Consider the following 57,671-nt stretch of genomic DNA (forward strand, 5'->3'; position numbering starts at 1 on the left):
AAAGCCACTACAACGGCAGAAATATGACAGCCACACCCGATGCCCCTGGGTGTCCCGATCCTACGAATGACCGTGAGCAACCCACGAAGAAAGGTATGGACCTATGAACACGGAAGACGCGAGCCGTCAGCCCCGCTCGGACCTGTGCTGGTTCACGAGTAGCTATAGCAGTGGTGCGGGCGGCGAGTGCGTTGAGGTTGCGCTGGACGCGGCTGCTGTCCATGTGCGCGACTCGAAGTGCCGGGCACACGACGGACCTGTATTGCAGGTTGGCTCGGCGGCTTGGACGGCCCTGCTCAGGACGATGTGAGCCTGCATGGTTCCCCGCGACGGTCGGCGCTTCTCTCAGATGCGCCGACCGTTGTCCGAGGGGCGGCACTCAGACCGCACTCTTCGCGGGAGGAGTCCAGCGGCCGGCGGCGATCTCCGCGTCCAGGCGACCTTGAAAGTGCGCGTGCGCGGCGCGCATCTCGGACTCGCGGTCCGCCTTGTAAAAGGGAGCGGTGTAGCCGGCCGGAGGTGGGGTTGTCTCAGGGTTCTCCAGGTGGGCCAGGAGGTCGATGTAGTCCTGCTTGGTCTGGCCGTGACCGTAGGTGTTGTGATGGCCCGCGATCTTGCGGCCGTTGGCGTCGAAGTAGGTCTGCGCCTCGTAGTCGTACAGAACTGGGTAGCGAGACTTGTAGATTGCCACGAGTTCGTCAGCAGTAATGCCGAGGCAGACGGAGACGAGTGCGTCGAGTTCGACGAGCGCGGCACGGCGTTCGTACTCGGTTCGAAGGGGGATATTGTACTGCCAGGTGGCGGTGAGCCCGGCGGCGAGCGGCTTCATGTGGGGCCAGTCGGGATTTGCCCAGTCCTCGTAGCCGGCCCAGCGCGGATCGTAGAGCTCCTCCCACAAGGGGGAGTAGTGCTCGGTGAGGGCGTTCAGGCGCAGCGTACGGAGAAGAATGGCCGGGGCGAGGGGATGGGACGGGTCGGCGGCGGGCATCTTGCGAGCCTCGGCCACTTGCAGATCAGAACGGCCTGTGACACGCAGCAGGTAGTCCAAAGGTAGGGAAGCCCAGAAGCCTGCCGTGAGGGTGGTCAGCCGGTTATTCGGCAGAGCCATCGATTGTACGGCGTGAATGTGCGCAGGACCCGGCGGGATCAGAGCGGCAAAAAGGCTGCGCTCGTTGGTCAGCGGGATCATCTTGCGCCAGGCGACTCGGAAGTACTGCGTGTAGCGTCGAGTCCCGGACAATTCCCAGATATCTTGCGCAGTGGTGAAGTCAGCCTCGGAGCAGGCGCGGACGTAGTTTGTGCGAGGAACGACGCCGGCCGAGATGGTGAGCAAGTCAAAGGCGGACCAGTCTCCCTTGCTGCGACAGTTTTCGTTGGGTTGCTTGAAAAGGGGTGTCGCGGGGGCCAGGTGAGGCCCTTGTAGGATCAGGTCATCCAAGGCGTCGGGGTCCTGCGTCGACCATCGGATGTGTCCCTCTTCTTTTCCGTTCTTCTCGTGGTATCCGGATGTGATTCTGGGGTTCTGGTCACCCAAGCGTAGGTTTACGTTGGCGAGCGCTGAGATGGCTTTCTGTTCACTACTTGTGACTGGGTACAACAGAGCCGCGGATTCATGGCCATCTAGGTCTTCGCCGGCGAGCCGATGCCACTGCTGCAACCTGACTGCGTCGACTTGGGTGAGGCGCGAAAGGTGAGGGCGAAGATCCCACGTTTGATTGTGCTTCATTCCGGGTGTCGGGCCGGTGCCATCATGGATTAGCGAGGCAGGCAGGGTTTCAGGTGAAAAGAGCCAACTGATGTGCGTGAAATTGACCGATTGGGATTGGCCGTAAATGTGTACGCCGAACTCGAACCGATGGGCGATTTCGAAAAGTGTGAGAGCGTTTGCGAAATGAGCGTGCAGTCGTAGATGTCTATACGTGGCGGCGCGCAGGTTGAGCTCCCTGGTGCCACTGAAATGCGTGTCCGGGTGGATCAGGCCAGCGATTCCAAGTTCTGCTGTTGAGTTCCAGACGCGGCACATGAAGGCGCGATATAGATCTGGCTGGGTCCCGACCAGCAGCGGGTAAGTCGCAGTACTCGCGAGTGATGAAACGAGTCCAGCGTTGCCTGCCAGCTCGCTGAGGAAGTACGGTCGCGCTGGGGAACCTTCCCGCAACAGCTCTGCCTTTCGCGACCGCCACTCGGTTACTCCCGGCCTCTCGGTCAGTATGAACCACGGTTCATACTCGGCAAGAACCCCGTCCTCCAGCCATCGAGGTCGAACCCAAGGTGGATTCCCCACCTGCAAATCGAATCCACCCCGCGCCGCGAAGATAGCCGCGTACTCAAGCTCCCAGTGGAAAAATCCGTGTTGCTCAGCCACGTCCCTCGCAACCCCCGCCCACGGATACCGAGACTCCAGCGACGTGAAACGCTCCATGCCCATCCACTCGGGCAAGTCGTCCTCGTACCGCTCCAGTTCATCCAGCGTGTCGAAGTGGGCCACCAACGAATCCGCAGCTACATCCTGCGTCCCCAACAACGACTCGGCGAAGTCCAGCCAGTCGTCCAGTGAGGCCAGCGAAATCACAGCCCGCCGCTCACCGCGAATCTGCTCCTTGCGACTACCACCCCGCGCAGCCTTCGCCTTGACCTCGACGACCTGAACGTCACCGAACAGGTCCTCCGACTCATACGTCTCCCGCGCAGGCGCCCCCGCCTGACTCGGAACCGCATCCGAAGCCGAAGCCGGCGCCGCCGACACCGTCCACCCCGCCGACTGCGAAGTAACCTCCGCCGCCCGCGCGTACACCTCCGCCGACCCGTCCAGCAGCGCCGCACTCTGCACGGGCCAGAACCACAGCGCACACCACGCGTCCATCAGCGTCTTCAGCCGCCAGTACGGCGTGTCGACGGCCTCCAGGTCCGCCTTGACCTTCTCCCTCGGCACCGCGACCTCGGGCGACCGCAGCCACCCGTCCTCCGCCCCCCACACATCCACCCGCCGCGAAATCTCCCGCTCGGAGATCTCCAGCCGCCGCACGACCAGCCCCCACAGGTACTCAGCCCGCCGGGCCAACCCCTGCAACCGCTTTGTCTGCGTGGCGTTCGGCGACTTGGTGATCGCCTTCCGCCAAGCACCCAGCGCCTTCGCCTCCTCCGGGGCCAGCGCCTTCGCTTCCTTCTCGGCGGCGACCGCGCCCCACTCCTTCGCCGGAAGCAGGAAGTGATGCACAGCCCCTTCAGGCAGCGCGGCCCCCGCCACCGCCTCCGACAACGGGAAACGCTCCGGAGTCGTCCCCAGCCAGCCGCCCTTCTTCAGGCGCTCAGCGGAGTAGATCTCCCGACGCCCGCCGATCAGCGAGTTGCCCCGCCGCAGATGCAGCCCGAACCACGGCGCCTCCATCCCCGGATGCATCGTGTTGAGCCACAACGACACCTCCGCCAGCTCCACCGCCGTGTTGTTGAGGTCGACGCCGTAGGCGTTGTGCAGCGCGATGTACGCCTTGGCCTTCTGAAGCTCGACCGCGTACTTCTCCGTGTCGATGGCGACGCCCAACTCGTCCTGCCGCCGCCGCAGATACTCCGCCGCGACCTGGTTGATCGCCTCGTTCAAGAACGCACCGGAACCGAGCGCCGGCTCGCAGATCTTCCAGTCAAGGAGCTCACGCGCCTCGGTGACCGTGTCGTCCTGGTCCAACCGGTGCTGCAACGCCAACTGCACGGTGACCCGCGTCAGGGACTCCGGCGTGTAGTACGACGCCGACGTCTGCCGGTCACGCCCCGACAGCCGGTACACGAACGCACCCGGCGCATACCGGACCCGCCGCTCCTCGCCCGTGACCTCGTCCTTGTGCCGGACGAACACCTCGTCCGGGTACTCGTCGGCCTTCGTCGCCGGAACGAGCCACGAACCGTCCTTCGGGTCCCCGTTCTTCGCGACCTCGTACAGCTCCTCGCCCGCCACGAAGCCCGAGTAGGACATCAGCCCCTCGTACACGGCCCCCAACTGGTTGATTCCGAGCTGCGCATACGAGATGAACCCACCGCGCTCCCGCTTCTTGCCCCGCGTGAGCATCAGCAGCCGCAGCACCCGGTACAGCGTCTCGTTGCGCAGCCGGGTGTCGATGAACCGCTCCCCTCCCTCGACCTCGCTGTCGACACGCGGGTCGGGAACCGCACGCGCGCCGATCAGCCGGATCGCCTCCGGCTCGAACAGCTTGGAGTGCAGCGGCTCGAACCGCAGCCCCACGTCCTCCGAGGCCTTCTCGTCCACCACTCCATGCGTACGGCGCGGCCGGTAGCCCTCCTGCACCTTGCTGAAGAGCAGATCCAGCGACTCGTACAGGTAGAACCCCTTGCGGGACTTCTCGTCGACGAGATCCCGCTCGGCGATCAGCTCGCCCAGCCGGCCAAGGCCGTACCCCATCTGGTACTCGGGGTAGTCCGACGGCAGGATACCCAGCTCCGGGCGGGCCTCCGCGTACAGCAGGAACAGGATCCGGTACAGATAGCGCAGCGATTCCCGCGTCAACTGGCGGCCCAGCTCGGGGAGTTCCTTGACCTCCTCCGGACGGACACCGCCCTCCCGGATCCGGTCCAGCACCTCGTTGGCGATCAGCTCGACGCTCAGCCGCAGCCCGTCGCGCAGCTCACTCGACACGCCCACCGCATGCTTCGTCGACTTGTCGACCAGCGTGGCGAGCGGGTTCTCCCCACCCTCCTCCGGCGTACGCAGCGAGTCCGCGCCGAACAGCGCGGCCACCGTGTCGAGTTCGCCGCCCGCCTTCGTGTCGTTGCGCTCCAGCGCCGTGTCCAGCGACACCGCGAGGTACCGGCCCTCACCCCACACCGCCCGGTCCGCGAGCACGACGACACCGCCGACCAGCAGCAGCACATAGCGCGGCGCGTCCTCGCACGCGAACAGGAACGACGCGAGCTTGGACCCCGTGGCGACCGTGTGCTGGCCGTCCAGACGCAGCTCCTCCAGCAGCCGCCCGGCCCCGTCCGGGTCCAGCGCGTCATCCGGTTCGGCCGACCAGCCGCAGTCCAGGGCGACGAGATCCTTCTCCGTGTGCGCGACCGTCACCTCGTACGACTGGTCCGCCCGCACCACGGTCAGCGTGCCCGGCTTGGCGTCGAAGCCGAGCGCGCGCAGCACCTCCCCGTTCAGCGTGCGCACCCGCTCGCGCCACTCGGGTGCGTCGTACGTGACGGCATCGTCGCCGGTCGCCGCGTGCTCCTCGTCCATCGTGAAGTAGGAGCGCGCCGCGAAGTACGTGCGGCGCAGCGCCCGCAGGCCCGCGCGGGGGGTGACCGGCAGCGCACCCTCGGGCCGCTCGGCGTCGGCGGCGTCCTCCTCGCGTTGCTTCCACTGGGCGAGCAGGCCGGACTTGAGGTCCTTGGGCAGGACCTCGGCGAGGTAGTGCGCGGAGAAGTAGTCGCCGCGGTTGACCAGGGAGTCGAACGTCATCGTGAGCAACCTCTGGGTGTGTCGGTCAGGCGGCGGTGTGGGCCGGGGCGAGGACGGCGAGGACGCGGAGCATCGGGCGGCCGGTGGTGAGCAGGGAGTCCGCGAGTGAGGCGAGCCGGTCGCGCGTGGCGGTCGGTGCGGAGGAACCCCTGCCCGCGGTCAGCCTCGGCTGCTCCCACGTGCCCAGGCGGGCCTTGTACTCCTCGATGGGCGCCCGCAGCGGCTCGTCCCACGCCTCACGGTGCTGCTCCAGGAACGCCTCGGCCCGGTCCAGAACGGTGGGGATCGCCTGGGCCAGGGCGTCCGTGTCGTGGGCGAGGCCCGGGTTCGCCATCGTCGGGCCGACCTGGGCGCGACGCAGCACGGCCACCATGTCGTCGTCGACCTCTCCGTCCGTGGTGACGGCCATCCACTTCACGACGGTCGGACGGCCGAGCGCGTTGGAGTAGATGCCCTGCACGAGGTACGTGGGCCGCTGCACCTCGGCGGTCAGCACCGGCGCCTCCTGTCGGTCCAGGCGGACCAGGACCTTGTCCGTCAGCCACTCCATGACCGGGTGGAGGTCGGTCAGCAGGGAGATGTCGGGCCAGCTCGACGTCGCCGAGGCGCGGGCGCGGGCCAGGCTGCTGTCGGCGAGGCGCCGGTTGAAGGTGACCTTCAGCCGGTCGCGCAGGCCCTGCTCACGGACGTAGTCCGGGGGGAGCGCTTTGAGGCGGTGAATCAAGTCGGAGGGCGGGACGAAGGACAGCAGACCGGTGTCCGGGTCGGCGGACAGGTCCAGCCGGTCGTGGGCGTCCGGGTAGACCTCGCGCAGCGCCTCGTCGAGGAACTCGCGGGCGGAGCCGAACAGCCGGGGCACTTTCGCCCGGGGCACCGCTCCGGTGCCGTCCGTGTCGGCTGACGCACCCGAGTCCTCCTCCGGGGCGTCGTTCACGGCGCCGAAGAAGTCGGCGAGGAAGTCGTCCACGCCCTCGTCCGAACCGGCACCGGAGGTACGGTCCGCGTCGAGGGACTCGTCCACGTCTCGCCCCCGCAGCAGATCCTGGATGAGGGACTTCTCCTCGGCCTCCGCCCGGTACAGGCCGGACACCGCTTCCGCCGTGCCCAGCGACCGGTGTGCCTCCGCCTCCCGCTCAAGGAGGCGTTCGGAGACGAGCGTGTCGTCCTTGGCGCCGTCCACCGAACTGGTCAGGATCAGCGCCCGGAACTGCGGCTGGTGGGACTGCCCGTAGCGGTCGATGCGGCCGTTGCGCTGCTCGATGCGGATCAGGGACCAGGGGACGTCGTAGTGGACGAGCTGGTGGCACTGGCGGTGCAGGTTGACGCCCTCGGAGGCGACGTCGCCCGTGAACAGGATGCGTACCGGCGTGTCCGCGAGGCCGAAGTCCTCCACGCACTGCATCTGTTGCTCGTCGGAAAGGCCGCCGTGCATGACCCGCGCCGCCTTCTCTGCGGCCTTCCCCTTGAAGCCGAGCGCCGCCGGTACCGTCCGCGCCAGCCACTCCAGCGTCTGCACCCGCTCGGAGAACACCACGACCCGGGTGTCCGACTTCGGCCCGACCCCGATCTCACGGAGCTGCTCGACCAGCGCGCCGAACTTGCCGGAGTCCGCCTCCGTCATGCCCGACGCCAGCTCCAGCAGCCGCTCAAGGGCCGCCCGTTCGGCCGCGGTCGCCTGCGGTGCGTTCTTCTTGTCCAGCGTCCTGATCCGCGTGGAGACCGTGGCCTTCAGCGCCGCGTGGGAGGAGAGGAACGACTTCAGCAGCGTGTACGGGAACAGGGGCACGTCGCTGACCGACTTCGACCCGTCGGACGGCAGCCAGACCGCTGCCAGCTCCTCGAAGATCTTCTCCTCGGCCGGCGTGGCCGTCACCCGGATCGAACGCGACGGGCCCCGGTCCGCCCATTGCCCCTTCATCTGCTCCCGCACCTCGGGGCTGACCTTCGTACGGCGGATGAACAGGTGCTTGATGTCGTCGGCGCGGTAGTGCTCCGGGTCGCGGATCGCGGCCGGGTCGAGCAGCGAGATCAGCTCGGCGAAGGAGCGGGCGTCGCCGTTGTGCGGGGTCGCGGACGCCAGCAGCAGCGCGTCGGTGTGCGGGGCGAGGGTGCGGGCCAACTGGTTGCGCAGGGAACCCTTGTTGATGAGGTTGTGCGATTCGTCGATGACGACCGCGTCCCAGTTGATGCGCTCCAGGTGATGCTTGTACTGGTCGGTGTTCTTCAGGGTGTCGATGGAGACGATGACGCGCTTGAAGTAGGTGAACGGGTTGCGGCCCGCCGGGATCTCCCGCTGGATCCGCTCGATGCCCACGGAGTCCAGGCGCACCAGAGGGATCGCGAACCGGGTCCACAGCTCGTGCTGGAACTGCTCCAGGACGTGCTGCGGGGTGACGACCAGGAGGCGCTCGCCCCGGCCCCGGCGGATCAGCTCGGCCAGCGTGAGGCCGATCTCCAGGGTCTTGCCGAGACCGACGACGTCCGCGATGAGCAGGCGCGGGCGCAGATTGCGGCCCGACAGGGCGAGCTGTGCCGGACGCTGCTGGTAGGGGAGGGCGTCCAGGAGGAAGGAGTCCGCGAGCGCCAGGCCGCGCTCGGCCTGCGGCAGCGGCGTCTTGCGCAGCACCGCCTCCAGGAACAGCCGCGAGCGTCGGAAGTTCGGCGAGTCGTCCCGGACCAGACGGGTCAGCTTCGGGTCGAGCAGTTCGATGCGGTCCAGGCCGGTGAAGAACACCGCCTCCTGGTCGCGCACGAAGTCCGAGGCGCCGACCGCCTCGACCCGGGCCCCGTCGTGCTCGGTCCGGGTCGCGTTGCGCACCAGCCACACCTCGTCCCGCACGAGGATCTGGGCGCCCGGCGGGAACTGGGCGTCCTCGCCGCTGGTCGCGGGAGCGGTGCTCACGTCGGCGGTCACGCGGGTGCCTCCTGGGCGTTCGGGTCGAGGGGACGGACGGTGGTGGGACGGGCTGCCGGCAGGCGCACGGCCTGACCGCGGGACAGGGGGTGGGGGAGCGGACGCGGGGGCCGGTCCCGGCCGACCCGCCGGGGTCTCAGAACGGGGCCTTCGCCGCGTACGCGGTACGCAGCCGTTGCGCCGTCCTGCGGGCCTGGACGGAATGCCGCAGCGTGTGCGTCGGCTCCGGGGCCCGTGGGCGATCCGTGGGCGGGCGATGCCCCGGCCCCGGCCGGTCATGCCGGGCACCGGCGGGGCCATCCCCCGGCTCGGCGGGCGTGACACCGGGGGCGTCCGCGTGCGCCGGGGCGGAAGAGGCCGCGGCGGAGGACCCGGGGGCGGTCTCGGCCAGAGACGGAGAGACCGTCGGCACGTCGGCCGGTGTCTCCAACTGGGCCGGGCTGATCTCCATGACCGCCGTGTCGTTCGCGGGGGCGGGCCAGGCGACCGTGGGGACGCTGTCGGCGGGCGCCGGCCTGTGCTGCCGCCGCTCCACCGTGTGGGCGGTGAGCCTGCGACGCGCCTGGGCGATCTTCATGCCCTGCGCCTCGATCACCGAGCGGCACTGCTGCACCACCTCCGTCAGCGACGGCCGGTCCTCGGCGCCGTGCGCGAGCATGCCGGTGAGGAGGGGGGCCAGATCGTCCGGTACGCCGGACAGGTCCGGTGCCGTGCCGGGGTCGGTGACCAGGTGGAACACCATGTACGGGGTGGCCGCCTGATGGGGGTAGTGACCCGCCACCGCGAACAGCATCAGGGCCCCCAGCGCGTACACGTCCACCGCCGCCGTCAGCGGCTTCACACCGGCGGCCTGCTCCGGGGCCATGCAGATCGGGGTGCCGACGACCTGGTGCGGGGCGGTGAGGGACAAGGACGACTCGGTGAACGCCGCCAGGCCGAAGTCGATGATCTTCGGGCCGTTCGGCCCCAGCAGGACGTTGGCCGGCTTGAGGTCGCGGTGCAGCAGCCCTTGGGTGTGCACCCCGGACAACGCCTCGGCGAGGATCGCGCCGAGCGCCGCCGTGAGGACCGATGGCAGCGGGCCGTGTGTCTTCACGTGCCGCGCGAGGTCCGGGCCGTCCACGTACTCCGTGGCCAGCCACGGCTGCTCCGCCTCCGAATCGGCCCCCAGGAAGGCCGCGATGCGCGGACCCCAGATGGTCTTGAGCACCTCGATCTCCTGCGCGAACCGCTGTCGGGACTGGGAGTCCACCACCGAGGGTTTGATCACCTTGACCGCGGCGGGCTCACCGCCGAGCGACTCGCCCAGGAAGACCTGGCCCATGCCGCCCTGGCCGATCCGGCCGAGGAGTTCGAAATCGCCCAGCGAGAGCGGATCCTCGGGGTTCAGAGGCGTGATCTGCACGTGTGTCCTCGACATTCGGTCCTGGCGCGCGCCCGATCAGCGGCGACGCATGCCTGGGGACACGGTAGTGGATGTCGGAGGGCTCAGGGACGGGAGTTGCAGAACGGAGATGTCAACCATCACGGGTGAGGAAGTTGTGGAGAGTTCGGGCCGGTGATGGCCTGCCGGTCATGGCGCGGGGTGCTGTTCCCCGACGGAGGCGGGCGACTGCCCCGGTCAGCCCGGCGGCGGCAGCCGCTCGCCGCCTCCACCGCCCGCGGGGGCTGCCTGCCGTGCCTCCGGCAGGAGCGAGCGGCCACGCGACACTTTCGGGAGCGTCCCCGTGGGTAGCCGCCCTCGGCGGGAGCGACGGCACCCGGAAGAAGAACGGGTCCGCGCCGTAACTCGGAGCCGTACGGCCCGTGGACGCGGCCGCGGTCGGTCACCTCCGCGCCCAGCAGCCCGGCGAGGAACTGGACGTCCACGTGCTTCGGGTACGGACGGGACCCTGGAGGCGGGGAGACCGGGCAGCGGGTCGGCGTCCGCCTCACCCCGCCGTGCGGTGCCACGGGCCCCGGCTTGAGGACGGTCCGTACGAACCGGCCGCAGTCCCCACGGGTGCCGTCATGCCGGACGGTTCCGGCCCGGCGGCACCCGTGATGCGCGTGGAGCACAGGAGCACCGTCGGTGACGCACGGTGCTCCTTGGTGCCTCAGAGGATCGCCACCGCACGTCCCGGGACCTCGCCCTTGGCCAGCTTGTCGACGTACTCCGGGATCTGCTCGAACGTGATGGGCACGATCTTCGACTCGATGTTGCCGCCGGCCATGAGGCGGAGCACCTCCTCGGCCTCGGACTTCTCGCCGTTCGAGGCGCCGACGAGGGTGACCTCCTTGAGGATGAGTTGCTGCATGGACAGGGTGGACTCCTCGCGGGCCAGCCCGATCTGCACGATCCGGCCGCCGTGCTTGACGGCGTCGAGGGCGGAGGCGGTGGTGGTGCCGAAGCCGGCGAAGTCGACGATCACGTCGAGGCCCCGGTCCTCGAAGTCGCGGATGTCCTGGGACACGCCCGCCACCCCGAGATCCTTGGCCGTCTCCCAGACCTTTTCGTTGATCTCGGCGACGTAGACGTGGGCGCCCAGTTCCTTGGCGATCTGCGCGCCGAGGGAGCCGAGTCCGCCGAACCCGATGATGCCGACGTTCTGCCCGGCCTCGACCCGTCCGAACGTCACGAGGGCGCGGTAGGCCGTGCGCGCGGCGTCCATCGCCGGGGCCGCCTGGGAGAAGTCGACCTCGTCGGGTACGCGCACGACGAGGTCGGCCTTGACGACCACCTTGTCGGCGAACCCGCCGTCGACCGCGGTCCGGGGCCCTCGGTGACCGCCGGTACCCCCACCCGGTCGCCCACGGCGAACCCGCTCACGTCCGCACCGACGGCGCTGACGACGCCGGCGGTCTCGTGGCCCAGGATGATCGGCCTGTAACCCAGGATGGGAGTCAGGGTGCCGTCGACGAAGCTCACGTCGCTGTGGCACAGACCGGACGCCTTGACGTCGATGACGATCTCGTCGGCGCCGGGCTTCGGGTCCTCGCACTCGACCAACGTGAACGGTTCGTTGACCTCGTTGAACTGCCATGCCCTCATGCCGACTCCTTCCTGCGACGATCACCCGTGTCCGGGTGCTTATAGTTCAACCGTAAACGATTTTTGTTGAAAGTCGAACATGTCGCCGGGTGGGTGGAAGCCGGGGCAGGTGGACGGGCGGCGGATGTGGAAGACGGTGTCCGCTCGCGATCCGTTCCGTACGAGCCAACCAGCCCCCGTTGTCTCAGTTGCTTCACGGTGCTGTCCCGGTTGGGATCTTGAGGCGCGGACGTCGCGGGAGCCCGGTTAACGTTCCTGCTCGCAGGGGCCTGCGGCCGTCGGTCCGGCACGGAGGCGCGGCGGGGCCGGTGCCTTCCCGCTCACTCCGCGGAGGTCGCACACGTCCCTGCTCCGACGACTCGAACAACTCAAACGACGCAAGCGATTCAACGACTCAACGACTCAACGGGGGTACGCGCATGACCATGCGAGACAGCACGCCGAACGGCAGATCGCCCGGCAGCGGCAGGTCCCCGTCCCGCCGGCGTCTGCTGCGGCTGGCCGGCGGAGGTCTCGTGCTGGCCGCCCTGGGCGCGGGTGCGGTCGGCTGCGACGACGACGCCGTGGACGTCGAGGAGCCGGGACGTGCCGCCGGTGACCGGCCGAAGGGCGGCGGCAAGGCCTCCGGCGACGGCGGCGACGGATCCGCCACCGACGGCCGGGCGCCGAAGCCCCTGTGGACGAAGTCGACCTCTGCCGAGACCTTCGGGGACAACGACGAACTCCTGGTCGCGGGCGGCGTCGTCCTCGCCTCCGGCAGCCCACTGGCGGCCCTCGACATCGCCACCGGCAGCCAGAAGTGGTCCCTGCCGGGCGGCACCGTCCCCGGGGCACCACTGTTGCTCGGCAAGGACACCCTGTACCTGGCCGCCAACACCTACGACGGCACCGTCACCGGATACGACCCGGCCACCGGCAAGGAGACCTGGCGCAGCCGCCTGGGGGAGGGTTACCGGCAGCCCCGGCCGATCGCGGTGGACGACGGGCAGGTGTACGTCGTCGCCGAGGTCCTCGAGGACGACGGCTCCTCGAAGACCAACGTCATCGCCGCCCTGGACAGCACCACCGGCAAGGTCGCCTGGAAGGAGCAGCGCGACCTGGGCACGATGCAGAACGGCATCCACGCCGCCGTCCGCGGACGCCACCTCGTCTACACCGACTTCAAGAAGAACCTCACGGTGCGCGACACCGCCACCGGCAGCCAGGTGTGGACGCAGAAGACGACGAAGACGAACTACGGCTTCTTCGCCGTCCACGAGGAGTTGGTGATCGTCCCGCAGGGCCGCACCCTCCAGGCGTTCACCCTCTCCGACGGCAAGGAGAAGTGGTCCCTGGAGACGTCGGAGGCGGCTCTCTTCAAGGAGCCGTCCGTCGTGGAGGACGTGCTCTACATCGCCGACAGCGCCAGGACGGTGCGCGCCCTCGACCCGCGGACCGGCAAGCAGCTCTGGACGTCCACGGCCCTCGCGTCGGCGGGGCTGCAGGTGCCGCGCCAGTACGTCAGGGCGGGCGACACCCTCTACGGCGCCACCGACCTGGACAAGCAGGGCGGCATCATCGCCATGGACGCGAAGACCGGCGACGTGCGCTGGACGTTCAACGACGGGACCGGCGACCACCACGCCTGGCTGGTGGCCACCGACGGCAAGCGCGTCTTCGCCCTGCACGGCACGGAGCTGCACGCGCTGCCGGTGTGAGGGTTCGGCCGGACCGGAGGTGAGGTCCGCGCGCCGGGACGCCGGGAGTTGCAGGGGCGGGGAGGAAGCATGACCACTCGCGTGGACGGCCCCGGATCGCTCCGCCCTGAGCAGACCAGGGTGTTCGCCCAGGCTCACCGCGCCCCGGCCGTCCGTCGAACGAACCTGACCCTCGGGCGGCTCGGCCCGAGACGACCTGGCCATCCGTCAAGTACGGACGAGGGCAGCCCAGTTGGCGGCTTCCGGTCCGGTGGTGCCGGCTGCTGGAGTCACGCGGCCGACGGCCTTGTACCCTGTCCCTCTCCGCGGAGCAGGACGGTCGATCCGGGGCCGGCGTTCGTTGACGTCGTCAACACCGGCCCTTTATTGTCGCCGAACAGTGACGTGTGTACCTTTACCGGTATGGCCAAGACCCCTGCCAGTTCAACGAACCCGTTGGTGACCGGCTCCGAGATCGCCCGCATCGCGGGTGTCACGCGTGCTGCCGTGTCGAACTGGCGACGGCGGTACGACGACTTCCCGGCACCCGCCGGAGGCGGAGCGAACAGTCCCCTCTACGACCTCGCCGAGGTCCAGGACTGGCTGGACAAGCAGCGCAAGGGCCAGGACGTCACCGACGAGGTCCAGCTGTGGCAGGTACTGCGCGGCGCCTACGGCGACGACATCCTCAGCGGGCTCGCCGACCTCGCCCAGGTGCTCGCCGCTCCTGACGAGGGGACGCCGCCCGCACTCCCCGGTCAGGCGGTCGAGCTGGCGGGTCGCATGGCGGCGGCGGGCGGCCCGGCCGAGGTGGTGAACGACCTGGTCGAGCGGTTCACGGAGTCGGTGCGGCGTGCCGGGTCGGACCAGGTCACGTCGCCTCGCGTGGTCCGTGCGGTCCGCCGGGCGGCGGCCGACGTCGCCAAGGGCGCGACGGTGATCTTCGACCCCGCGTGCGGCCTGGGCACGCTCCTGCTCACCGTCGGCGCCGGGAAGTCCGCCCGACGCTACGGCCAGGAGGTGGACGCCCGCAGCGCACGGCTGGCCCAGTGGCGGGCCCGGCTCGCGGAACCCGCCCACCTGGAAGTCGCCCACGGCGATTCCCTCCGGTCCGACCGGTGGCCGGACTGTCGGGCCGACCTGGTCGTGTGCGACCCGCCGGTCAGCGACTCCGACTGGGGCAGGGAGGAACTGCTGCTCGACCCCCGCTGGGAGCTGGGCACCCCGTCGCGGGCCGAGGGAGAGCTGGCCTGGCTCCAGCACGCCTACGCGCACACCGCGCCCGGCGGCCACGTCATCATGGTCATGCCCGCGTCGGTGGCGTACCGCAAGGCGGGGCGACGCATCCGTGCCGAACTCGTCCGCCGGGGGATCCTCACCCAGGTGACCGCACTGGCGCCCGGCACCGCCGCCGCGCACGCGCTCCCGGTCCACCTGTGGCACCTGCGCCGGCCGCGCACGCCCGACGACACGACCGGCACCGTCCGCATGGTCGACCTCACCAGCAATGAGCCGGACGGGCCGCTTGAGCCGAGGCCCGAACAGACCCGGGACGTGGCGCAGATCGACCTGCTGGACGATCTGGTGGACCTGACCCCGAGCCGCCACGTCGAGGAGTACCACCGCGACTACGTCGCCGAGTACGGGGCACTGAGCCGGGAACTGGCCGAGCACGCGCGCCGCGTCGGTGAACTCCTCCCGTCCCTGGCGGCCGGCGCGGGCACGGGTGCCCTGGACGGTCCCAGCGTCAGCGTGTCCGATCTGATGCGTGCCGGCCTGGTCGAGAACGCCGACCCGGAGCCCGTCTCGGTGAGCGACCAGCTCGACACCGACTTCCTGCGCGGCTTCCTGCACAGTGCGGCGAACAGTCGCCGCTCGACCAGCGCGAGTGGAACGTTTCGGCTGGACGGCAAGGGCGCGCGGATCCCACAGATGGACATCACCACGCAGCGTCGGTACGGCGCGGCGTTCCGTGCGCTCCGGGAGTTCGAGGAGCGGGCCCGCCGCATCGCGGAGCTGAGCCGACAGATCGCCGCTCTCGCGCAGGACGGACTGAGCAACGGCGCACTCGCTCCCGAGGAACGGAGCGGGTGAGCAGGACCCGCCCGGCGCGGAACAGCGGATGACGGCCTCGGTCGACGACCGGACGTCGGGCGACCGCGTCGCGGAGCTGGTCGATCACCGGCGCTCGGCCCCCTCGGAGTAGGCCGCTTCGCGCCGCAGCGTGGACGAGGGGAAGACGCCGCTGCCGGCCTCAGGAGCGGGACGCCGCGCGCGCCGGAAGGTGTTGATGCGGACGGTCTGGCGTGTGGATCGCGGGCCTTCTCGACGGCCTCCGGACGCAGCCCCGTGTCCGCCCACAGCCTGGCAAGGGCCACCCTGTCTTGCCGGAACCCCGCATGGTCTTGCGTACGCCTGCTCGTACGGCTGGCCCGGAGGTCCGCAGCCCTCCCAGAAGCTGCAGGCGAACGCGAACCGGCACGGAGTCGCCCCCACCCGGAAAGCGACGATGCGCCCCGACCGCACCCTCCGTAGTCCTCCTCTCGCCCGCACGACAACCACATGACACTGCGGGTAGCCTGTTGACATCGTCAACGAGCTATCAGTACGTTAACGCCAGTCCTTGCGAGTTGTTGCTCCGCAAGGGCCCCACGTGAACCGTCAGACCAGTCCTTGGGGGGACCATGTACGCCCGCACCCGCACCGCCATCGCCGTTCTCGCCGCCCTCGGCGCGCTCACTCTGACGGCCTGTGACACCGGAAGCACCGTTGTGGACAAGCCGAAGAGCGGCGCCGCGGACGAGGGAAGCGCCAAGGGGACGTCGAAGGAGAAGGAGAAGGAAGACAGTGCCCCCGAGGTCGCCGAAGTGGGGGACACCCTGACCCTGCGCGGAATGGAGAACGGCAGCCGGATGGACGTCACCGTCGTCAAGGTCGCCGACCCCGCGAAGTCGGCCGACCAGTTCCTGGAGCCGGACGCGGGCAAGCGATGGGTCGGCGTGCAGTTCAAGCTCGTCAACACGGGCGAGGCGGCCTACAGCGACAGTCCGTCCAACGGCGCCCAGGTCGCCGACAGCGAGGGGCAGCAGTTCGACGCCGGCTTCGGCGACATCACGGCCGGTCCCACCATGGCGTCCAGCCTGAAGCTCAAGCCCGGTGCCCAGGGCCTCGGCTGGATCGTCTTCGAGGTCCCCGAGGCGGCGAAGCTCTCCACCGTGCAGTTCACCATGGACTCGGGCTTCGCCGACCAGACCGGCGAGTGGAAGCTGTCCTAGCCGGAGTGACCGTAGGAGGTCGCGTCAGTCGACCGTCATGCGCTGCGCGACCTCCTCGACATCGGCTTGCAGCGCAGCGGGTTCCTGTTCCAGGTCGAGAGCGTGCTGGTGGATCACCGGGCCCGCATGGCGTACCCGATGGGCGGCGTGCGGGGCTTCGCCCTTCGCGTACACCAGGTGTCCCGCGCCCAGTCCCAGCGCAGTGCAGTACGCCAGCATCTGGTACAGGTCCGTCTCCGGACAGCCGTTCCGCTTCTCCGTCTTGTACTTGGCGTCCGCGACGGCGCACGGGGAGCCGTCCGGCCCGTACAGCACGAGATCCGGCCGCAGCCGGATGGCGGCGGCCTCGTCGAGGTGGTGACCGTCCTGGAAGCGCACGGTGTGGTATGTCCCGTGCAGGGCGTCACGCAGGGCGGCCGTCACGAAATCCTCGAACAGCCGGTTCATGTCCAGCAGGAAGCCCTGGGTGCGCAACCCGCCGGGCCCGTGCTCCGGAGAGGCGTCGTCGAGGACGGCCCGCGCGAGGTGCAGGGCCTGGTGGTACCGGGCGTTGAGGCGGCTCGGCCGCCAGCCGGGCACGGGCCGACCGCGTCCGAGTACCGTGACGTCCGCCAGCCGTGTCTGCTGGAAAACGTGTACGTGTGTGGTGTTGTTCGACGGAAGCGGCCCCTGCATGGCGGCAGGGCCGAGAACGAGCAACGACAGCAGTCCGGCCAGCCCGGCCGGCTTGCGCGCCGGGTCACCACCCGATCGGGCCGCACGGCGGTGTCCATGGCGATGGCCCATGTCGTGGAGCGCGTTCCGTGCGGCCCACGGGTCTCCAGCGACCAGTGGCCGGCTCCCCCGAACTGCGGGTGAATGAACGATGAGAACGGCACCGGCCCGACTGCCGGGGCGGCGGCCCTCGGCGTACGTGAGCAGTCGGTGCCCGTCGGCAGCGTTCAGGCGGTGGCGGTCGGTGGCGCGGCGGTGTGACGGACGCGCGCGCCGGCCCCAGGGATCATGCATCGCGTCGTCGAGGCGGTGAGGACTCTGCCCCGGCGGTCGGTGGCCCCGGGGCAGAGCCCGCTACTGCACCGGGCCCCGCAGCCGGATCGGTGTCCGGTTGCGCGCCCCGTCCAGAACCGTGTGATCGATGGCAGGCCGGACCCGGGGCCTGGCAGCGTTCAGGGTGATGACACCACGATCGCTCAGCGCTGTCTGCCACTCGCCCGGTCGCGGCCGCGTGCCGCGCTCGCCGGCGGCCTGCTCGAAGAGCCTCCGCACGCCGTCGGCCTGCCGGTCGTCGAGACAGCCGGGAACGAACTGCAGGGCCTGGCCGGGTAGCACGTAAGGCCGTTGGGCGACGATGCGTCCGGCCACCAGAGCGGTCTTGTAGGCGTCCGTGTCCACCGTCGCGTCGGTGGACGGAGCCATCGGGTCGTTCCAGTCCGGGGTGCCGGCCTGAGCCTGGACAGCCGCGCGTCCCAGCCGGCGGAAGCCGTCGCAGTCCAGGAAGTGGACGGCGGGCCGGGGGGAGAGGGACCACAGGACGTTGGCCTGCGAGATGTCGCCGATCACCAGACCGGCGTCGTGGAACCAGCCGATGGCCTCGACGCAGGCCAGGGCCAGGGCCCGGCGTTGCTCCGGATCGGGCTGGACGACCTCCTGCCAGGCGGCCTTCGGCGGCCGGATCAAGTACTGCAGTTCGAGCAGTTTCGTCGCCCCCGCGGCGGTACGCCACGTCATGTGGGCGGGGGCGTGCCGCATGAGGAAGCCGAGCGTGCGTCCGCCCTCGACGACGCGACACAGCGGCCAGGCTGCCAGGCCGTCGAGACGGTCCCTGTCCGTCCGGCCCAAGCCCTGCCGCAGCCCGACCAGCTCGGACAGGGCCGTGCCGTTGACAGCGGCGGGGCCCTTGTACTCCTTGAACAGCAGCGGACCGCCCAAGACCGCGTGTACGTCGCCCTGCCCGCCACTGCCGACGCGATCCCCCAGGGTGAGGGACGAGCGTGTGATGTCCTTGCCGTCCTCGGCGCTCACCCGGCGCCCTCCCAGACACAGATGACCGTTCGGTCGTCGTCATAGGACTTGGCCCGCGTCTGGGCCTGCCAGAGGAAGTCGGAGAGCGAGGGTACTGCGGAACCGCCCCACGCGTCCGCGAGGTGCCGCGCGAAGTGGGGGTCGCGCTGAGTGAGCGGACCGGTGATGCCGTCCGTGCCCAGGAGGAGTACCTCCCCCGGTTCGCTGGACACCACCATCGCGCTGACGCTGCGGTACGCGTGGGGAAGCGCCTCGGTACGGGTGTCCAGCAGAGTCCCGTCGTCCGAGGGCTCGGCCTGGTGCCACTGACCGGCCCGCAGGACGAACAGTCCGCCGTCCCCCACGCTGAACAGGACCCGTTCGCGGATGCGGGAGTCGGTCGGGACCAGCAGGACGTGCAGGGTGGTGGCATGCTCAGGGCCCAGCCGCAGCTCGCCGACCGCCCCTGCGATCGCCTTGTTGGCGATCACCCGGAGTTCACCCTCGTCCCGTGCGTTCAAGGACGCGTGGATGCTCGCAGCTTCCCTGTCCAGGTGAACGGCCGCCTGGCGTGTGACGCGGTACGAGCCGATGTGCGACCTCGGTGCAGAGCCGACTCCGTCGGCGACCGCCAGCAGCAGCAACTCCGCCTCGGGTGGCCCGATGCGCGCCACCGTCATGGCGTCCTGACGGCAGCTGCCCTCCCAGTTGTGGGAGTCCCCGCGCAGGGACGCCGCGCGTACCGTCAGCCGTCCGACCTGAGCCCCGTCGAGCAGCACCGACGGTGTGAAGGCCGCGAAGACGTCACCGTCCCGGACGGAGGGGCACTGCAGGGGGTGGGGCGGATAGCTCGGCGGGCGCACGCCGACGTGTACCGGGACCCCACGCGGCAGCCGAGCGTCTCCCGGTGACGTGGGGGAGGGCACCGGGCGCTCCACAGCCGGGGGCACAGTCTGCTGAGGCGGACCTGCCGGCCCGGGAACGCGCGCACCGTGGACCACGACGCCGTCCGGCAGGCCCTCGAAGTGCGCGTCGAGATTCTCCCGGTCGACGTGGGTCCCGGGACCCCGCATTGCCTCGTCTACCTCGTCCGGCCCGTGGGCTCCTCCGTACGGCATCGGGCCGTTCACAGCTTGTCCAGGGAGAGGCTGGTGAATCCGGGAACCTGCTCGTCCACCTGGAGCTGGAAGCCTTCCCCGCCCTGGGCGGCCATACTGGTGGCCGAACTGACGATGGACCGGGTGAGGCTCGAAGCGAATTCGCGCAGTGCCACGGCCGGTGAGATGGAGTCGTTCTGCTGGATGAACGCCTTGAAGTTGGCGACTTCGGTGATGGTCGCCGCGTCGGCGTCGCTGATGCCGAAGGCGATGATCTTCGGCGCGTAGCGGAAGGCGTTCAGCTCCTTGAGCGCGGTGCGCCAGCCCTCGTCCGTGGGGATGCCGTCGGAGAGGAAGAAGACCACCGGACGGTACACCTCGTGGCCCTGCGCCTTCAGCGCGGCGACGTCCTGTTCGATGGTGTCCTTCAGCAGCCGAAAAGCGGCACCGAACGATGTCACCCCACCCGCTGACAGGGAGGGAAGCTGCGTCAGTTCGCTCAGATCGGCGAGCGGCTGCAGCACGGAGGCCTTCGTGGAGAAGCCGATGAGAGCGAAGCGGGTCTTGTCCGCGACACTCGGGTTGGTGCTGATCTCCTGGTGCAGTTCGGGCAACGCCGTGTTGATGGCGCCCACACCGCCGCCGGCCATGGAACCGGACTCGTCGCACACCATGTAGAAGGGAAGAAGCTGCATGGAATGGGTTCTCCTGAGTTCTGACAACGGCGGGGCCGTCAACGGGTGTAGAAGTAGATCTCCAGGTCGGCCGCGCCCGAGGAGCCACCGGCCCAGAAGTCCCGTGTCCTCGCGTCGGTGAACATGTCGGGCCGCGCTTTTCGCAGGGCCTCGTTCACCTCCCGTGCGTAAGCCTGACCCTCACCGGGTTCCGAGGCCTGCCCGAAGGTCAGCACGAAGGCGGCTTCACGTCCCCGGTACGTGGCGGTGGAGGCACGGAGTTGCTGCACCATCCGCTGGTTGTCGCCGGGAGCTGCGGTCAGATGGATCCTCACCGGCTTGCGTGCCACCGACCGAGGTCCGGTCGGTGTCGGACTGGGCTCGGAGGACGGTGTGGCATCCGCCGACGTGGTGGGGTCGGTCGCGGCTCGCGCGGCCAGCGGATCACCACGGTCTCCCATGGACACCAGGGCGAGGACGAGCAGCATGTCGGCGAAGAGCCAACCTGCCAGGTGAAGAGGTGCGAAGCGGTAGCGCCTCTTCAGCGCGCTCACTGTTCCGTTCCGATCCCGGCAGGCAGCGTACCGGCCTGTCGCAGCTCGCTCTCCGCGCGCCGCTGGGCAGCCTCGGCACCCGCGCGTGCCCTCTCCGCCTGGGTCCGTGCGGCTTCCGTCTCCCGGAGGGCCCGTTCCAGGACGTCGGCGACGGCGACGAAGCGGTCCGTCGTCTGCTGAACGGCACGGCTGCGCGCTTCGACACCGATCAGGGCTGCCCGTGAAGCCTCGGCGGCCTCGCCCGTCCGGTGGGCCGCTGTGTTGAGGTCGTCGAGCAAGCGGCCGTTGAGATCCGCCACCCCCTCGACGCCGGTGGTGAAGGCACGTTGCGAGGCGGCAAGAACGGTCAGCGATTCCTCGACCTGCTGCGCCGCGTCGGACAGGGCACCGCGAACATGGTTGCCGTTGTCACCGACCGCCGTCTCCAGCCGGTCGGCGGCACGGAACAGCACGTCGCGCATGTCGTCACCCGCCGCCTTCAGCTCCACCAATGCCTTGTCCAGCACACCGGTCTGCCCACTCACGGCATCGGCCAGTTGCCGGCCCGCCCGGGTCAGTGGACCGTCCAGTCCCTGGACAGCGGCCTGGACGGACGTGCCGCTCTCCCGGACGGTCTCCTCGATCCGCAGCACCACGTTCTCGATCGGCCGCACGTACTGCTCGACCTGGGAGAGACGCTGCTCCGCCTTGTCGGCAGCCTTGTTGACCAACTCAGCGGCCCGACTGAGCGCCTCCTGGGTCGTGATGGCCTCGGTGTGCAGCCGCTGCAGTCGTCCGGCCGCCGAGTTCAGCTCTGCGGCGAAACGCTGCGGGGAGGCGAACCGGTGCTCGTTCAGCGCAAGCTGAGCGTGCGTCAGAACGGGTACCAGCCGGGACAGGGCTGCCGTGGCACGGTCACGTGCCTGCTCCTCGCGACGGTCCGCGCTGGTGCGCCGGTAACCGTGCACGGCCGTGAGGACGACCAGCATCACCAGTGCCAGGCACCCGCCCACGGCCACGTGACCGAAGCGATACGCCTCGCTCAGGTGCCCGTCGAACCCGGACTGCCACAGTTGCAGGAAGGGGCGCCCGGCGGCTTCGGGGTCGTCGCCGGTGAGTGCTCCGTACGCACTCGACGCCTGCCACAGGCCGAACCAGGTGAAGAGCAGGGGCAGGAAGACCAACGCTCCCAGCACCCAGTCCAGTCCCGAGTCGAGGCGGGCCCCTCGGCGGGACTCCCCGGGCTCGGCGATGCTGTCGGGCCGCCCGAAGTGGCTCATCAGGTCCAGATCGGCCCAGGCATCGAGGGCGTCCGCGTCGGTGGAGTCCAGGGCCCGTGCCAGTAAGCGCAGTTCATCGGCGCGTGGGGCGAATGCGGGGGCTCGCGCCGCGTCTTCCAGGTGACGTGCCGCCACCACCCTGTCCGGATGTGTCTCCGTGGTCATTCCTCACCCTCGCCCGGGGGAACCGGGACTTTGTGCAGAGCCGAGTGAACGAGGAGCAGGGCGACGGCGCGTCCTGTGTGCCCCCGCCGCATGAACGAAGTGACGAGAATCTTCACGTTTCCTTCACTGGAAGCGCAACAATAGACGACAAGGGGAGAGTTATGGGCCGCTTTGCGTAGCAAAGGTGCGCAGTCGGCTGCGGTACGTGGCGTACGTCGAGCGATGACGGCCGACGGCGAACGGGCGTCGATCCGACCGCCGGTCCCAGGCCCAGGGTGCGCAGGTCGCTGAGCGCGACGCCTGGTCCTGGCGGGGGCGCTTCGCGGGCCTGGTGGGAGCCGCACGGTGATGAAGGCCGGTCGTGTGGAGCACGGTCGGTGACTCGACCGCTCGTGACGTGTGCCCGGTCGATGCTCATCCATTGCTCGCGTCGGGCCCCTTGTCGTCCCCGCGCAGGCGGCGTGCTCGCTCGGCGATCTCGCTGGAGATCCTGATCCTGGCCGAGTTGGCCCGGTCGAGGCTCTCGGTGCTGAGATTCCTCGCCGTACTGACGCCCTTCACTCCGGTTCGGAGAGCCTTGGTCCTCACCTCGGTTGCGGCTTCCACCCATCGCCTGGCCTGCGATGACCGGCGACCGGACTCGATCCCGAGTCGTGCGTGGAAGTCATGGACGCCGGTCACCACCTGGTTGCTCGACTGAACCACAGCAGGGGACTGGGCCGGATGCAGCAACACCTTCGCGTTGGCCGCCTCGGCGGCCGCGTTCATCCGTGTCACCAGGTGCTCGGTGCTGCGCGAGATGAGATTCAGCCGGTTCTGCCGGGCAGCCCGGAGGCCGAGGTGATGTCGGTCCAGCTGATCGGGATGAGTGGCCAGCACCCGGTCGAGTTCGAGTACGGAGATCGCGTCCTGCAGTTGGAAGCAGCGGGCCAGTACAGCCAACCACTCCCGAACTCTGGGCTCCATCTCTCTGACCGTCGCGGCGAGGTCACCGATCTTGGTTGTGTTGTCCAAGGCGTCGGCGAGGTGGTCGAGTTGACGCAATGCGTACACCTGGGTCTCCCCGACCGTGGTGGGCGCGGTCTGCACCTTGGACCAGGTGACCTCGCAGACTCCGCCCACCCGCTCCCGAATGGTCATGGTCTCCTCGATCACGAGGTCCATCCCGATCATGCGGGACAACGCGGCGTCCTTCTGGGCGCGGAGCACGTCGTCGACCTTCGCGTCGATCGTGGCGAGATAGTCGGTGATCTCGTCCATCGTCTGCTGCATCGCGAGCTGGGCCATGAGCCCTGCGGCGCCGGCCAGCCGCGCAGGGTTGGTCAGGAAGGAGCCGGCCCCCTTGTCGACCTGGAGCCAGTTCTTGATCGATCCGGGCCTCCCCACCATCGCATGGGTGACGCCTGGCGACTTGCCTTCCATCAGCCCGAACTTCCGGACACGCTCCGCGGACTCCTTGGTCAGCTTCACCCAGCGTCCGGACTCGGTGACGAAGTCCGAGCCCACCTGCGCGAAGGCGGCGCCGGTGCCGAACCCGGACGTCAGTCGCTGCAGTCCGAGGTCCTTCGACGGCAGACCTTCCGAGGTGAGGAAGCGGTCCACGTCCGTCGGGTTCCCGATGGCCGCCAGTCCGTCGCCGTCGCTGATGAGCTGGATCTCGTTGTCCATCGCTGCTCCTGTGTGGCTTGCCGTGGGGGAAGTGGTCGGGATGGGGGTGACGGACACGGGGAGCGGTCGGTGACCGCTGTTCGGATCCTGCGAGTGCATGCGTAGAGGTCCGGTGACGTCGCCTCGGGACATGGGCCCGGCCCAGGGCGACAGGGATGTCGAGGACCGTGGTCGCGGGACAGGGAGCGTCATGCGCGTTCCGCGACCTGTCGGGCCCGGGTGGACGGAACGTCCTCATGCGTCGCCGGATCCACCCGTCACGACCGGGGCGATCAGCGGCACGACCAAGGTACACGAAAGCCGCTCAGTGCGTAGTTACATACTCGTTGACATTATCAACGCATGCCCTCTACGTTGGCTCGCGAAGGGGTGGGAGGGAGAGGCGTGGCGCGTGGATGTGTGGACGGCTCCGGGGCCTCGGGGTTGCGTACGGCGCTCGGTGACTTGCTGGTCCGACTGCGGAGGGCGGCCATGGACGGCGTAGTGCCGGAAGCCGCCTTCAACGAGGGCGTGCGGAGCCTTGCGCTGGGGGAAGCCGAACGCGAGCGGCTGCGTCACGAGCTGGCCCGGATGGGGCTGCCCGTGGAGGAAACACACATGCATGCAGAAACCGACAACCCTGATGGTGAAAAGGTTGCAGGGGATGGCGGGGAAAGTGTGTTCCCCTGGCTGGGCCCGCTCCGTGCGCTGCTGGCCCGGTACGCCGATGACGAGGGTCGCGTGACGTCACGCGTCGTGGAGGGCGTGGTTCGGCTGGCGGGACTCAACCAGCTCGAAGCCGCACATCTACGGGCGACCACGCCGGTGCGTACCGCCCGAGGAGATCCGGGTACCGACGCATCGGTCTCCGCCCTGGAACCGCACCCGTCCGCGCCCGACGGACACGCCGACGGTCCGACCGGCCCCGAAACCGACGTCTCACCAGCCGGTGATGCCCAGGACCCACAGGCCTCCGATCCCCCGAACTCGGCCGGCTACGAGGGCAACGGCCCCGTACCGCAAGGCGACGGGGCCACCGACCTCGTGGACTGGGACAACCTCGCGGAAGCGGTGGCCGCAGCACACACAGTGCTGGAAACCGACCGACGGGTGCGTGGCTCCGGAAGGCGGCTGCTGAGCGCGCAGGCTGAGGTGGGCCTGGCCGTGCTCCTGCGGGGCGGGCCGGACCGCATCGCACAGGAGCCGACCGAGGACGAGTTGAAGGCCCTCCCGGCGGACGACCTCAGGATGCGGGCACGCACCTGCCTCGTGGAGCACAATCAGCGACTCGTCCACTCCCTGGTGCGGTCCCACCTCGACCAGGGGCTCGACTACGAGGACCTCCTCCAGCACGGCTACCTCGGTCTGCTCCGGGCTGTCCGGAAGTTCGATCCCACCAAGGGCTTCAAGTTCTCCACGTACGCGACCTGGTGGATCAGGCAGTCCATCAGTCGCGGCATCGCCGATGAGGGCGCGCTGATCCGGATCCCCGTGCACATGCATGAGCAGATGCGGAAGGTGGCCAAGGCCGAGCGTGAACTGCTGTCCGAAGGGCGCCGGGCGGGCGACGCCGAGGTTGCCGTGCGGTGTGACATGACCTTGCAGAAGGTGCGCGAGATCCGACGCCTCACCCGTCGCACCGACTCCCTGGACCGTGTCATCGGCGACGGGGCGACCCTGGCCGACTTCGTGGCAGAGACCCACGTCGCACCGTCAGTGGAGCAGCAGGTGATCGGTGCCCTGTACGTGGACGACGTACTGAACCTCGTGGCCACGTTCCCCGAGCGGGAGGCACGCATCCTGGTACGGCGTCTCGGCCTCGACGGGGACGAACCCTCGACGCTGGACGACCTCGGTCGTGAGTTCGGCGTGACCAGGGAGCGCATCCGGCAAATCGAGAGCAAGGCGAAGCCCGCGCTGAGAGTGCGGCTGCGTGAGGCGGGCCTTGTCGGTCTGGACGCCGCCTGCGCGAGGGCGGAGCGTGAGGCGGTCCGCGCGGCCGAGGCCAAGAAGGCCGCGCGGATCGCCCGGGCCACCCGCGCCGCCCGGACGGCCCGGGCTCGGTTGGCCCTGCGTCGGGCGAGGGCCGAACGCCTGGCCCGGGAGAGACTGGTGCGGTCGGCGGACGACCGACCCGCGGCGGGGGCCGTCGAGGTGGAGGAGCTGCTGGACACAGAGTCCGGGACGCAGGAACGGCAAGCACCGCAGGAACAGTGGCACCCGCGGGAACCGCAGGAATCACCGTCACCGCAGACCTCCACCGCGACGAACGTCCCGGAGTCGCCGTGCGCGCGGCCCGGGGCCCGTCCTCCGGTGGAGCAACAGGCCGTCGACGCCGACTGGGGCCGGGCCTGCCGCCTGGCAGAGGCGCCCGTCGACCAGATCTCATGGCTCGTCGACTTTGCTCGGGCCGGACTGGGCGACAACGACCTCACGGCATTTCTGGGAGAACCGGCGGGCGAGCCGGCCACGCGCGTCAGCGGCAGCACACGCCTGTCGCGGCCCGTGATGACGGCACTCGAAGTGCTGCGTCGCGTCCTCGACGCCCTGGTGGCCGTAGGAGGGCGGCCGGGTGACTTCTTCGATCGCCCCGCCGAGGTGCTCGTGGGTGTGACGCCCCGCGACTACCTCCTGCGCCGCCCCTTGGTGAACAGGGAGTCGCGCCTGGCCGTGCGGGACGCCCTGCGGGAGTTCCTCGCTGTCGAGGGCACCGCGCCTGTCGCGACTGGGGTCACGGACGCGCAGGAGGCCGAGTTCCGCAGTCCCGAGCTGGTTCCGGCGGGCCCCGAGGCGGGTCCCTCGGGCAGGGGTGCGGAACTCGAAACGGTGAGGGACATGCCGGTGGCCGCCCCGCCCGTCGACCGCGGCGACACGGACGGGGACACCACCGGCCCCGCGCAGACCACTGCCGACTGGGACAAGGCCACGGCACTCAGGGAGCCCCCGCTCGGCGGCGGAGTGGCCTGGCGCGCCGAGTACGCTCTACTTGCTCTCGGGCAGCTGCAACTGTCCATCCTCCTCGGCCCGTCGGCCGCCGCCTCCGTGGCCCGGGCCGCGCGGCACCGGGGGACTCTGGACCGCCCCGTCGTCCTGGCCCTCGAGACACTCGTCGACATCTTCACCGCGGTCAGGGCGCGGGGCCTTCGGCCGGAGCACTTCTTCGAGTCGCCCGCGGACAGGCTGGCGGGAGAGACACCCCGGCGGTACCTCGCCGCGACCCCGCTCGTGGACGCGCGAGCACGCCTCGCCATCAGCGATACGCTACGGGAGTTCAAGGCCGCACGCGCAGCTCTGACGGCGGACACCGCAGCCGGGGACGACGACGGCTCCACCGTGACCACGGCGCCCAACCGGAAGGCAGCGGAGCGCCCCGGACCGGCTTCCGCTCCGTCCGACCCCGCCGTCCGGCGGCCGAATGCCGGCGAGCCGCCCACCACCGGCGACCACGCCGCATGCGAGGCCCGACGTGCCTCCGCGCACCGCGCATACGAGCGACGGCTGGGCGAGGAACGGAGCGCCGCCGACGAACGGGTCGCAGCCGTCCGAGCCGCCGCCGAGCAGCAAATCGGTGCGTGGGAAGAGGTATTGCTCGCCCGCATGGACGTCCTGATGCTCCGGCGGGAGCGGCGTGTCCGAGCCGCTGCGGAGGAGCAAGCCGCGCGACTGAAGGCACAGCACCACGATGCCCGCAGAGCGCTGCTGAACAGAGCGGAGAGGGCCGAGGAGGCCGCACGGTCGGCACAGGAACAACGGGAGAGGGCCGGTGCCCTCGAACGGCGGTTGCGTGAATACCGGGAAGGTGCTGAGACCCGCATCGCGCAGCTCGAACAGCAGCTGAGCCAGACCCGTGAGGCCGCCGCCGAACGCGAACGAGCCGCCCAGGCGCTGATCGCCGAGCTGATCGACCGGGCGCAGCAGACCGAAGCGGCCCTCACCGAGCAGGTGAACGCCGCACGCTCCGCGCGGGAGGAGTACCGACAGGGCGCCCGGCTGCGTGTCATGGAGCTGGAAACCCGATTGAGGGATGCCGAAGCGGCTCTCGAGCAGCGTGACAGGACGGTCCAGGCGGCCCGTCGGCGCGTGGACGAGGCCGAGCAGCAGGCGGCACGGCGCATAGCGGAGCACGAGCACAACGCCTGGCTACGCATCACCGACCTCCAGACACGGCTCAGCGAGACACAGGCACAGCTGGCAGCGGCTCAGGAAGCCGATCGGAGTCGAGGCATCCTCCGCGACCGCTGGCGCCGGTCACCCTGATGCCGGCCACGTCCCTTTGCCTTTCTTCCCTTCTCGATCACCAGGAATGTCATGGACGTCAGACAGGAACTCGTCTCCTACCTGCGGCGGCAACTCGTCGGCCCGGTCAACGGAGACTACGAGACGCTCGACGCGCCCCCCGACCGGCAGTACCTCATGGGCACCCTCTATCCGCAGGAAGCCGACCTGTTCGGCCAACTGGATGCCTCCAAAGAGGAGTTCGAAGGTTCCGGCACGGAACGCGGAGCCGAGGACACCGCACCCGCGGACGATCCCATACCAGAGTCCAACTCGTGGCTGCCGTCATCTCTCGGGTTCAGCTTCTACACCGACGCCAGGACCCTGGAGGTCGAGTGCTCCGCCGCCCGCTACGAGACCCGGTCCCCCAGCGGCCGGGGACGCACGTGGCAGCGGGCCCCGCTGCCGGACGGGACGCACCTGATTGGTCCTGGCACCGGCTCCGTCTCCGTTCTGGACGGACGCGCCGAACTCCGCGTCACGCGGCGCCCTTTCGGAAACGGTGAGCTCGTCACGGTCGCCCTGGTCAACTCCGCCCGGGAGGACCTCGCCCTCGGCAGGAAGGCCCACTGGGACCGCATGCTGTTCCAGGTGGAGCTGAAGGCCCGCCCCGTGGACGGAACCGTGCTCCAGTACCCGAGTGTGCGCCTGGCCAGCCGAGACCTGGAGGAACAGGAACTGCGCCTCCAGTACCGGCACGTGCGCACCCACGCCGTCGGACACGGGTGCGCCGTCGAAGAACTGCGGGACGGGGACGGTCGGGCGGTGACCGGGCTCCGGGCCGCCGTGATGCCGGAGGCCGAGGTCACCGGTGTACAGGCCGCCGGGCTCACCGAAACACCGGTGCTCGACCTGGTCCACCTCGCCGACCCCGCCGTACCGATGGAGCAATTGCGAGAGGAACTGGAGGAGTTCGCTGCTGCCTACCGCGCCTGGTACGTCGGACAGCTGAACACGGAGATACCCGAATGGGGGCGAGCGGCAGCCGACCGTGTCCTCGGACGGATCGCCACCGCCGTGTCCCGCATCGAATCCGGCGTGCGCACGCTGTGCGATCCCGCGCGCCCCGAACTGCTGAACGCCTTCAGAGCCGCCAACCACGCCATGGCGCTGCAGATGCGTCACACGGCCGCCGACCTCGCCGGCTCCCGACGTCCCCGACATGACAACGGCGTGCCGCCGGACCCGGAGCCGTATCCGGATGGCGCATGGCGCCCCTTCCAGCTGGCGTTCTTCCTGCTCGCCGTCGAAGGAGCCGCAGATCCCTGCCACCCCGACCGCGAAGTGACGGACCTCATCTGGTTCCCGACCGGTGGGGGAAAGACCGAGGCGTACCTGCTGCTGGCCGCGTTCGTGATGGTGCTGCGCCGGAGCACGCCCGACGGCGGGGGCACCGCCGTGCTCAGCCGCTACACCCTGAGTCTGCTGACCACCCAGCAGTTCCAGCGCGCAGCCACCACCGTGTGTGCCCTGGAGTCCATGCGCCGCGCCGACCCGGCCACCTACGGCGACGAACCCTTCTCCATCGGCCTGTGGGTCGGTGAGGCCACCACCGCGAACAGCTACGAGAAGGCGCGCCGCGACTTCGAAACCGCGCGGGCGGCCGCCACCCCGGACGACGTGTTCATCCTCGACCGCTGCCCGTGGTGCGGCACACGGATCCTGCCCGCGCGCAAGTCGCCCGACATCGGCGACTACGGCGTGCGCGCCGCGGCGGATTCCTTCGCCTTCTTCTGCCCAAGGGACGAATGCCTCTTCCACGACGAGTTGCCCGTCGCCGTCGTGGACGAGCACCTGTACGACCGGCCGCCGACCTTCGTCCTCGGCACGGTGGACAAGTTCGCCCGACTGGCCTGGGAATCCCGCGCGGGACGACTCTTCGGAGGTGGCAGCACGCACCGGCCCCCATCCCTGGTCATCCAGGACGAACTGCACCTGCTCACCGGCCCGCTCGGTACCACCGTCGGTCTCTACGAGGCTGCTGTGCTCGGCCTGTGCACCGCACCGGACGGCACCGGACCGAAGGTGGTGGCGTCCACCGCCACCATCCGCCGCTCCGGCGAACAGGTCCGCGCCCTGTACGGCGGAGACGTCCAGCTGTTCCCACCCGCCGGACTCGACGCACGCCACTCCTATTTCGCCGAGCCTGACACGAGCCGGCCGGGACGGCGCTACGTCGGCGTCATGGCGCAGGGACACACAGCCGGCCGTGCCTCCGTGGCCACCTCCGCCGCCCTGCTCCAAGGCACGTGGGAGCTGCCGGAAGAACACCGTGACGCCTACTGGACACTCGTCGCCTACCACCACAGCCTGCGCGAACTCGGCCGCACCGTCACGGCAGCCGCCGACGACATTCCCGCGCAACTCGCCGGACTGGACTCCGGCAGCGGCGTCCGTCCCCTCCCGGACCACCAGGTCGAGGAACTCACCAGCAACCTTCCGCGCTCCGAGCAGCCCGTGCTGCTGGACCGGCTGGAGAAGCCCTGGGACGACGCGAAGTCAGTGTCCTTCCTGCCCTGCACCAACATGCTCTCCGTCGGCGTCGACGTGAAGCGTCTCGCACTGATGCTGATGCAGGGCCAGCCCAAGACGACGGCGGAGTACATCCAGGCCACCAGTCGAGTGGGACGGCACTCCGTACCGGGTCTCGTGGTGACCTTCTTCAACGCCACCCGCCCCAGGGACCGTTCCCACTACGAGACCTTCGACGTCTACCACCGGGCCCTCTACCGGCAGGTCGAGCCGACCAGCGTCACCCCTTGGTCGGTGCCCTCCCGCCGCCGTGCCCTGCACGCGGTGCTCGTCGTCCTCGTACGCCACCGGCTTGGCCTCGCCGCCGAGAACCGGGCAGGGGACATCCTCGACCGGAGGCCGGAGGCCGAGGCACTGATCATGGAGTTGGCAGCACGGGCGGGGACCGCCGAGCCGGGCATCGGTGACGTGGTGCACAAGGAACTCGCCGGGCTGCTCGCCGAGTGGGAGGACCTGGCGCGCCAGGCCCGCAGGGACGGCCGCGAGCTCTACTACCGCAGCCAAGGCAAGGGCCAGTCCCACCTCCTGAAGAATTTCGAGCAGGTCCACGGCCTGTGGGAGACCCCCAACTCCATGCGCAACGTCGACCGTGAATGCCAGGTGACAGTGAAGGGAGCCGACCTGTGAGCCGCACGCTCCGGGTACGTCAGTCGCAGACCGTGGTGCCCTTCGGGGTCGGGGCCGTCTTCGACATCCAGGGAGAGTCGTTCGTCGCGACCGGCATCGGTGACTGGCCGACGCGCGGCCGGCAGCCGATCGAATCGGCGCGGCTCGCCGACCGTCTGGGCGTGTCCGGTTTCTACGCCGCACCGGCCGTCTCCAACGACCGATTCGACATCGCCGACGCGCCGGGAGCGCCGTACATCCGCTTCCCCTCCTGGCTGTTCTGCGGGGCGTGCCGACGGATGAAGCGGTGGCGGATCGCCGACGAGAAGCACGGTCAGGCGCCGCGTTGCCCATCCTGCTCTCCCGCGCGCACGCTGGCGCCGATGCGGTTCGTGCAAATCTGCCAAGCGGGGCATCTCAGCGACGTCGACTGGTGGTTCTGGGCGCACACCCGAAGGGACGGGGGTGAACGTGGAGACTGCGTCGAGCGCGAGAAGCTGGCGTTCCGTGTCTCGGAGCGCGCCTCCGGGCTCGAAGCGCTCTCCGTCGCCTGTACTGCCAAGGGCTGTGGAGCTGCGCGCGATCTGCTCGACGTGCTGGGTACCCACGGCCTGCGCTGTTCCGGGCGCAACCCGTGGCAGCGCGCGAACGAGTCCGTGCCGTGCGCGAGGCCCGTACAGATCGTGCAGCGCACCGCGGGCAATCTCTACTACCCCGTCGTGCACTCGGCGCTCGACATCCCCGAGACGGACACGCCCGTGCACGCCGACGACCCCGTCGCCGACCAGGTGCGGGAACACCACCTGTGGGTGTCCCTGTGCCGGGACACCGCATCCCCCCGCGCCGCACTCTTCCGGCAGATGATCCAGGAGGACACCGGAGCCGACGACACCCTCCTGGACGCTCTGCTGACCGAGGAGACCGGCGGCGCCGGCCCCACGGCCCCGGCCACCGGCCCCGCGGAACCGGCTCGGCCCGACCTGAGCCGCGAGGAGTGGGCGGCCTTCATGGCACCCGCGCCACCGGCCACCCGTGACTTCGCCCTGCGCGAGACGACACTCGGACTGGCCGGTGAGAAGGCTCCACCATGGTCCGTCCTCGCCGGCAGCTTCGGCCGGATCGTCCTCGCGGACCGGTTGCGCGAGGTCCGTGCCCTGTCCGGCTTCACCCGCGTCTCACCGGACGCCACCGTCGTGCCTGCCGACACCTCGCGGAGGCTGAAGTGGCTCCCCGCCGTCGAGGTATTCGGAGAGGGCCTCTTCCTCACCCTCGACAAGCGCACGTTGACGGAGTGGGAGGAGAACCCGGAAGTGCGCCGGCGGGTCGGAGGGATGCGAGCCGACCTCGCGCGCTCGTTCCAGAAGGACAGGCTCCAGGGTGTCACGGGACCCCGACTTGCCCCCAGGTTCGTGCTCCTGCACACCCTCGCCCACCTCCTCATCCGCCAGCTGTCGTTCGAGTCCGGCTACACGACGGCGAGTCTGCGCGAACGGATCTATGCCCGCCCGGACCAGGATCAGTACGGCATTCTCGTGTACACCGCCGCCGGGGACGCTGAGGGAACTCTGGGCGGACTCGTCCGTCAGGGCGAGCCACCGCGACTCGCCGAGACGCTGCTGCGGATGACCGAGGCCGCCGCCTGGTGTTCCGCCGACCCGCTGTGCGTCGAACACACCGGGCAGGGCTTCGGCAATCTCAACCGGGCCGCCTGCCACGCCTGCGCCCTGCTCCCGGAGACCAGCTGCGAGGCCGGCAACAGCCTGCTGGACCGGACCCTGGTCATCGGCGGCGAACACGTCCCCGGCTATCTGGCTTCCGTCGTCACTGCGGCCCGCGCCGCCGCGGCCACCGCTCTGGAGCACCCATGACCGTCACCTACCTGGACCTGGCTCCCGAGCAGAGAGCCCGCCTCGACGCCCTGTCCTTCGAGGGCCATCACCTGGTCAGCGGCCCGCCCGGCAGCGGCAAGAGCATCCTGGCGGCCCAACGAGCGGTCATGCTCGCCCTCACCGGCACACCCGTGATCGTGCTGACCTACTCGAACCTGCTGCGCCAGACACTCGCGGCCACCGTGCACGCGCTGGGCCCGGCGGACGGGTCGGTCCGGGTCACGACCGCCCACCGCTGGCTCGCCGAGTGGTACGGCGCCACACCACCCCGCGGTGGCGACGGCTGGTACGACTGGGACGCTCTCTTCAACCGGGCCGCCGAACCCGCGTCCACCCACGCGCCCACGCTGGTCGTCGACGAAGGCCAGGACCTGCCGCCCGAGTTCTACCTGCTCTGCCGCATGATCGGGGCCCGGACCACCGTCTTCGCCGACGAATGCCAACGGCTCACCGACACCAACTCCACCCTCGACGAGATCGCCCGCAACCTGGGCCGGTGCACCCGGGACGAACTCGACGGCAATCACCGCAACACCCAGCAGATCGCCGAACTGGCCGCGCACTTCCACCCCGGAAGCGGCGCACCGGTCCCGCCGGCCCGGCAGGGACCGCCACCGCGCCTGCACCGTTTCCACGAGCGGGGAGCCGCGGACCTGCTCATCCTGCTCGCGCAGGCCCAGCCGCGGAAGAGCATCGGTGTGATAGCAGGCTCGAAGCACACCCAGTTCTCACTGCTGGGAAGCATCCAGAAGCGCGCCCCTCGTCTCAAACCCCAGCTCTACACGTCGGAGGCGAAAGGACCTCTCTATCGAAGACTCGACCTCGACCGTCCCGGCATCGTGATCGTGCACCGTGCCAGCGCGAAGGGACTCGGTTTCGACACGGTCGTCATCCCGGACACGCACCGCGACGCCGCGACCGACCCCACCTCAGCGGCCCTGCGCATGTCGTACTACGTCATGGCGACACGGGCCCGGCAGGAACTCCACCTCGGCTACGAGGGGGAGTCGGAGCCGCCACTTCTCGCCCAGGTGCACCGGACCGTGCTGCAGCGAGGGTGACGCGGCACACCGTCCACGGCGCGAGGGGAGCCGTGGCGCATGTGGATGCCGGTCGCGCGGGCCGTTCGGTCCGCTGCCAGGAGGCTCTCCGGAGCGACGCCTGAGCGGGCCCGCATGCCACGCCACGAGCTGGGGCCGTTCACCCACCCGGGTCACCCCACCACCCGCACGCAACAGTGACCGCGCGCCCCCGCGCTCCCCACCGCACCATGGGCCTGTCACCGACCGGCCGAGCGAACCGATCGGTACCGGTCGGACGAGAAGGAGGAGCCGGATGGGTGAGCTGTACATCGACGGCCAGTGGGTGAGCGCGGAGGCCGGCGGCAGGCGGGACGTCGTCAACCCGTACGACGCCTCCGTCGTCACCACCGTCGACGAGGCGGACGCCGCCGACGTGGACCGTGCCGTGCGCGCCGCGCGGCGGGCCTTCATCGAGGAGGACTGGGCGAACGCACCCACCCGTCGGCGCGCCGACGTGCTGATGCGCGTCCACGACCTGCTGCTGCGCGACCGGGACGAGATCGCCCGCACCGAGACCCTGGACACCGGCAAGACGCTGACCGAGGCCCGGATCGACGTGGAGGACGTGGCGAACGCCTTCCGGTACTTCGCGGAACTGGCGGGCAAGGACGGCGGCCGGGTCGTGGACGTCGGACCGGACGTGCTCAGCCGGGTCGTCTACCAGCCCGTCGGGGTGTGCGCGCTGATCGCGCCCTGGAACTACCCGCTGCTCCAGGCGTCCTGGAAGGTGGCGCCCGCCCTGGCCGCCGGGAACACCTTCGTGCTCAAGCCGAGCGAGACCACACCGCTCACCACGATCGCCATGATCCGGCTGATCGAGGAGGCCGGCGCCCCGCCCGGTGTCGCCAACCTGGTGCTGGGCTCCGGGGCGACCGTCGGCGCGGCCATGACCTCCCACCCGGAGGTCGACCTGGTGTCCTTCACCGGGGGCCTGGCCACCGGTCGCGCCATCATGGCGGCCGCCGCCGAGGGGCCGAAGAACATCGCCCTCGAACTGGGCGGCAAGAACCCCAACATCGTGTTCGAGGACGCCGACTTCGACGCCGCCGTGGACTACGCGCTGGACGCGGCCTTCCTGCACGCCGGGCAGGTGTGCTCCGCCGGTTCGCGGCTGCTGGTGCAGGACTTCCTGCACGACCGGTTCGTCGAGGCCCTCGCCGAGCGGGCGCGGGCGATCCGTCTCGGCAACGGCCTGGAGGAGGGCACGGAGAGCGGGCCGCTGAGTTCCGCCGAGCACCGGGACAAGGTCGAGCGGCACATCGCCGCCGCGCTTCAGGAAGGCGCGCGGCTCGTCACCGGCGGCACCCGCCCCGACGACCCCGCCCTCAGCAACGGCTTCTTCCTGCTGCCCACCATTTTCGCCGACTGCGACCGCACCATGAGCATCGTCCAGGACGAGGTCTTCGGTCCGGTCGTCACCGTCGAGCGCTTCCGCACCGAGGACGAGGCCGTGGAACTGGCCAACGACACCCGTTACGGACTGGCCGGCGGCGTCTGGACCTCCGAGGCGAGCCGTGCCCAGCGCGTCGCCCAGCGGCTCCGGCACGGCACCGTGTGGATCAACGACTTCCACCCCTACGTCCCCCAGGCCGAATGGGGCGGTTTCGGCCGCTCCGGTGTCGGACGCGAGCTGGGACCCACGGGCCTGCGCGAGTACCAGGAGGCCAAGCACATCTACCAGAACCTCGCCCCGGGACCCTCCGGCTGGTTCAAGGGCTGAGCCCGCGCAGCCCCGGCACTCCCGAAGGCACGCCAGTACTCCGGTACTCCAGCACTCCAGAGCACGCGAACAGCCCCGAAGAAAGGCACCCCATGGCCGCCCCCACCACCCCGCACGGCGCAGAGTCCTCGTACGACTACGTCATCGTCGGCGGCGGCACCGCCGGCTGTGTCCTCGCCGCCCGGCTGAGTGAGGACCGCGACTGCCGCGTCTGCGTGATCGAGGGCGGCCCCAGCGACGTCGGGGACGAGCAGGTCCTGCGCCTGCGCAACTGGATCAACCTGCTGGGGACCGAGTACGACTACGGGTACACCACGGTCGAGCAGCCCCGCGGCAACTCGCACATCCTCCACTCACGTGCCCGTGTCCTCGGCGGCTGTTCCTCGCACAACACCCTGATCAGTTTCATGCCGCTGCCGCAGGACCTCGACGACTGGGTGGCCGCGGGCTGCACCGGCTGGGACCCGGCGACGATCCTGCCGTACCGGGACCGCCTGCTCACCAAGATCGTCCCGGTGGCCGAAGCCGACCGGAACCCGATCGCGAAGGACTTCGTCACCGCCGCCTCCCGCGCCACCGGCGTCCCCGTCATCGACGACTTCAACGCCGAACCCTTCGCCGACGGCACCGGCTTCTTCTCGCTGGCCTACGAACCGGAGGGCAACCTGCGGTCCTCCGCCTCCGTGGCCTACCTCCACCCCGTCCTGGACCGGCCCAACCTCACCCTCCTCCTGGAGACCTGGGCCCACCGACTCCTCACCGACGAGTCGGGCCGGCTCACCCGCGTCGCCGTCCGGGGGGCCGACGGGGAGCCCGCCACCGTGCGCGCCGAGCGCGAACTGGTGCTGTGCGCCGGGGCCATCGACACTCCGCGCCTGCTCATGCTGTCCGGCATCGGCCCCGCCGACGACCTGCGCAGCCTGGGCATCGACGTCCACGTCGACCTGCCCGGCGTGGGGGAGAACCTGCTGGACCACCCCGAGTCCATCATCCTCTGGGAGACGGACGGCCCGCTGCCGCCCAACTCCGCCATGGACTCGGACGCCGGTCTGTTCCTCCGGCTCGACAAGGGGCAGCCGCGACCGGACCTGATGTTCCATTTCTACCAGGTGCCGTTCACGGTCAACACCGAGCGCCTGGGCTACCCCGTCCCGGAGCACGGCGTCTGCATGACGCCCAACGTGCCCCGGGCGCGCTCCACCGGCCGCATGTGGCTGCGCAGTTCCAACCCCTCCGAGCACCCCGCACTGGACTTCCGGTACTTCACCGACCCCGACGGCCACGACGAACGCACCATCGTCGAAGGGCTGAAGCTGGCCCGCGAGGTCGCCGCGACCGACCCGCTCAAGGACTGGCTCGTCCGCGAGGTCGCCCCCGGCCCGACCGTCACCTCCGACGCCGACCTCTCGGAGTACGGGCGCCGCGCAGCCCACACCGTCTACCACCCGGCGGGCACCTGCCGCATGGGGGCGGCCGACGACCCGATGGCCGTCTGCGACCCGGAGATGCGGCTGCGCGGCGTCGAGGGCGTGCGGGTCGTCGACGCGTCGGTGTTCCCGACGATGCCGACGATCAACCCCATGGTCACCGTGCTGCTCGCCGCCGAACGCGCCGCCGATCTCCTCACCGGCAAGCAGGGGCCGAACGCCGGGAGCGGGACGCGGTGACGGGGCCGCGACGGGCCGGCGGCGCACTCGGGCTTCCGGTCTCCGGGACCCGCCCCGCCGGGCGGCCGACCCCGCCCGCACGTGTCGCACCGCCATCGCCCGCGTGTATCGCACCGTCACCGCCCACGTGTGCCGCGCAGGGACTGCCATCGCGCGCACGTGTCGCGCAGGGACTGCCATCGCCCCCGTGTGCCGCGCAAGGACTGCCACCGACCGCGCGGACCGATCGGGGCACAGCACCTCGTGCGCGTGTCGTCCAGGGCCCGGCATCCCGCCTGCGTGGCGGACCGCCGCCCGTCCAGGCGGGTGTCTGCCGCTCGCCGGGCACCGTCCGTGCTGGTCGCACAGGCCCGGGCCCCGGCGGCCTCGGCCGCGTGCCAGGCAGCACACCGGCCCCATCCGCCACGGGGCCGAGTGGGTTTCCAGCCGGTCCGGCCGGTTCGATCCGCTGCCACCGGGGCATCAGGACTCTGCCTCGCCCCACGTGCCCCGTTCCCCGGGGCGTTCGAGCAATGACCTGAGGCCCTGCGAGGCCCGTGGACAGCGGCAGTTGCCGCCCGCACGGGATGGCACGTCCCGGGCCTCAGCGAAGGAGGAATGCGACCATGTCGAGCGCTGGAGACAAGGATCCCGCGGCGGTACCGGACGACCTGCAGGCGGACGAGGAGGCGGCGGGACCGGCCCGGCTCAAGCCGGTCGTCTTCTTCGGCGCCGCCGGTCTGGTCCTCGCCATCTCGATCTGGGCGATCATCACGCCGAGCGGTGCGGAGACGGTCATCGGTGTGGCGGTCGGCAAGATCTCCAGTTGGTTCGGCTGGTACTACTTCGTCGCGGCGACCCTCTACCTGGTCTTCGTGGTGTTCATCGCGCTGTCCAAGTACGGCACCGTCAAGCTGGGCCCCAAGCACTCCAAGCCGGACTACGGCCTCTTCACCTGGGGCTCGATGCTGTTCGCGGCCGGCATCGGCATCGACCTGATGTTCTTCTCCGTCTCCGGGCCGGTCAGCCACTACCTCGCCCCGCCGCAGGGCGACCCGGAGACGCTCGAAGCCGCGCGTCAGGCCGTCGTGTGGACCCTGTTCCACTACGGCATCACGGGCTGGGCGATGTACGCGCTGATGGGCATGGCCCTCGGCTACTTCTCCTTCCGCTACAAGCTGCCGCTCGCGATCCGCTCGGCGATCTATCCGATCATCGGCCGCCGCATCCACGGCCGGATCGGTGACACCGTCGACCTGGCGGCCATCATCGGCACGGTCTTCGGCATCGGCGTGACCCTCGGCATCGGTGTCGTCCAGCTCAACTACGGTCTGAAGGTCCTCTTCGACGTGCCGGAGGGGCTGGCCGCGCAGATCGCGCTGATCGTCGTCGCCGTGGGCATGGCCACCGCGTCGGCCGCGTCCGGCGTGGACAAGGGCATCCGCCGGCTGTCGCAGCTCAACGTCCTCCTCGCCGCCCTGCTGATGTTCTACATCCTCGTCGTCGGCGAACCGTTCCGGCTGCTGAACGCCGTCGTCCAGAACGTCGGGGACTACGTCAGCGGCTTCCCCTCGATGACGCTCAACACCTTCGCCTACGACCAGCCCACCGAGTGGCTGGACGCGTGGACGCTGTTCTTCTGGGCCTGGTGGATCGCCTGGGCGCCGTTCGTCGGACTCTTCCTGGCCCGCATCTCGCGCGGCCGGACCCTGCGCGAGTTCATCGCCGCCACGCTGATCATCCCGTTCCTGTTCACCGGTGCCTTCCTGGCCATCTTCGGCAACAGCGCCCTGTTCCTGGTGCGCGACGGGAACAAGGGATTCGGCGAAACCGCCATGAACGTCCCCGAGCAGGGCTTCTACACCCTGCTGGACCAGTACCCGGGCTTCCTCTTCAGCGCCGGACTGGCGACGTTCGTCGGCCTTCTGCTCTACGTCACCTCCGCCGACTCCGGCGCCCTGGTCATGGGCAACCTCAGCGCGGAGCTGCCCACCCCGGTGACCGACGCGCCCACCTATCTGCGCATCTTCTGGGCCGTGGCGACGGGACTGCTCACCCTCGCGATGCTCATCGTGGGCGGCGTGCAGGCGCTCACCAACGCCACCATCATCATGGGCCTGCCGTTCTCCTTCGTGATGTTCCTGATCATGGCCGGCCTCTTCCTGGCGTTGCGAACCGAACGCATGCGCGCCGAAGCGACGGTCACCACGCTCCCGGGATCGCTCTCCGGGCGCACGGTGACGCAGCACGGCCTGCCGGGAGCCCCCAGTTGGCGGCACCGGCTGGCCCGGACCATGGCCTTCCCCGGCCGACGGGCCGCCGGACGCTTCGTGGACCAGGTGTGCCGCCCGGCCTTCGAGGAGGTCGCCCAGGAACTGCGGGAGCAGGGAACGGACGCCGAGGTGGTGGAAGGAACCGTCGAGGCCACCGGCCTTCCCCACGTGGGCCTGCGCGTGCCGATCGGCACCAGCGACGAGTTCCTCTACCAGGTCTGGCCCGTCGAACGCACGACACCTGCCTTCGCCACCCGGTCCGTCAGCACGCACGACACCTACGTCCGGTTCGAGGTCCGGCTCGCCGAGGGCAACCAGGACTACGACGTGATGGGCTACACCAAGGAGCAGCTCATCGCCGACAGCCTCGACCAGTACGAACGGCACCTGGAGTTCCTGCGCGTACGCGACGAGGCGACCAGCCGGTCCGGCTTCCCGAGCCACCGCCCGGACGCCCCGGACGCCCACTTGCCGGAGGAGTGAGGGACGGCGCCTCGGGCGGGGGTCGGGCGCCCGGGGGCCCGGGCGCCCGGCTGGACGGCTGGTGGAGACGGCCGGGCGGCCCGCGGGGACGGTCTGAGGTTGTCTGGAGACGGCCGGGCGTCTGCTGGGAGCGGGCGGGCGCATCTCCGGGGAGGGCGGGGCGTCTCGGGGGAGGGCGGGCCGTCTCGGGGGACGGCCGGGCGCCTGTCGAGAGGAGGCGGGCGTTCCTCCGATGGGGCAGGGGTGCCTCCGCGACCGGAATCCGTGCGGGAGGAGCCGGAGAGCGCTCGAGGCCGGATCGGACAACCTGCGGCTTCATGTCACACGAACAGGTGAAGCTGCGGGGAACGGGCACGCGACGGCCGGGCGGGCCGTTCGAGCAAGTGACGGGAACCGCTCCCGTCACTGCGAACAACCACGGAAGCCGGAAGCAACGGGGGCACACAGATGGGTCTGCAATTCCACCGCAATCCCGACGGGACGACGACCGGGCGCAACGAGGCCAACGGCTTCACGGTGACGCTCCCCGACGAGGAGGAGGTGAAGCGGCAGTTGTACGAGGACGCCGGGTGGACGTACACACCCCCGCCGCCACCGGTCCCGCGGGGATACCACCGGTTTCCGTTGGTGCACGAGGAGTTCGAGACCACCGGGTTCGAGGACGAGCGGTACGCGGAGGTGCGGAGGCGACCGCCGGAGGGCTGCGTCCCGGTCGACTGGGGGTGCTTCGCCCTCGAGTGCGAGCGGCCGGGGAGGACGCTGATGGACGCGGTGGCCGGTACGGTCGCGGAGATCCGGCGCGAGCACGGGCTGGTCATGACCAGCCTCGGTGTGGAGAAACCGCACGAGTGGCTCGGCTGCGATCGCGACGGCCCCGCGGCGCACACCGTGGCGCACTTGGTACTGATGGCGGCCCACCGGGCCCGCTTGCTCGGGTACGGACGCAAGGACCTGGTCCGGCTGCTCGACGCGACGGGAATCGCTTAGGCGGGATCGGGCCGCTCCCCTGCCGACGGGCCCGGAGTTCGAGGACGAGGTGAGGGCTTCGCGGCCCGTGATTGATGGGGACGAGAAGCCTCGAACCCGGTGATCCCCTGTCCCGGGCCCTCACTTGCCGGCCTCTGACCCCCACCTGCACGCCCTGGGCCCGGCGACCGTGGACGGGGCGGCGGCAGGCGAGGCGGCAGCAGGCAGCACTACTGCCGCGGGCTCGGCGGCACCCCGGCTTCCGGCGTCAGCCGGCGACCAGTTCCCGTCGGCCGGCCGGCTCGGACGGCTGCTGCCGTGCGGGCTGCTCCGCCACCGCCGCCTGGGCCCGCGACGTCCGCCACAGCCACAGCACGTCCCGGCCGAACGACCACAGCAGCAGCCCCAGCGCCAGCGCGACCACCGCGACATTGGCCGCGTGCGGCAGCAGGGCCGCGCCCGCCAGCAGCAACAGCACGCCCTGCAGCGCGGCCACGGTCTTGCGGGCCGTACTCGGCGGCAGAGGGGCGGTCAGCCAGGGCCAGACGCGTGCCGCGGCGACGAAGCCGTACCGCATGCCGCCGATCAGCAGCACCCACGGCCCCATCGCCAGCGACAGGTACACGCTCAACACCAGGATCAGAAAGGCATCCACTTCCATGTCGAACCGAGCCCCCAGCGCAGTCGACGTACCCGTCCTGCGCGCCACCTTGCCGTCGACGCCGTCCAGGAACAGCGCCACGGCGGTCAGGCCCACGAAGAGGGAGACGGGCGGCGAGTCGTGGAAGGAGTCGGCCACCAGGGCAGTGACGCCGCCGACGAGAATGGTGCGGCCGAGCGTGACACGGTTGGCGGCGCCGAAGGAACGTGACCCGGCCCGGTGCAGCGCCCGGGAGAGGACCGCCCAGGTCGCGAGGGCGAACGCGAGACCGGTGAGCCAGCCCGCCGGCCCCATGCCGATCGCCGAGCCGACCAGCACCAGCAGCAGGACCTGTATGCCCGCTCCCACGGCGGCCTCCTGCTGTACGAGCCTCGCGTCGTAACTGTTGTTCAGGGCCACCGAACACCCTCCGGCCGAGTGACAGATTTGATCAACGCCGCTACCTTGTGCGCGGCCTGTGCACCCCTCGGTACGCGTGCAGGTTCCCGATCGTTCAGGAGGATTTCGATGGACCGCACTGCTCGCGCGTTCTGGCTCGCCTCGCCCGGACGGGGCGAGATCCGCGAGGTGCAGCTGCCTCGGCCGGGCGACGACGACGTGCTGGTGCGGTCGTTGTACACCGGAGTGAGCCGGGGGACGGAGACCCTCGTGTTCCGCGGCGGGGTGCCCGAGAGCCAGCACGCGGCCATGCGGGCGCCGTTCCAGGAGGGCGACTTCCCGGGGCCGGTGAAGTACGGATACCTCAACGTCGGGGTCGTCGAGGAGGGGCCGTCGCACCTCAGGGGCCGGACCGTCTTCAGCCTCTACCCGCACCAGACGCGGTACGTCGTGCCGGCCGCCGCGGTGACCCCGGTGCCCGACGGGATGCCGGCCGGCCGGGCGGTGCTGGCCGGGACCGTGGAGACCGCGGTGAACGCCCTGTGGGACGCGGCTCCTCTCATCGGTGACCGGATCGCGGTGATCGGCGGGGGAATGGTCGGCTGTTCGGTGGCCGCCCTGCTGGCCCGCTTCCCCGGTGTCCGTGTGCAGCTCGTCGACAGCGATCCGGCACGGGAGGCCACCGCTCGCGCCCTCGGCGTCGACTTCGCCCTCCCGGAGGACGCCGTCGGCGCGTGCGATCTCGTCGTGCACGCCAGCGCCACCGAGCAAGGGCTCGGCCGGGCCCTGGAACTGCTGACCGCCGAGGGCACGGTCATCGAGCTGAGCTGGTACGGAGACCGCCGGGTCGCGCTGCCGCTCGGCGAGGCCTTCCACTCGCGGCGGCTGGTCATCCGCAGCAGTCAGGTCGGTACCGTCTCCCCGGCTCGCGCGGGCCGCACCTATGCCGACCGGCTGGCCCTCGCCCTGGACCTGCTGGTCGATCCGGCGCTCGACGCCCTGATCACGGGGGAGTCCGCATTCGAGGAACTGCCGGACGTCATGCCCCGGTTGGCCTCCGGCGACATCCCCGCCCTGTGCCACCGCGTGCGCTACGACAACGACTGACCCGGCGCGCGAACCGCCCCGACCGACCTGCTCACTCCGGCCGAAGGGCCCACCCGACCGCCCCACCACCCGACCGAACCGCCCGCCCTGACCGACACGCCCGACCACGTACTGCTCCCACGGCGTCCACTCCCGGGGGCTTCCACCGGAACGGGGGCAGGGCACCGCGGACCACGCACCCGCCCCACTTGCACCGGCTCCCGGCGGGGCCGCAGCCCGGCTGACCGCTGGAGCCGAGCGGGCGTACGAGGCGCCCCACGGGAAACCCTGCCGATCTCCGGTTCTGCCGCCCGGCCGCCCTGCCGTTCCGCTGCTTTGCCGTCGCTGCCGTCCCCGGCCCCCTCGGCCGCCGCCCGCGTCACCTGTGTCGGTGCGCCTCTCCCGGACCACCCGGGGGTATCGCTCCAGAACCGAGCCGCCCCGGTGCCGGCCACCCGAGGTGTCGGGGCGTTCACCCACGGTTCCCGTCGTCGGACGGGCCGCCTCGTTCCGCCCGCCACGACACCACCGCCCGCCCCGCCCGGCCCCACCGTCGGGCACCCACGCCCGCTTGGCGGCCCCCCGGCCCGCCCCCACCACGCCGGCGACCGCATGGAACCGGCCGCCCCGCTGACCTGAGAAAAGAGGTACCGGAGGCTGAACACGGGAAGGGAGTCAGCCGTACTACACGACATCCCCGGCGGACTTCGGCCGGGGAGCAGACGCGCCGCACCTGGAGGGTCGTCCGTTGTTCAGCATCACCGTCCGCGATCACATCATGATCGCCCACAGTTTCCGCGGCGAGGTCTTCGGACCGGCCCAGCGCCTGCACGGGGCCACGTTCCTCGTGGACGCCACGTTCCGGCGTGAACAGCTGGACCAGGACAACATCGTCGTCGACATCGGTCTCGCCACGCAGGAACTCGGGGCCCTCGTCAGCGAGCTGAACTATCGCAATCTCGACAACGAGCCGGACTTCGCGGGAATCAACACGTCGACCGAGTACCTGGCCAAGGTCATCGCCGACCGGCTGGCGGAGCGCATCCACAAGGGCGCCCTAGGGGAGGGCGCCAAGGGCCTCTCGGGGCTCACCGTCACGCTGCACGAGTCGCACATCGCGTGGGCGAGTTACGAGCGTGCGCTGTGACCGACACGACCCTGCACACCGCGGACCCGGCCACAGCAGCCGCAGCCGCACCCACGACCGACGCCACCGCCGCCGGAACCGCTGCCACGGTCACCGAAGTCGGCCACACGGGCACCGAGACCGGTGGCGCCGCCGCCGGCACCACCGCTGAACGGGCGAGGACCACCCGTCTGGGTTATGTTCCCCGACAGGCGTCCTCTCCCAGGAACGACGGGATCATCCCCATGTCCCTGCGCATGGTCCACTTCGTGATGCCGGGCGGTGTCGACGACCCGTCCGCGCCCAGCGGCGGCAATGCCTACGACCGCCGGGTCTGCCTCGACCTGCCAGGATTCGGGTGGGGCGTCCACAAGCACGCCGTGGCCGGTTCCTGGCCCCGCCCCGACTCCGCCGCCCGTGCGCACCTGGCCCGCACGCTGCGTCAGCTCCCCGACGGCACCGCCGTCCTCCTCGACGGGCTGGTCGCCTGCGGTGTCCCGGACATCATCGTGCCCGAGGCGGAGCGCCTGCGGCTGGCCGTGCTGGTCCACCTTCCACTCGGTGACGAGACCGGGCTGGAGCCCGCCATGGCCGCGGAGCTGGACACCCGCGAGCGGACGGTGCTCCGCGCGGTGCACGCGGTCGTCGCCACCAGCGACTGGGCGGTCCGCCGCCTCGTCTCCCACCACGGCCTCGACCCCGAGCGGGTCCACGTGGCCGCGCCCGGAGCCGACATCGCGCCCCTCGCCCCCGGCACCGACGGGGTCTCCCGGCTGCTGTGCGTGGCGGCCGTGACCCCGCGCAAGGGCCAGCACCGTCTGGTGGAGGCCCTGGCGACGGTGGCCGACCTGCCGTGGACGTGCAGTCTCGTGGGCGGGACCGCCCACGACCCCGAGTACGTGGCCCACCTGCGGTCCCTGATCCGCACACACGGACTGGAGGACCGGCTGGAACTGGCCGGACCGCGGTCCGGCGCCGAGCTCGACGCCAGCTACGCCGCCGCCGACCTGATGGTCCTCACCTCGTACGCCGAGACGTACGGGATGGCGGTCACCGAGGCCCTGGCCCGTGGCATCCCGGTCCTGGCGACCGATGTGGGCGGGCTGCCGGAGGCGGTCGGACGCGCACCGGACGGCGGAGTGCCGGGCATCCTGGTTCCGCCGGAGGACCCGGCCGCCATCGCCGCAGAGCTGCGCGGCTGGTTCGGCGAGCCGGACGTCCGGCGTCGGCTGAAGGCCGCCGCGCGCGGACGGCGTGCCGCGCTCGGTGGCTGGGCGAGTACCGCCCAGAGTCTGGCGGGCGTCCTGCGCCGGCTGCCGGCCGAGTCCCGGAGGGCCGCATGACCGAGCAGGTGACGACACCGCACGCCGGGGTGATCCCGGCCCAGCCCGGACCCCGGCAGGCCGCGGACGCGGCCACCGGTCCGCGAGGGAGCACCATGCACGCCGGGAACCACACCACAGGGACCCCTGCCGGATCGGCCGGGCCGGCCGGGTCCTCCGTCATCCCCGGCGCCGGCCCCGTCGCGCCGCCGGCGGCAGCCGCGGCCACTGCCCCGACGGAGTCACCCGCCGACGACGCGGCGGCCCGGCCCGCTGCCCCCGGCGCGCTCCGGCCCGGCGAGCGGGCGACCGTGAAGCTGCGCGACACCGGAGCCGAGGAACCGGCGCGGTACGCGCCCGAGTGGCTGCAGCTGCGGGAGCCCGCCGACGCGGTCGCCCGCTCCCACGACCTCCTCGACCCGCTGCGCATCCGGCTGGCGAACCTGCCGCAACGGGCCGACGGTCTGGTCATCCACGACATCGGCTGCGGCACCGGTTCGATGGGCCGCTGGCTCGCCCCGCACCTGGACGGTGCCCAGCACTGGATCCTGTACGACCGTGACCCCTACCTGCTGCACTTCGCGGCCGTGGGCTCTCCCCGTTCCTCCGCCGACGGCAGCCGGGTGTCCGTCGAGACCCGGCGCGGCGACGTCGCCCGGCTCACCCCGGACGCCCTGTCCGGCGCGTCCCTCGTCACGGCCTCCGCGTTGCTGGACGTCCTGACCCGAGAAGAGGTCGGCGCTCTCGCCGCAGCCTGCGCGGGTGCGGGCTGCCCGGCCCTGCTCACGTTGTCGGTCGCCGGACGCGTCGAACTGACCGCCCCGCATCCGATGGACCAGGAGATCACCGAGGCGTTCAACGCCCACCAATGCCGGGGCGGTCTGCTCGGTCCCGACGCGGCGACGGCTGCCGCCGACGCGTTCGCGGAGCACGGCGCGACCGTGCGGCTGACGCCGAGCCCTTGGCGGCTGGGCCCGGAGCAGGCCGCCCTGACCGAGCAGTGGCTGCGCGGCTGGGTCGGCGCAGCGGTCGAGGAGCGTCCGGCCCTGGCGGAGCGCGCCGGGCAGTACCTGAAAGAGCGCCTGGAAGCCTGCGCGGCAGGGGAGTTGCGAGTGGTCGTCCACCACACCGACCTGCTGGCCCTCTGCCGGCCGTCGGGCAGCACCGCATGAGCACGCGGCTCGCACCCGCCCCCGCTCCCGCGGCCGGGCCGTCGGCCACCCCGGCCGACGCGCCGCGGACAGCAGCGGGCCGGCAGGAGACGGGGGAGGGGGCGGTGCGTCGGCCCGGTTCCGGGGGCCGGGCCCGTGTCCTGCTCGCGCAGCTCAACACCCCGGTGGTACGCACCCGTCTCGGCACCCTCGCGGGGGTCGCCATCCTGGCGGTGCTGATGTGGCGTCTGGGCACCGGGGTCCTCCTGGACGGGCTGCGCCGGATCGACGGCCCGGCCCTGCTCGCCGCGCTCGTGGTCGGACTGGTGACGACCGTGTTCAGCGCCTGGCGCTGGTCCCTCGTGTCCCGGGGCCTCGGCATCCGGCTGCCGCTCGTCCGCGCCGTCGCGGACTACTACCGGGCCCTCTTCCTCAACGCGGCCCTGCCCGGCGGCGTGGTGGGCGACGTCCACCGGGCCGTGGACCATGGGCGCAGCAGCGGTGACCTGGGACGCGGCGTGCGGGCCGTGGTCCTGGAACGGGCGGCCGGGCAGCTCGCGCTGTTCGCCGCCGGTGCCGCCGTGCTGCTCACCGTGCCCTCCCCGGTGCTCGACGAGGTCCGGCACGCCGCTCCGCTCGTGGGCCTCGGTGCGCTGGGCGCCTGCGCGGTCGCCCTCGCCCTGCGTATGAACCGGGCCACACCGTCACGGCGCGGCCGTGCCCTGCGCCGGATGCTCGCCGAAGCCCGGGAGGGCCTGCTCTCCCGCAGCAACGGTCCCGGGGTGCTGGTGTCCTCGCTCGTCGTCCTGACGGGACACGTCGCGATGTTCGTGCTCGCCGCCCGGGTCACCGGGACGGACGCGGCGGTGAGCCGCCTGCTGCCGCTGGCCGTGCTGGCCCTGCTCGCGATGAGCCTGCCGCTGAACGTCGGCGGGTGGGGGCCCCGGGAGGGCGTCACCGCGTGGGCGTTCGGCGCCGCGGGACTCGGCGCGGGGCAGGGACTGGCCGTCGCGGTGGTGTACGGAGTGCTGTGCCTGGTGGCCAGCCTGCCGGGGCTCCTCGTCCTCGCCGCCCGCTGGTACGCGGGACTGCGTGGTGCCCGGCGGGCCGTCGCCGACCCCGACGCGCGGAAGGGGAGCGGCCTCGGCCACCCGTGCGCCTCGCCGCGCACCGCGGTGCCGGACGCGTCAGGGCCGTCCGGCACCCAGGTCCCCGCACCCGCCCAGGCCGGACTGCCCGCCCAGGCCGAAGCGCCTGCCCAGGTGCCGACCTTGGCCGAACTGCCCGTCCCGGCCGGAGTGCCGGCCCCGGCCCCAGCACCTGCCTCAGCGCCGGCACCTGCCCCGGCCGCGACGTCCGCTTCGGCCGCGACGCCTCCCTCGGCCGCGACGCCTCCCTCGGCCGCGACGCCTTCGGCGGCAGCAGTCGCACCGGAAACAACACCGATCCCGGCCACCCTGTCGACCTCTGTCGCAGCGGCCGGCCCGACGCCGGACTCCGCGCCGGACTCCACGCCGGAATCCGAGCCGGTCTGTGGGCCGGTCTGTGCGCCGGACAGACAGACGACCCCGGCGCCCGCCACGTCCCCGTCCGTACCGGCGCCCGCCGCGGTCACGTCCGTACCGGCCTCCGCCGTACCACCGTCAGGAGTCCCCCCGGTCCCGACAGGTGTCCCGGCGACAGCTCACTCCGTGACGCTTGCGTCGCCTCCCGGAGCGCCGGGGCCGCCGCCAGGGATGCGGCCGGGGGCGCCGCCTGAGAGACCGTGCGGGGCCTCGCCCGTCAGGAGGGTGAAGTATGCGCCGAAGGAATCCGCGAAGGCGGCGAGGAGTTCCTTCCCCTTTTCCGCGGAACCCAGAGAAGGGCGTCCGATGACACCGGAATCGGTATAGGCGGACATGCCGAGGGTGAGCAGATGACGCCGGTCGTCCGCGACGAAATCGGCGTTCTCGTATCCGGGACGGAGCAATTCGGGATGAGCGTGCAGAAGAATGGACGTCTCGATTTCCCCCGCGTGCATGTCCGTGAGCAGCGAGGTGGCCACCCCGGCCCGTTCGAGGGCGGCCTCCCAGTCCTCCACGGCCGGGAAGAGCGCCATGCGTTCGCCCCGCGCGGACGCCTCCTGCACGACGTTGCCGAGGACGTAGTTGCCTCCGTGCCCGTTGACCAGCACCAACGTGTCCACGCCGGACCGGCGCAACGAGTCGGCGATGTCCCGTACGACGGCGTGCAGGGTCACGGAGGAGATCGAGACGGTCCCCGGCCAGGCAGCGTGCTCGTGCGAGCAGGAGATCGTCACCGGAGGAAGGAGGTGCACCGGATACGCGTCGGCGATCTCCCGCGCGACGGCACAGGCCACCAGCGTGTCCGTCGCCAACGGCAGGTGGGCGCCGTGCTGTTCGTAGCTCCCCACCGGAAGAATCGCGATCTGCCGTGAGACGACGGAGCCCCGCTTGCGTACATCCTCTGTAGTATCCGCCGGCAACAGACCGTGCACCGGGCCGGATGCCGCCGACCGCTTTGGTGAACCACTCATATCGTCACGGCCTTTCGTCTCTGCTTAGGAACCCGAGAATCATGACAGAAAACGTAGGCGTACTCGGCACGAAGCCCTCGCGGCGGACCGGCGTGGAACGCGTCGTCAACGCCCCCCTGCCCACCGTGTACGGGCCCTTCCAGGCGATCGGTTATCTGGACCACGACCGCGGGGACGAGCAAGTCGCCCTCGTGCACGGTGACATCGGAGCGGAGGGCGTCCTGGTCCGGCTGCACTCGGAGTGCCTGACCGGGGACGCCTTCGGCTCGCAGCACTGCGAGTGCGGTGACCAGCTGGACGCCGCGATGCGTGCCGTGGTCGCCGAAGGGGCCGGAGTCGTCGTCTACTTGAGAGGGCACGAGGGCCGGGGCATCGGTCTGCTGGCGAAGCTGCGGGCGATGGCCCTGCAGGCCGAGGGGCTGGACACCGTCGAGGCGAACCTCGCCCTCGGTCTGCCGGTGGACGCCCGCGACTACGCCGTCGCCGCCGGCATGCTGCAGGACCTGGGCGTGCGCTCGGTGCGGCTGATGTCCAACAACCCCCGCAAGCGCGAGGCGCTGGTCCGCCACGGTGTGCAGGTCGCCGAGCAGGTCCCGCTGCTCATCCCGCCGTGCGAGAGCAACATCACCTACCTGCGCACCAAGCGCGAGCGCCTGGACCACCACCTGCCGCACCTGGACGCGGTGGCGGCCCACCCGTCCTGACCGGCGGCGCCGGCCGGGACCGCCGCGTCCCGGCCGCGGCCGCAATCGGCAAGGCTCCGGTCAGGTGACCGCCTCGTGCACCAGCCGCCTGAGGTCACGGAAGACCGTGTGCGAGGACCTGGGCCGCACCTGCGTGTAGAACTGCACGGTGAGATCGCGGCCCGGGTCCACCCAGAACGCGGTGGTGGCGACCCCGGTCCAGCCGAACGTGCCCGCGGACGACGGCTCCCGCGTCCGGGACGGATCGATCACCACGGACACGCCGAGACCGAAGCCGACGCCGTCGTTGCCGGGGTCGTCGTGCGCCGGGCGGCTGCCGAACGCCCGCAGGTCGCCCCCGCCGGGCAGGTGGTTACGGGTCATCAGGTCCACCGTGTCCGCATCGAGCAGCCGCACGCCGTCGAGTTCCCCGCGCCGTCGCAGCATCTCCGTGAAGCGGTGCATGTCGTACGCGGTCGCCACCATCCCGCCGCTGCCCGACAGCAACCGCGGCCGTCCCCGCAGCGGCAGCCCGGCGACGGGAGCGATACCGCCGTCCTCCGTCTCCCCGTACAGCTCGGCGAGCCGCTCCGCCTGCTGTCCGCTCACCTCGAACCCGGCGTCCGTCATGCCCAGCGGCCGGAACACCCGCTCGGTCAGGAACACGTCCAGCGGCTGCCCGGACACCACCTCGATCACCCGGCCCAGCACGTTCGAGGCGACCGAGTAGTTCCACTGGGTGCCCGGATCGAACTGCAACGGCAGCCGCGCGTAGGCGTCGACGGTCCCCGCGAGGTCCGACCCCGGCAGCACCGAGGACTCCAGCCCGGCCTCCCGGTACAGGGCGTCCACGGGATGGGTGCCGTAGAAGGCGAAGGTGAGGCCCGCGGTGTGCGTCATCAGGTGCCGCACGAGCATCGGTCCGGCCGCCGGCCGGGTCCGCACATGCGGGCCCGACCCGCCGTCGTGGACGCGGGGCTCGGCGAACGCCGGCAGGTGGCGCCCCACCGGGTCGTCCAGCGAGAGCAGGCCTTCCTGCACCAGCAGCAGCGCGCCCACCGTCGTCACCGGCTTGGTCATGGAGTAGATCCGCCACAGCGTGTCCGCGCGCACCGGCAGCCCGGCCGCCACGTCGCGCTGCCCGTACGCCGTCAGGTGGGCGACGCGTCCGCTCCGCGCCACCGCCACCAGGAACCCCGGCAGCCGCCCCTCGTCCACCTGCCGGGCGAAGTGCCGGTCCAGACGCTCCAGCGCCCCCGCGTCCAGCCCGGCCCGCTCCGGCCCGGTCTCTTGCTCCAGCACGGCTTCCTGCTCCAGCACGGTCATCGTTCTCCTCGGTCGTCCGCCGCACGCGCCGTGATCATGCGTGCGGTGCCTGCGGACTACCCCGCCGGACGGCCGGGGGAACGCGCGCCCCCGGCGAACCGTTGACCGAGGTATGACCCAGGACACCGCTCAGCACGCACTGCTCGCCCTGCTCGCCGAGGGCAACAGCGGGGTGCTCGTCACCCTCAAGGGCGACGGACGGCCGCAACTGTCGAACGTCAACCACGCCTACGACCCCGACGAACGGATCGTCCGCGTCTCCGTCACCGACGACCGGGCCAAGACCCGCAACCTGCGGCGGGACCCCCGGGCCTCCTACCACGTCACCACCGACGACCGCTGGGCGTACACGGTCGCGGAGGGCACCGCCGACCTCTCACCCGTCGCCCGCGACCCCTACGACGCCACCGTGGAGGAACTGATCCGGCTCTACCGCGACGTGCAGGGCGAGCACCCCGACTGGGACGACTACCGCGCCGCCATGGTCCGCGACCGGCGACTCGTGCTGCGCCTGCACGTGCAGCGGGCCTACGGCATCCCCAGACGCCCCGCGTCCTGACCGGGCCGGCCGCGGGTGTTCCACTCGGCGATCACCGGACGCCCGTGCTCCAGCGACAGCCGGCTCAGCGTGCCCGTCTCCAGCCGGAACAGCCGCCCGTACGCGGCGGACAGCCCCAGCCGGCGGGCCGTGAGGACCCGCAGCAGATGGCCGTGCGCCACCAGCATCACGTCACCGTCGTCGAGGGACCGCGCCGCCCGGGCCAGCACCCGGTCGGCGCGCGCGCCGACCGCGTCCGGCGACTCACCGGGCAGCTCAGGACCGGGCGGCACCCCGTCGGTCCACAGGTCCCAGTCGGGGCGGGTCCGGCGGATCGTCGCGGTGGTGACGCCCTCGTAGGCGCCGTAGTCCCACTCCCGCAGATCGGGCTCCGGCTCCGCCCCGGTCAGGCCCGCCAGCTCGGCGGTGCGGCGCGCCCTCTCCAGCGGACTGGTCAGCACCAGGGCGAAGTCCCGGCCCGCCAGCAGCGGCGCCAGCGAGCGGGCCTGTTCCTCGCCGTGCGCGGTGAGCGGCAGGTCGGTGCGGCCGGTGTGCCGTCCCGACCTGCTCCACTCCGTCTCACCGTGCCGCGCCAGCAGCAGGTCCCCCACGCCCTACGGTTCCTTCCGCGACGCCTCGACGGCGTGCCCGCCGAACTGGTTGCGCAGGGCCGCGATCATCTTCATCTGGGGGGAGTCCTCCTGACGCGAGGAGAACCGCGCGAACAGCGACGCGGTGATCGCGGGCAGCGGCACCGCGTTGTCGATGGCCGCCTCCACGGTCCAGCGGCCCTCGCCCGAGTCGTCGGCGTAGCCGCGCAGGTTCCGCAGGTGCTCGTCGTCGTCCAGCGCGTCCACCGCGAGGTCCAGCAGCCACGAGCGGATGACGGTGCCGTCCTGCCAGGAGCGGAACACCTCGCGGACGTTGTCCACCGAGTCCACGGCCTCCAGCAGCTCCCAGCCCTCCGCGTACGCCTGCATCATGGCGTACTCGATGCCGTTGTGGACCATCTTCGCGAAGTGCCCGGCGCCCACCTTGCCGGCGTGCACGAACCCGTAGGGGCCCTCCGGCTTCAGGGCCTCGAACACCGGCCGCAGCCGGTCCACGTGCTCCTTGTCGCCGCCGACCATCAGCGCGTAGCCGTTCTTCAGCCCCCACACACCGCCCGAGACGCCCGCGTCGACGAAACCGATGCCGCGCGTGCCCAGCTCCCGGGCGTGCCGCTCGTCGTCCGTCCAGCGGGAGTTGCCCCCGTCGACGACGGTGTCGCCGGGCTTGAGGAGACTGGCCAGCTGGTCGATGACGTGCTGGGTCACCTCACCGGCGGGCACCATCACCCACACCGTGCGCGGGGCGTCCAGCGCGTCCACCAGGTCCGCCAGGTTGGCGACGTCCGACCGTGCGGGGTCGGTGTCGAAACCGACGACGGTGTGCCCGGCGTTGCGCAGCCGTTCGCGCATGTTGCCGCCCATTTTCCCGAGGCCGACAAGACCGATCTGCATGTCTGTTCCACTTCCTGGAGTTCACGGCGGGCGGCCGGCGGCACGCCCGTGGGACGGGGAACGGGACCCCGGCCGGGCCGCCCCGGCCCGGGTCCCGTGGTGGCTGTCAGGCGGGGACGGCGGCCCCCTCCGCGTCGTCGCCCCGCAGGGCGATCGCGTACATCTCGTCCGCGTCGAGCCTGCGCAGCTCCTCGGCGATGAGTTCGGAGGTCGGCCGGATCTTCAGCGCCAGGCGCCGCGACGGCTGCCCCGGCAAGGACAGCGTGGCCAGCGGGCCCTCCGGGCGGTCGATGACGATCTCGCCGTCCGCGGTGCCCAGCCGCACCCCCGTCACCACGGGGCCGGCCGTCTCCACCCGCTCCACCGGCACCCCCAGCCGGGCGTGCAGCCAGCGGGCCAGGAGCTCGGCGCTGGGATTGTCCGCCTCGCTCTCCACGGCCGCCGAGGTCACGGTGAGCCGGGCCTGGTCCAGGGCGGCGGCCAGCATCGAACGCCACGGCGTCAGCCGCGTCCACGCCAGGTCGGTGTCGCCCGGCGCGTACGACCGCACCCGGGTCTCCAGCATCTCCAGGGCGTGCTCGGCCGCGTACAGGTCGGTGATCCTGCGCTGGGCCAGCGCGCCCAGCGGGTCCTTCGAGGGCACGTCGGGTGCCTCCACCGGCCACCACACCACCACGGGCGCGTCCGGCAGCAGCAGCGGCAGCACCACCGAGTCGGCGTGGTCGGACACCTCCCCGTAGGTCCGCAGCACCACGGTCTCACCGGCTCCGGCCTCCGAGCCCACCCGTACCTCGGCGTCCAGCCGGGGATGCGTACGGTCGCGGGGGGTGCGGGCGTGCCGCTTGATGACGACCAGGGTGCGCGAGGGGTGCTCGTGCGAGGCTTCCTCGGCCGCCTTGATCGAGTCGTAGGCGTTCTCCTCGTCCGTGACGATCACCATCGTCAGCACCATGCCGACGGCCGGGGTGCCGATGGCGCGGCGGCCCTTCACCAGTGCCTTGTTGATGTTGCTTGCCGTGGTGTCGGTCAGGTCGATCTTCATGGCCTGCGCCAGCTCCGTCCGTCTCGTGCGAGCATCTCGTCGGCTTCCACGGGGCCCCAGCTGCCCGATGCGTACCTGGCTGGCCTGCCGTGGGACGCCCAGTACGCCTCAACCGGGTCGAGGATCCTCCAGGACTCTTCCACCTCCTGGTGACGGGGGAACAGGTTCGCGTCCCCCAGCAGCACGTCGAGGAGCAGCCGTTCGTACGCCTCGGGGCTGGACTCGGTGAACGACTCGCCGTAGGCGAAGTCCATCGACACGTCCCGGATCTCCATCGAGGTGCCCGGCACCTTGGAGCCGAACCGGACGGTCATGCCCTCCTCCGGCTGCACCCGGATGACGATCGCGTTCTCGCACAGCTCCTCGGTCGCGGTCGCGTCGAAGGGGGAGTGCGGGGCGCGTTTGAAGACCACCGCGATCTCGGTGACCCGGCGGCCCAGCCGCTTGCCGGTGCGCAGGTAGAAGGGCACGCCCGCCCAGCGGCGGTTGTCGATGCCCAGCTTGATGGCCGCGTAGGTGTCGGTCTTCGAGGAGGCGTCGATGCCGTCCTCCTCCAGGTAGCCGCGCACCTGCGTCCCGCCCTGCCAGGCCCCGGTGTACTGGCCGCGCACGGTGTGCAGGCCCAGGTCGTCCGGCAGCCGCACCGCCCGGAACACCTTCAGCTTCTCGGTGAGCAGCGAGCGCGCGTCGAACGCGGCGGGCTCCTCCATCGCGGTCAGCGCCAGCAGTTGCAGCAGGTGGTTCTGGATGACGTCGCGGGCGGCGCCGATGCCGTCGTAGTAGCCCGCCCGGCCGCCGATGCCGATGTCCTCGGCCATGGTGATCTGCACGTGGTCGACGAACGACCGGTTCCACACCGGTTCGAACATGGTGTTGGCGAAGCGCAGCGCCAGGATGTTCTGGACCGTCTCCTTGCCCAGGTAGTGGTCGATCCGGAAGACCTGCTCGGGCTCGAACACGTCGTGCACGATCGCGTTCAGCTCCTCGGCCGACCTCAGGTCGTGCCCGAACGGCTTCTCGATGACCGCCCGACGCCAGGAACCGTCGGGCGCGTCCGCCAGACCGTGCTTCTTCAGCTGCTGGACCACCTTGGGGAAGAACTTCGGCGGCACCGACAGGTAGAAGGCGTGGTTGCCGCCGGTGCCCCGGGAGGCGTCCACCTCCTCCACGGCGGCGCGCAGCTGCTTGAACGCCGAGTCGTCGTCGAAGTCGCCCGGCACGAAGCGCATGCCTTCGGCGAGCTGCTGCCACACCTCCTCCCGGAAGGGGGTGCGGGCGTGCTCCTTGACGGCGTCGTGGACCTCCTGTGCGAAGTCCTGGTTCTCCCAGTCGCGGCGGGCGAAGCCCACCAGTGAGAAACCGGGTGGCAGCAGACCCCGGTTGGCCAGGTCGTACACGGCCGGCATCAGTTTCCTGCGGGACAGGTCGCCCGTCACCCCGAAGATGATCAGCCCGGACGGGCCGGCGATCCGGGGGAGGCGCCGGTCTCGCGGGTCGCGCAGCGGGTTCGACCAGCCGGCCGCCGTGGACCCCGCGTCGGCGTCGCCCGGGTCGGTGGCGCCGCCGGTGGTGTCCGCCTCGGTCGTCTCGTGGGCCATTCCGCGTCAACTCCCTGGTCGTGAAGCCGCTTCCGCACCGCGTCGGGCAGGCCCCGCCGGCTGCCGCGCACACCGCGCCGCCCCGACGGTGCCGGGCCCGGCCGGTTCCGCCGGGTACCGGGTGTCCCGGCACGCCGGGTCCGTCACCTGCGTGGACGAAAAGACCCGCGAGTCGCCTCGTCTGTGTGAACCGGTACCACGTCCGCCGTGTTCCCCGGCCGACCGCAACGCGGACCGGCACGGACGGCGGCACGGTGCGGGTGAATGTCCGGCGGGACGGGCGCGTACCGCGCGCTCGCGCCGAACACGCGGAAAGGGGCTCCACGGACGCGTGGAGCCCCTTTCGGCGGGGAGCCGGGTGCGGTGGCCGGGGGGACGGTGGGGGTGTGGGCCGGTGGGGTGACCGGAGGGGGCGGGGGCCGACAGGGGCGGACCGCGGGTGGGCGCGCCCGCGACCGGTGGCCCGCGGGGCCGTTCCCGGCCGGCGTTCTCCCGGCAGCGAGCGTCTGAGGGCGGCTCAGGAGCGGCTCACGGCTCCTGAGAAGGGGTCCTGAGAAGGGCTCCTGGGGTGTGGGACGGCTCTCGGAACGGCGTGCTGGGCGGTCCTGGAGGCGGTCCCTGAGGTGGTCACCCCAGGGGGACCCTCAACGGGACGGCCCCGGAAACGGTCGTGGGACGGGCTCCGGGGCCGGTGGCCGCGTCGGCTGCGGACAAGCCGCCACCCCGTCGACCGGTCGGTCGGCGTCAGCGGCCGAACGTGAACCAGTTGACGTTCACGAAGTCGGCCGGCTGGCCGCTGGTGAACGTCAGGTACACGTCGTGCGTGCCCGTCACGGGGCTGATGTTCGCCGGGACGGTCCGCCACGACTGCCAGCCGCCCGTGTTGCCGACCGCGAAACTCCCGATGGGCGCGTTGCTCCGGCTGTCCAGCCGGACCTCGACCAGGCCGCTGACGCCGTTGGCCGCGCCGCTGGCCACCCGGGCGGAGAACTGCCGGGCCGGGGACGAACCGAAGTCCACGCCCTTGAAGTGCAGCCAGTCGCCGTTGGCCACCGCCCCGACGTTCTGGCCGCCGCCGGAGTCGGAGGTGGACTCGGTCGTCACGCCGGACTGGCCGTCGTAGGACTCGGCCTGGATGGTGCCGTAGGCGTTCCGGTCGCCGGGCGGCGGGGGAGTGGTGCCGCCGCCACCGGAGGTCAGCACCTGCACGTAGTCGACGAGCATCGAGTGGCCGGGCTGCGTGCCGGCGTCCGGACCGCCGCCGAAGGCGTCGGGGAAGCCGCCGCCCATGGCCACGTTCAGGATGATGAAGTAGCCGTGGTTGGTGGCGTTGGCCCAGGTCGTGGCGTCCACCTGGTTGGCCCGCACGGTGTGGAAGTGACGGTCGTCCAGGTAGAAGCGGATCTCCTCCACGCTCGTCGAGCGGTCCCACTCCATCCGGTAGCGGTGGAAACCGGCCTGGCAGGTGGTGCCCTGACAGGTCGTGGAGCTGCCGATGCCGC

The 57,671-nt window shown here is 71.0% G+C and carries 38 protein-coding genes and 1 pseudogene (1 of these 39 running past the window's edge); 19 read left to right on the top strand and 20 right to left on the bottom strand.

Features of this window, described 5'->3' with window-relative positions; genetic code table 11:
* Positions 1–103 precede the first annotated feature (103 nt).
* Complete coding sequence (locus AC02VZ_RS20920) at positions 104–310, top strand: DUF397 domain-containing protein (protein WP_476476095.1); 207 nt, start codon at positions 104–106, stop codon at positions 308–310.
* A 69-nt stretch (positions 311–379) separates the two neighbouring features.
* Here the strand turns inward: AC02VZ_RS20920 and AC02VZ_RS20925 are convergent, their stop codons facing one another.
* From AC02VZ_RS20925 to AC02VZ_RS20945, 5 genes are all read right to left on the bottom strand, one after another.
* A complete protein-coding gene (locus AC02VZ_RS20925; protein WP_476476096.1) occupies positions 380–5,455 on the bottom strand; it encodes a class I SAM-dependent DNA methyltransferase in 5,076 nt (1,691 codons plus the stop codon).
* A 25-nt stretch (positions 5,456–5,480) separates the two neighbouring features.
* Positions 5,481–8,369, bottom strand: coding sequence for an SNF2-related protein (locus tag AC02VZ_RS20930; RefSeq protein ID WP_476476097.1), 2,889 nt, complete (start codon positions 8,367–8,369; stop codon positions 5,481–5,483).
* A 136-nt stretch (positions 8,370–8,505) separates the two neighbouring features.
* Positions 8,506–9,774: a serine/threonine-protein kinase gene (locus AC02VZ_RS20935; protein WP_476476098.1), complete on the bottom strand. Its 1,269-nt coding sequence runs from the start codon at positions 9,772–9,774 to the stop codon at positions 8,506–8,508.
* Between the two features lie 691 nt (positions 9,775–10,465).
* Positions 10,466–11,089: a zinc-binding dehydrogenase gene (locus AC02VZ_RS20940; RefSeq protein ID WP_476476099.1), complete on the bottom strand. Its 624-nt coding sequence runs from the start codon at positions 11,087–11,089 to the stop codon at positions 10,466–10,468.
* Positions 10,984–11,400, bottom strand: a complete 417-nt coding sequence (locus tag AC02VZ_RS20945; protein ID WP_476476100.1) for an alcohol dehydrogenase catalytic domain-containing protein — start codon at positions 11,398–11,400, stop codon at positions 10,984–10,986. Before AC02VZ_RS20945 ends, AC02VZ_RS20940 begins: the two co-directional genes overlap by 106 nt.
* 419 nt (positions 11,401–11,819) lie before the next feature.
* Here AC02VZ_RS20945 and AC02VZ_RS20950 point away from each other — a divergent pair, with 419 nt between their 5' ends.
* The 3 genes from AC02VZ_RS20950 to AC02VZ_RS20960 all read left to right on the top strand — a co-directional run bounded on the left by AC02VZ_RS20950 (position 11,820) and on the right by AC02VZ_RS20960 (position 16,351).
* Entirely contained in the window at positions 11,820–13,097 is a 1,278-nt protein-coding gene (locus AC02VZ_RS20950; RefSeq protein ID WP_476476101.1) for a PQQ-binding-like beta-propeller repeat protein, read from the top strand.
* Positions 13,098–13,499: 402 nt separating this feature from the next.
* Entirely contained in the window at positions 13,500–15,170 is a 1,671-nt protein-coding gene (locus tag AC02VZ_RS20955; RefSeq protein ID WP_432055313.1) for an N-6 DNA methylase, read from the top strand.
* Positions 15,171–15,760: 590 nt separating this feature from the next.
* Complete coding sequence (locus AC02VZ_RS20960) at positions 15,761–16,351, top strand: DUF4352 domain-containing protein (protein ID WP_432055314.1); 591 nt, start codon at positions 15,761–15,763, stop codon at positions 16,349–16,351.
* 24 nt (positions 16,352–16,375) lie between these two features.
* Here AC02VZ_RS20960 and AC02VZ_RS20965 read toward each other — a convergent pair whose 3' ends face one another.
* The 7 genes from AC02VZ_RS20965 to AC02VZ_RS20995 form a co-directional block, all read right to left on the bottom strand.
* Positions 16,376–17,359, bottom strand: coding sequence for a 5-methylcytosine restriction system specificity protein McrC (locus AC02VZ_RS20965; protein ID WP_476476102.1), 984 nt, complete (start codon positions 17,357–17,359; stop codon positions 16,376–16,378).
* A gap of 60 nt (positions 17,360–17,419) precedes the next feature.
* Positions 17,420–18,373: a hypothetical protein gene (locus AC02VZ_RS20970; RefSeq protein WP_476476103.1), complete on the bottom strand. Its 954-nt coding sequence runs from the start codon at positions 18,371–18,373 to the stop codon at positions 17,420–17,422.
* A complete protein-coding gene (locus AC02VZ_RS20975) occupies positions 18,370–19,215 on the bottom strand; it encodes a protein phosphatase 2C domain-containing protein (protein WP_476476104.1) in 846 nt (281 codons plus the stop codon). Before AC02VZ_RS20975 ends, AC02VZ_RS20970 begins: the two co-directional genes overlap by 4 nt.
* Positions 19,216–19,478: 263 nt before the next feature.
* The gene (locus AC02VZ_RS20980; RefSeq protein WP_476476105.1) at positions 19,479–20,144 is read right to left on the bottom strand and encodes a vWA domain-containing protein; all 666 of its coding nucleotides are present in this window, start codon (positions 20,142–20,144) and stop codon (positions 19,479–19,481) included.
* Between the two features lie 38 nt (positions 20,145–20,182).
* The gene (locus AC02VZ_RS20985) at positions 20,183–20,611 is read right to left on the bottom strand and encodes a hypothetical protein (protein WP_432055402.1); all 429 of its coding nucleotides are present in this window, start codon (positions 20,609–20,611) and stop codon (positions 20,183–20,185) included.
* Positions 20,612–20,673: 62 nt separating this feature from the next.
* Positions 20,674–22,101, bottom strand: coding sequence for a hypothetical protein (locus AC02VZ_RS20990; RefSeq protein WP_476476106.1), 1,428 nt, complete (start codon positions 22,099–22,101; stop codon positions 20,674–20,676).
* A gap of 414 nt (positions 22,102–22,515) precedes the next feature.
* Positions 22,516–23,769, bottom strand: coding sequence for a hypothetical protein (locus AC02VZ_RS20995; RefSeq protein WP_476476107.1), 1,254 nt, complete (start codon positions 23,767–23,769; stop codon positions 22,516–22,518).
* A 471-nt stretch (positions 23,770–24,240) separates the two neighbouring features.
* Between AC02VZ_RS20995 and AC02VZ_RS21000 the strand changes: the two genes are divergently transcribed.
* From AC02VZ_RS21000 to AC02VZ_RS21035, 8 genes are all read left to right on the top strand, one after another.
* Positions 24,241–28,005: a sigma-70 family RNA polymerase sigma factor gene (locus AC02VZ_RS21000; protein ID WP_476476108.1), complete on the top strand. Its 3,765-nt coding sequence runs from the start codon at positions 24,241–24,243 to the stop codon at positions 28,003–28,005.
* 51 nt (positions 28,006–28,056) lie between these two features.
* Positions 28,057–31,182 carry a helicase-related protein gene (locus tag AC02VZ_RS21005; protein WP_476476109.1) on the top strand — a complete coding sequence of 1,042 codons (3,126 nt, stop codon included), beginning with the start codon at positions 28,057–28,059 and terminating at the stop codon, positions 31,180–31,182.
* Positions 31,179–33,029, top strand: coding sequence for a DrmB family protein (gene drmB / locus AC02VZ_RS21010; protein ID WP_476476110.1), 1,851 nt, complete (start codon positions 31,179–31,181; stop codon positions 33,027–33,029). Before AC02VZ_RS21005 ends, drmB begins: the two co-directional genes overlap by 4 nt.
* Positions 33,026–34,111 (top strand): DEAD/DEAH box helicase, encoded by a 1,086-nt coding sequence (locus AC02VZ_RS21015; protein ID WP_432055324.1) that lies wholly within the window; start codon positions 33,026–33,028, stop codon positions 34,109–34,111. Before drmB ends, AC02VZ_RS21015 begins: the two co-directional genes overlap by 4 nt.
* Before the next feature lie 274 nt (positions 34,112–34,385).
* Positions 34,386–35,852 carry an aldehyde dehydrogenase family protein gene (locus tag AC02VZ_RS21020; protein ID WP_476476111.1) on the top strand — a complete coding sequence of 489 codons (1,467 nt, stop codon included), beginning with the start codon at positions 34,386–34,388 and terminating at the stop codon, positions 35,850–35,852.
* Between the two features lie 92 nt (positions 35,853–35,944).
* Positions 35,945–37,519 (top strand): GMC family oxidoreductase, encoded by a 1,575-nt coding sequence (locus AC02VZ_RS21025; protein ID WP_476476112.1) that lies wholly within the window; start codon positions 35,945–35,947, stop codon positions 37,517–37,519.
* Positions 37,520–38,124: 605 nt separating this feature from the next.
* Positions 38,125–40,254, top strand: coding sequence for a choline BCCT transporter BetT (betT, locus tag AC02VZ_RS21030; RefSeq protein WP_476476113.1), 2,130 nt, complete (start codon positions 38,125–38,127; stop codon positions 40,252–40,254).
* 447 nt (positions 40,255–40,701) lie between these two features.
* Positions 40,702–41,241, top strand: a complete 540-nt coding sequence (locus AC02VZ_RS21035; RefSeq protein WP_432055328.1) for a hypothetical protein — start codon at positions 40,702–40,704, stop codon at positions 41,239–41,241.
* 247 nt (positions 41,242–41,488) lie between these two features.
* Here the strand turns inward: AC02VZ_RS21035 and AC02VZ_RS21040 are convergent, their stop codons facing one another.
* Positions 41,489–42,280, bottom strand: a complete 792-nt coding sequence (locus tag AC02VZ_RS21040) for a CDP-alcohol phosphatidyltransferase family protein (protein WP_432055329.1) — start codon at positions 42,278–42,280, stop codon at positions 41,489–41,491.
* Positions 42,281–42,388: 108 nt separating this feature from the next.
* On the opposite strand from AC02VZ_RS21040, the gene AC02VZ_RS21045 reads away from it, so the two are divergent.
* The 5 genes and pseudogenes from AC02VZ_RS21045 to AC02VZ_RS21065 all read left to right on the top strand — a co-directional run.
* Positions 42,389–43,366, top strand: coding sequence for a zinc-dependent alcohol dehydrogenase (locus tag AC02VZ_RS21045; RefSeq protein ID WP_432055330.1), 978 nt, complete (start codon positions 42,389–42,391; stop codon positions 43,364–43,366).
* 727 nt (positions 43,367–44,093) lie between these two features.
* Complete coding sequence (locus tag AC02VZ_RS21050; RefSeq protein WP_362095937.1) at positions 44,094–44,492, top strand: 6-pyruvoyl trahydropterin synthase family protein; 399 nt, start codon at positions 44,094–44,096, stop codon at positions 44,490–44,492.
* Positions 44,493–44,662: 170 nt separating this feature from the next.
* Entirely contained in the window at positions 44,663–45,814 is a 1,152-nt protein-coding gene (locus AC02VZ_RS21055; protein WP_476476146.1) for a glycosyltransferase family 4 protein, read from the top strand.
* Positions 45,811–46,965 carry a class I SAM-dependent methyltransferase gene (locus AC02VZ_RS21060; RefSeq protein WP_476476114.1) on the top strand — a complete coding sequence of 385 codons (1,155 nt, stop codon included), beginning with the start codon at positions 45,811–45,813 and terminating at the stop codon, positions 46,963–46,965. The genes AC02VZ_RS21055 and AC02VZ_RS21060 overlap by 4 nt, the downstream gene beginning before the upstream one ends.
* Positions 46,962–48,155, top strand: a pseudogene (locus AC02VZ_RS21065) (lysylphosphatidylglycerol synthase transmembrane domain-containing protein); the annotation flags it as partial. The gene AC02VZ_RS21060 and the pseudogene AC02VZ_RS21065, both read left to right, overlap by 4 nt.
* A gap of 473 nt (positions 48,156–48,628) precedes the next feature.
* On the opposite strand, the gene AC02VZ_RS21070 reads toward AC02VZ_RS21065, so the two are convergent.
* Positions 48,629–49,480 carry a creatininase family protein gene (locus AC02VZ_RS21070; protein WP_432055332.1) on the bottom strand — a complete coding sequence of 284 codons (852 nt, stop codon included), beginning with the start codon at positions 49,478–49,480 and terminating at the stop codon, positions 48,629–48,631.
* A 41-nt stretch (positions 49,481–49,521) separates the two neighbouring features.
* Between AC02VZ_RS21070 and ribA the strand changes: the two genes are divergently transcribed.
* Positions 49,522–50,184 carry a GTP cyclohydrolase II gene (gene ribA, locus AC02VZ_RS21075; RefSeq protein ID WP_432055333.1) on the top strand — a complete coding sequence of 221 codons (663 nt, stop codon included), beginning with the start codon at positions 49,522–49,524 and terminating at the stop codon, positions 50,182–50,184.
* A 60-nt stretch (positions 50,185–50,244) separates the two neighbouring features.
* On the opposite strand, the gene AC02VZ_RS21080 is transcribed toward ribA, so the two are convergent.
* Positions 50,245–51,489, bottom strand: coding sequence for a serine hydrolase domain-containing protein (locus AC02VZ_RS21080; protein ID WP_432055334.1), 1,245 nt, complete (start codon positions 51,487–51,489; stop codon positions 50,245–50,247).
* A gap of 112 nt (positions 51,490–51,601) precedes the next feature.
* Between AC02VZ_RS21080 and AC02VZ_RS21085 the strand changes: the two genes are divergently transcribed.
* On the top strand, positions 51,602–52,048 hold the full coding sequence (locus tag AC02VZ_RS21085; protein WP_432055335.1) for a PPOX class F420-dependent oxidoreductase: 447 nt from the start codon (positions 51,602–51,604) through the stop codon (positions 52,046–52,048).
* Here the strand turns inward: AC02VZ_RS21085 and AC02VZ_RS21090 are convergent.
* The 5 genes from AC02VZ_RS21090 to AC02VZ_RS21110 form a co-directional block, all read right to left on the bottom strand.
* The gene (locus tag AC02VZ_RS21090) at positions 52,018–52,638 is read right to left on the bottom strand and encodes a histidine phosphatase family protein (RefSeq protein WP_432055336.1); all 621 of its coding nucleotides are present in this window, start codon (positions 52,636–52,638) and stop codon (positions 52,018–52,020) included. The two genes, AC02VZ_RS21085 and AC02VZ_RS21090, sit on opposite strands and share 31 nt — an antisense overlap.
* Positions 52,639–52,641: 3 nt before the next feature.
* Positions 52,642–53,529, bottom strand: coding sequence for a phosphogluconate dehydrogenase (NAD(+)-dependent, decarboxylating) (gene gnd, locus AC02VZ_RS21095; RefSeq protein ID WP_432055337.1), 888 nt, complete (start codon positions 53,527–53,529; stop codon positions 52,642–52,644).
* A gap of 106 nt (positions 53,530–53,635) precedes the next feature.
* A complete protein-coding gene (opcA, locus tag AC02VZ_RS21100; protein WP_432055338.1) occupies positions 53,636–54,571 on the bottom strand; it encodes a glucose-6-phosphate dehydrogenase assembly protein OpcA in 936 nt (311 codons plus the stop codon).
* Positions 54,568–56,169 carry a glucose-6-phosphate dehydrogenase gene (gene zwf, locus AC02VZ_RS21105; protein ID WP_432055339.1) on the bottom strand — a complete coding sequence of 534 codons (1,602 nt, stop codon included), beginning with the start codon at positions 56,167–56,169 and terminating at the stop codon, positions 54,568–54,570. Before zwf ends, opcA begins: the two co-directional genes overlap by 4 nt.
* 744 nt (positions 56,170–56,913) lie before the next feature.
* On the bottom strand, positions 56,914–57,671 hold the 3' portion of the coding sequence (locus AC02VZ_RS21110) for a glycoside hydrolase family 16 protein (protein WP_432055340.1). 655 nt of this gene lie beyond the right edge of the window; the window shows 758 of its 1,413 coding nt (coding positions 656–1,413); the start codon falls outside the window, past its right edge — the gene reads right to left on this strand; it ends in the stop codon at positions 56,914–56,916.

Source organism: Streptomyces sp. 3-6 (assembly GCF_056323165.1).

Coding starts and splice junctions, on each gene's coding strand:
- AC02VZ_RS20920 (WP_476476095.1), top strand. CDS start 104: ATGAACACGGAAGACGCGAGCCGTCAGCCCCGCTCGGACCTGTGCTGG.
- AC02VZ_RS20925 (WP_476476096.1), bottom strand. CDS start 5,455: ATGACGTTCGACTCCCTGGTCAACCGCGGCGACTACTTCTCCGCGCAC.
- AC02VZ_RS20945 (WP_476476100.1), bottom strand. CDS start 11,400: ATGAGGGCATGGCAGTTCAACGAGGTCAACGAACCGTTCACGTTGGTC.
- AC02VZ_RS20950 (WP_476476101.1), top strand. CDS start 11,820: ATGACCATGCGAGACAGCACGCCGAACGGCAGATCGCCCGGCAGCGGC.
- AC02VZ_RS20955 (WP_432055313.1), top strand. CDS start 13,500: ATGGCCAAGACCCCTGCCAGTTCAACGAACCCGTTGGTGACCGGCTCC.
- AC02VZ_RS20960 (WP_432055314.1), top strand. CDS start 15,761: ATGTACGCCCGCACCCGCACCGCCATCGCCGTTCTCGCCGCCCTCGGC.
- AC02VZ_RS20965 (WP_476476102.1), bottom strand. CDS start 17,359: ATGCATGATCCCTGGGGCCGGCGCGCGCGTCCGTCACACCGCCGCGCC.
- AC02VZ_RS20980 (WP_476476105.1), bottom strand. CDS start 20,144: ATGCAGCTTCTTCCCTTCTACATGGTGTGCGACGAGTCCGGTTCCATG.
- AC02VZ_RS20985 (WP_432055402.1), bottom strand. CDS start 20,611: ATGCTGCTCGTCCTCGCCCTGGTGTCCATGGGAGACCGTGGTGATCCG.
- AC02VZ_RS20990 (WP_476476106.1), bottom strand. CDS start 22,101: ATGACCACGGAGACACATCCGGACAGGGTGGTGGCGGCACGTCACCTG.
- AC02VZ_RS20995 (WP_476476107.1), bottom strand. CDS start 23,769: ATGGACAACGAGATCCAGCTCATCAGCGACGGCGACGGACTGGCGGCC.
- AC02VZ_RS21000 (WP_476476108.1), top strand. CDS start 24,241: ATGGACGGCGTAGTGCCGGAAGCCGCCTTCAACGAGGGCGTGCGGAGC.
- AC02VZ_RS21005 (WP_476476109.1), top strand. CDS start 28,057: ATGGACGTCAGACAGGAACTCGTCTCCTACCTGCGGCGGCAACTCGTC.
- AC02VZ_RS21015 (WP_432055324.1), top strand. CDS start 33,026: ATGACCGTCACCTACCTGGACCTGGCTCCCGAGCAGAGAGCCCGCCTC.
- AC02VZ_RS21020 (WP_476476111.1), top strand. CDS start 34,386: ATGGGTGAGCTGTACATCGACGGCCAGTGGGTGAGCGCGGAGGCCGGC.
- AC02VZ_RS21025 (WP_476476112.1), top strand. CDS start 35,945: ATGGCCGCCCCCACCACCCCGCACGGCGCAGAGTCCTCGTACGACTAC.
- betT (WP_476476113.1), top strand. CDS start 38,125: ATGTCGAGCGCTGGAGACAAGGATCCCGCGGCGGTACCGGACGACCTG.
- AC02VZ_RS21035 (WP_432055328.1), top strand. CDS start 40,702: ATGGGTCTGCAATTCCACCGCAATCCCGACGGGACGACGACCGGGCGC.
- AC02VZ_RS21045 (WP_432055330.1), top strand. CDS start 42,389: ATGGACCGCACTGCTCGCGCGTTCTGGCTCGCCTCGCCCGGACGGGGC.
- AC02VZ_RS21060 (WP_476476114.1), top strand. CDS start 45,811: ATGACCGAGCAGGTGACGACACCGCACGCCGGGGTGATCCCGGCCCAG.
- AC02VZ_RS21070 (WP_432055332.1), bottom strand. CDS start 49,480: ATGAGTGGTTCACCAAAGCGGTCGGCGGCATCCGGCCCGGTGCACGGT.
- ribA (WP_432055333.1), top strand. CDS start 49,522: ATGACAGAAAACGTAGGCGTACTCGGCACGAAGCCCTCGCGGCGGACC.
- AC02VZ_RS21080 (WP_432055334.1), bottom strand. CDS start 51,489: ATGACCGTGCTGGAGCAGGAAGCCGTGCTGGAGCAAGAGACCGGGCCG.
- AC02VZ_RS21085 (WP_432055335.1), top strand. CDS start 51,602: ATGACCCAGGACACCGCTCAGCACGCACTGCTCGCCCTGCTCGCCGAG.
- gnd (WP_432055337.1), bottom strand. CDS start 53,529: ATGCAGATCGGTCTTGTCGGCCTCGGGAAAATGGGCGGCAACATGCGC.
- opcA (WP_432055338.1), bottom strand. CDS start 54,571: ATGAAGATCGACCTGACCGACACCACGGCAAGCAACATCAACAAGGCA.
- zwf (WP_432055339.1), bottom strand. CDS start 56,169: ATGGCCCACGAGACGACCGAGGCGGACACCACCGGCGGCGCCACCGAC.